The sequence below is a fragment of the Ornithinibacillus caprae genome, assembly GCF_009728145.1.
Taxonomy (GTDB): Bacteria; Bacillota; Bacilli; order Bacillales; family Amphibacillaceae; genus Ornithinibacillus; species Ornithinibacillus caprae.
This window is the reverse complement of record NZ_WOCA01000010.1, coordinates 57672-115342: the sequence shown is the minus strand read 5'-3', so window position 1 is coordinate 115342 and position 57671 is coordinate 57672. Positions and strand designations below refer to the sequence as shown.

General features: G+C 31.1%; 43 protein-coding genes and 2 pseudogenes (2 of these 45 cut by a window edge). 41 read left to right on the top strand and 4 right to left on the bottom strand.

Going from position 1 to position 57671, the window contains the following annotated elements:
• The 14 genes from GMD78_RS13270 to GMD78_RS13205 all read left to right on the top strand — a co-directional run.
• Positions 1-355, top strand: the 3' portion of a protein-coding gene (locus GMD78_RS13270; protein WP_343042309.1) for a zf-HC2 domain-containing protein. 299 nt of this gene lie to the left of the window's left edge; 355 of the gene's 654 nt are visible here — the last part of the coding sequence; the start codon falls outside the window, past its left edge; it ends in the stop codon at positions 353-355.
• Positions 356-505: 150 nt separating this feature from the next.
• The gene (gene cdaA, locus GMD78_RS13265) at positions 506-1327 is read left to right on the top strand and encodes a diadenylate cyclase CdaA (RefSeq protein ID WP_155669297.1); all 822 of its coding nucleotides are present in this window, start codon (positions 506-508) and stop codon (positions 1325-1327) included.
• Entirely contained in the window at positions 1320-2552 is a 1233-nt protein-coding gene (locus GMD78_RS13260) for a CdaR family protein (RefSeq protein WP_155669296.1), read from the top strand. The genes cdaA and GMD78_RS13260 overlap by 8 nt, the downstream gene beginning before the upstream one ends.
• A 44-nt stretch (positions 2553-2596) precedes the next feature.
• Positions 2597-3943, top strand: a complete 1347-nt coding sequence (gene glmM, locus GMD78_RS13255; RefSeq protein WP_155669295.1) for a phosphoglucosamine mutase — start codon at positions 2597-2599, stop codon at positions 3941-3943.
• Positions 3944-4237: 294 nt separating this feature from the next.
• The gene (locus GMD78_RS13250) at positions 4238-6025 is read left to right on the top strand and encodes a S9 family peptidase (RefSeq protein WP_155669294.1); all 1788 of its coding nucleotides are present in this window, start codon (positions 4238-4240) and stop codon (positions 6023-6025) included.
• 493 nt (positions 6026-6518) lie between these two features.
• Positions 6519-8321 (top strand): glutamine--fructose-6-phosphate transaminase (isomerizing), encoded by a 1803-nt coding sequence (gene glmS / locus GMD78_RS13245; RefSeq protein WP_155669293.1) that lies wholly within the window; start codon positions 6519-6521, stop codon positions 8319-8321.
• Positions 8322-8767: 446 nt separating this feature from the next.
• Positions 8768-9523 (top strand): PDDEXK family nuclease, encoded by a 756-nt coding sequence (locus GMD78_RS13240; RefSeq protein WP_155669292.1) that lies wholly within the window; start codon positions 8768-8770, stop codon positions 9521-9523.
• A complete protein-coding gene (locus GMD78_RS13235) occupies positions 9524-11617 on the top strand; it encodes a Mu transposase C-terminal domain-containing protein (protein ID WP_155669291.1) in 2094 nt (697 codons plus the stop codon).
• Entirely contained in the window at positions 11614-12543 is a 930-nt protein-coding gene (locus GMD78_RS13230) for a TniB family NTP-binding protein (protein WP_155669290.1), read from the top strand. Before GMD78_RS13235 ends, GMD78_RS13230 begins: the two co-directional genes overlap by 4 nt.
• A gap of 79 nt (positions 12544-12622) precedes the next feature.
• Entirely contained in the window at positions 12623-14209 is a 1587-nt protein-coding gene (locus GMD78_RS13225; protein WP_155669289.1) for a TniQ family protein, read from the top strand.
• The gene (locus GMD78_RS13220; protein WP_155669288.1) at positions 14209-14391 is read left to right on the top strand and encodes a hypothetical protein; all 183 of its coding nucleotides are present in this window, start codon (positions 14209-14211) and stop codon (positions 14389-14391) included. The genes GMD78_RS13225 and GMD78_RS13220 overlap by 1 nt, the downstream gene beginning before the upstream one ends.
• Before the next feature lie 23 nt (positions 14392-14414).
• Positions 14415-15947: a TniQ family protein gene (locus GMD78_RS13215; RefSeq protein WP_155669287.1), complete on the top strand. Its 1533-nt coding sequence runs from the start codon at positions 14415-14417 to the stop codon at positions 15945-15947.
• A 957-nt stretch (positions 15948-16904) separates the two neighbouring features.
• Positions 16905-20192 (top strand): serine/threonine-protein kinase, encoded by a 3288-nt coding sequence (locus tag GMD78_RS13210; RefSeq protein WP_155669286.1) that lies wholly within the window; start codon positions 16905-16907, stop codon positions 20190-20192.
• On the top strand, positions 20193-21548 hold the full coding sequence (locus tag GMD78_RS13205; RefSeq protein WP_155669285.1) for a hypothetical protein: 1356 nt from the start codon (positions 20193-20195) through the stop codon (positions 21546-21548).
• A gap of 278 nt (positions 21549-21826) precedes the next feature.
• Here the strand turns inward: GMD78_RS13205 and GMD78_RS13200 are convergent, their stop codons facing one another.
• Entirely contained in the window at positions 21827-23749 is a 1923-nt protein-coding gene (locus GMD78_RS13200) for a hypothetical protein (protein ID WP_196493818.1), read from the bottom strand.
• Positions 23750-24062: 313 nt separating this feature from the next.
• On the opposite strand from GMD78_RS13200, the gene GMD78_RS13195 reads away from it, so the two are divergent.
• The 13 genes and pseudogenes from GMD78_RS13195 to GMD78_RS13135 all read left to right on the top strand — a co-directional run.
• Complete coding sequence (locus GMD78_RS13195) at positions 24063-27608, top strand: SIR2 family protein (protein ID WP_155669283.1); 3546 nt, start codon at positions 24063-24065, stop codon at positions 27606-27608.
• Positions 27609-28055: 447 nt separating this feature from the next.
• A complete protein-coding gene (locus tag GMD78_RS13190) occupies positions 28056-28811 on the top strand; it encodes a hypothetical protein (RefSeq protein WP_155669282.1) in 756 nt (251 codons plus the stop codon).
• Positions 28812-28857: 46 nt separating this feature from the next.
• Positions 28858-30012: a hypothetical protein gene (locus GMD78_RS13185; protein ID WP_155669281.1), complete on the top strand. Its 1155-nt coding sequence runs from the start codon at positions 28858-28860 to the stop codon at positions 30010-30012.
• A 48-nt stretch (positions 30013-30060) separates the two neighbouring features.
• Positions 30061-30525 (top strand): GNAT family N-acetyltransferase, encoded by a 465-nt coding sequence (locus GMD78_RS13180; protein ID WP_155669280.1) that lies wholly within the window; start codon positions 30061-30063, stop codon positions 30523-30525.
• Between the two features lie 583 nt (positions 30526-31108).
• Positions 31109-34918 (top strand): hypothetical protein, encoded by a 3810-nt coding sequence (locus tag GMD78_RS13175; protein ID WP_155669279.1) that lies wholly within the window; start codon positions 31109-31111, stop codon positions 34916-34918.
• Positions 34919-34960: 42 nt separating this feature from the next.
• Positions 34961-35590 (top strand): hypothetical protein, encoded by a 630-nt coding sequence (locus GMD78_RS13170; RefSeq protein ID WP_155669278.1) that lies wholly within the window; start codon positions 34961-34963, stop codon positions 35588-35590.
• Positions 35591-35671: 81 nt separating this feature from the next.
• A complete protein-coding gene (locus GMD78_RS13165; RefSeq protein WP_155669277.1) occupies positions 35672-36514 on the top strand; it encodes a restriction endonuclease in 843 nt (280 codons plus the stop codon).
• A 131-nt stretch (positions 36515-36645) separates the two neighbouring features.
• On the top strand, positions 36646-38412 hold the full coding sequence (locus GMD78_RS13160; protein ID WP_155669276.1) for a sigma factor-like helix-turn-helix DNA-binding protein: 1767 nt from the start codon (positions 36646-36648) through the stop codon (positions 38410-38412).
• A gap of 459 nt (positions 38413-38871) precedes the next feature.
• Entirely contained in the window at positions 38872-39633 is a 762-nt protein-coding gene (locus GMD78_RS13155) for a TnsA endonuclease N-terminal domain-containing protein (RefSeq protein WP_196493817.1), read from the top strand.
• 583 nt (positions 39634-40216) lie between these two features.
• Positions 40217-40597 (top strand): hypothetical protein, encoded by a 381-nt coding sequence (locus GMD78_RS13150; RefSeq protein ID WP_196493816.1) that lies wholly within the window; start codon positions 40217-40219, stop codon positions 40595-40597.
• A 428-nt stretch (positions 40598-41025) separates the two neighbouring features.
• Positions 41026-42417 carry a S1 family peptidase gene (locus GMD78_RS13145; RefSeq protein ID WP_196493815.1) on the top strand — a complete coding sequence of 464 codons (1392 nt, stop codon included), beginning with the start codon at positions 41026-41028 and terminating at the stop codon, positions 42415-42417.
• A 17-nt stretch (positions 42418-42434) separates the two neighbouring features.
• Positions 42435-43029, top strand: a pseudogene (locus tag GMD78_RS13140) (transposase); the annotation flags it as partial.
• A 331-nt stretch (positions 43030-43360) separates the two neighbouring features.
• Positions 43361-44035: pseudogene (locus GMD78_RS13135) on the top strand (HAD family hydrolase); the annotation flags it as partial.
• A 150-nt stretch (positions 44036-44185) separates the two neighbouring features.
• Here GMD78_RS13135 and GMD78_RS13130 read toward each other — a convergent pair.
• Positions 44186-44464 (bottom strand): sodium:proton antiporter, encoded by a 279-nt coding sequence (locus GMD78_RS13130; protein WP_155669271.1) that lies wholly within the window; start codon positions 44462-44464, stop codon positions 44186-44188.
• Between the two features lie 244 nt (positions 44465-44708).
• Here GMD78_RS13130 and GMD78_RS13125 point away from each other — a divergent pair, with 244 nt between their 5' ends.
• The 6 genes from GMD78_RS13125 (at position 44709) to GMD78_RS13100 (ending at position 48898) form a co-directional block, all read left to right on the top strand.
• Positions 44709-45104: a hypothetical protein gene (locus GMD78_RS13125; protein ID WP_155669270.1), complete on the top strand. Its 396-nt coding sequence runs from the start codon at positions 44709-44711 to the stop codon at positions 45102-45104.
• 214 nt (positions 45105-45318) lie between these two features.
• A complete protein-coding gene (locus GMD78_RS13120) occupies positions 45319-46110 on the top strand; it encodes a phosphotransferase (RefSeq protein WP_155669269.1) in 792 nt (263 codons plus the stop codon).
• 654 nt (positions 46111-46764) lie between these two features.
• A complete protein-coding gene (locus GMD78_RS13115; RefSeq protein WP_343042305.1) occupies positions 46765-47199 on the top strand; it encodes an NUDIX hydrolase in 435 nt (144 codons plus the stop codon).
• Between the two features lie 177 nt (positions 47200-47376).
• Positions 47377-47808, top strand: coding sequence for an NUDIX hydrolase (locus GMD78_RS13110; protein ID WP_196493814.1), 432 nt, complete (start codon positions 47377-47379; stop codon positions 47806-47808).
• A 137-nt stretch (positions 47809-47945) separates the two neighbouring features.
• Positions 47946-48392 carry a hypothetical protein gene (locus GMD78_RS13105; protein ID WP_155669267.1) on the top strand — a complete coding sequence of 149 codons (447 nt, stop codon included), beginning with the start codon at positions 47946-47948 and terminating at the stop codon, positions 48390-48392.
• A gap of 131 nt (positions 48393-48523) precedes the next feature.
• Positions 48524-48898 (top strand): hypothetical protein, encoded by a 375-nt coding sequence (locus tag GMD78_RS13100; protein ID WP_155669266.1) that lies wholly within the window; start codon positions 48524-48526, stop codon positions 48896-48898.
• A 760-nt stretch (positions 48899-49658) separates the two neighbouring features.
• Here GMD78_RS13100 and GMD78_RS13095 read toward each other — a convergent pair.
• On the bottom strand, positions 49659-50507 hold the full coding sequence (locus GMD78_RS13095) for an MBL fold metallo-hydrolase (RefSeq protein ID WP_155669265.1): 849 nt from the start codon (positions 50505-50507) through the stop codon (positions 49659-49661).
• 379 nt (positions 50508-50886) lie between these two features.
• Here GMD78_RS13095 and GMD78_RS13090 point away from each other — a divergent pair, with 379 nt between their 5' ends.
• The 7 genes from GMD78_RS13090 to GMD78_RS13060 all read left to right on the top strand — a co-directional run bounded on the left by GMD78_RS13090 (position 50887) and on the right by GMD78_RS13060 (position 56025).
• Positions 50887-51417 carry an NUDIX domain-containing protein gene (locus GMD78_RS13090; RefSeq protein WP_155669264.1) on the top strand — a complete coding sequence of 177 codons (531 nt, stop codon included), beginning with the start codon at positions 50887-50889 and terminating at the stop codon, positions 51415-51417.
• 263 nt (positions 51418-51680) lie between these two features.
• Positions 51681-52130, top strand: coding sequence for a DUF1569 domain-containing protein (locus GMD78_RS13085; RefSeq protein ID WP_155669263.1), 450 nt, complete (start codon positions 51681-51683; stop codon positions 52128-52130).
• A gap of 684 nt (positions 52131-52814) precedes the next feature.
• On the top strand, positions 52815-53948 hold the full coding sequence (locus GMD78_RS13080; RefSeq protein WP_155669262.1) for an ArsR/SmtB family transcription factor: 1134 nt from the start codon (positions 52815-52817) through the stop codon (positions 53946-53948).
• Positions 53949-53968: 20 nt separating this feature from the next.
• Positions 53969-54343 carry a VOC family protein gene (locus tag GMD78_RS13075; RefSeq protein ID WP_155669261.1) on the top strand — a complete coding sequence of 125 codons (375 nt, stop codon included), beginning with the start codon at positions 53969-53971 and terminating at the stop codon, positions 54341-54343.
• Positions 54344-54439: 96 nt separating this feature from the next.
• The gene (locus GMD78_RS13070; RefSeq protein WP_155669260.1) at positions 54440-54910 is read left to right on the top strand and encodes a GNAT family N-acetyltransferase; all 471 of its coding nucleotides are present in this window, start codon (positions 54440-54442) and stop codon (positions 54908-54910) included.
• Between the two features lie 275 nt (positions 54911-55185).
• The gene (locus GMD78_RS13065) at positions 55186-55413 is read left to right on the top strand and encodes a hypothetical protein (RefSeq protein ID WP_155669259.1); all 228 of its coding nucleotides are present in this window, start codon (positions 55186-55188) and stop codon (positions 55411-55413) included.
• 234 nt (positions 55414-55647) lie between these two features.
• The gene (locus GMD78_RS13060; RefSeq protein ID WP_155669258.1) at positions 55648-56025 is read left to right on the top strand and encodes a hypothetical protein; all 378 of its coding nucleotides are present in this window, start codon (positions 55648-55650) and stop codon (positions 56023-56025) included.
• A gap of 471 nt (positions 56026-56496) precedes the next feature.
• Here the strand turns inward: GMD78_RS13060 and GMD78_RS13055 are convergent, their stop codons facing one another.
• Positions 56497-56646: an isochorismatase gene (locus tag GMD78_RS13055; protein ID WP_155669257.1), complete on the bottom strand. Its 150-nt coding sequence runs from the start codon at positions 56644-56646 to the stop codon at positions 56497-56499.
• 276 nt (positions 56647-56922) lie between these two features.
• On the opposite strand from GMD78_RS13055, the gene GMD78_RS13050 reads away from it, so the two are divergent.
• Positions 56923-57671 carry the beginning of an AbiA family abortive infection protein gene (locus tag GMD78_RS13050; protein ID WP_155669256.1) on the top strand. It continues 1183 nt past the right edge of the window, so 749 of the gene's 1932 nt are visible here — the first part of the coding sequence; the start codon lies at positions 56923-56925; its stop codon lies beyond the right edge, outside the window.

The window sequence follows — 57671 nt, the reverse complement described above, 5'->3', positions numbered from 1 at the left end:
TGTTTTAATGTTTAGTGGCCTATTCACTGCTTGGGAACAGGATTCGCAATTAACAGTATCTAAGCAAGAAGATATTATTATAAAAGGGGATACTGTAATAGTTCCTGAGGGAGTTACAGTGGAAGGCGATCTAGTCGTTAAAAATGGAAATCTAAAAATAGAAGGTACTGTCGAAGGGGATGTTACCTTAATTAACGGTAAACTTCTTAAAAAAGAAGAATCAATGAATGGTGATGTTTTATTAGCCTCAGCTGGAGATATAAATGGTGAATTTAAACAAGTAAATCAAATTTTTGATTGGATCCTATATCATTTAAATAACTTCTTCAAAAGTATATTTTCATTAGGGGAATAAAAACCTGGTTAATAGCCAGGTTTTTTGTTCATGTTAATAATAATTATTCTTTGATTGGCTAACATGTTACAATATAAGATATGATATAATATATAAGGTTATTATTTATAGACGGGATGAAAAAGTACATGAATAAAAGGGTGTGTGAACATGCTTGATGGGGGAATAAATGTATTAGACCTATTGCGAATAGGCGTGGATATTGCTCTCATCTGGTATGTTTTGTATAAATTAATCATGCTAATACGAGGTACAAAGGCAATCCAACTATTAAAAGGTATTGTTGTTGTCTTAATTGTACGAATGCTTAGTATGGTTCTAGGATTACCAACAATTGAATGGTTAACAAGTGAAGCTATTACGTGGTTTTTTCTAGTAATAGTCATCTTATTTCAACCAGAGCTTAGGAGAGCACTTGAAACACTAGGTAGAGGAAACTTTTTCACTAGAAGTACAAAATCAGAAGAAGAAGAACTAGAAAAAATGATTACAGATATTGTTCAATCATGTAATTACATGGGAAAGCGTCGGATAGGTGCACTTATTACGATTGAACGTGAAACAGGAATAGCAGATTATGCAGAAACAGGTATTCCGATTAATGGAAAGTTAACACACCAATTACTAACAAACATTTTCACTCCAAACACACCGCTACATGATGGTGCTGTTATCATTAAGGGAGATGAAATAATTGCTGCAGCTTGTTATTTACCATTATCGGAGAGCCCGTTTATTTCAAAGGAGTTAGGAACAAGACACCGTGCTGCTATGGGGATTAGTGAAGTAACAGATGCACTTACAATTATTGTATCAGAGGAAACTGGTAGTATATCATGTACAAAAAACGGAGAACTAAGAAGAGAATTAACCTTGGATGAATTACGTAAATACTTACAAGAGAATTTATCACCAAATTTGAGAACCCCTGAAAGAAAAACATTAAAGATAAGGGGGAAGAATAATGGATAAATGGTTTAATAGTAAGTGGTTTGTCCGTGGGATATCCTTAGCTTTTGCAATCATGTTGTACGTTTTTGTTGCGATGGAGCAAGCTGGTACAGATAATGAAAATAAGATATTCTTCCCAGGTGCATCTCCTCAAGCGGAAACGGTTGAAAATGTTCCTGTAGACATTCGAATTGATAATGAAAAGTATGTCGTAAGCGGTGTTCCAGAATTTGTGAATGTTACGTTTGAGGGTACAAGTACCAGTATATTAAATGCAACAGTTCGAGGGCGTAATTTTGATGTATTTGTGAACCTAGAAGGGCTTGGTGAAGGAGAACACACCGTTGAATTACAATATGAAAATGTGCCTACAGAATTAGATGCCACAATCGATCCTAGTACTATTGATGTAACAATTGAAGAGCGAGCTACCAAGGAATTTAATGTGACTGTTGATATTCTTAATGAAGACCAGCTTCCAGCAGGATATGAACTTGGAGAAGTTACTGTTAATCCAGGTACTGTTAAGATAACTAGTTCAAAAAGTGTCATTGATCAAATAGGTATTGTTAAAGCGTTTATAAATGTAGCTGGTCTAACGGAATCTGTTGAGGATCAGCAAGTGCCTGTTAATGTTTATGATGGTCAAGGAAATGAATTAAGAGTCAGAGTAGAACCTGAAAATGTTAGTGTATCAGCTGAAGTTGATAATCCGAGTAAATCTGTTTCGGTTAGTGTTTCTACCTCGGGAACACTACCGGAGGGCTACTCCCTAATATCAATAGAGCCAAGTATTGAAGAGATTGAAGTATTTGCAACTAGCCAAATACTTGCTGATATTGAGGAAGTGACAACAGAGGAAATTGACTTATCTGAAATAACTGAGTCTGGTACAATTTCTGTTAACTTAGCCTTACCAGAAGGTGTACAGATACCAAACGTGGAACAAATTGATGTAGCAATAGAGCTCGAACAAACAAGAATAATAGAAGCAGTAACCATTGAGGTTGAGAATCTTGCAGATGGACAAGCTATCTCGTTTGTTGAACCAAATGAAGAACAGATGAGTATAACCGTAGTAGGAAATGAACAAGATGTTAGTAACTTAAGCGCAGATGACTTTCGATTAGCTATTGATGTAGAAGGGCTTGATGAGGGAGAGCATCGAGTTCCAGTTTTGATTGAGGGTCCTGATAACATAACAATTGATGGTGAATATGAAGAAATACTAATTGAAATAACGTAAACAATGCTCTCAAGATGGTTAATAGGATAGAAGGAGAGGTACTTATGGGTAAATATTTTGGAACAGATGGGGTACGAGGAGTAGCAAATAAAGATCTCACTCCAGAACTAGCTTTTAAGCTAGGTCGATTTGGAGGATATGTCTTAACAAAAGAAACAAGTAGACCACGAATTTTGATAGGTCGTGATACAAGAATTTCTGGAAATATGCTGGAAGGAGCACTTGTTGCTGGGTTACTTTCAATCGGTGCAGAGGTAATGCGACTAGGTGTCATTTCAACTCCAGGTGTTGCGTATTTAACAAAGGCAACCAGCTCACAGGCTGGGGTAATGATTTCAGCTTCACATAATCCAGTTGAAGATAACGGTATTAAGTTTTTTGGTCCAGATGGTTTCAAGTTATTGGATGAACAAGAACAAGAAATTGAAGAATTGATGGAAGGGGAAGATAATCTACCACGTCCAGTTGGTGGGGATATAGGGGTTGTAAATGACTTCTTTGAGGCAGGTCAGAAGTACCTCTCTTTCCTAAAAGGATCTGTAGATAATGATTTTGAAGGACTACAAATAGCTTTAGATTGTGCGCACGGAGCAACTTCAAGCCTGGCAACACATCTATTTGCAGATTTGGAAGCGGATGTTTATACCATTGGTTCATCACCGGATGGACTAAATATAAATGAGGGTGTTGGATCAACACATCCGGAAAAATTACAAGCTTATGTGGTTGAAAAAGGTGCAGATGTTGGACTAGCTTTTGATGGAGATGGTGACCGATTAATCGCTGTTGATGAAAAAGGAAATATTGTTGATGGTGATCAAATTATGTTCATATGTGCGAAATATATGAACGATAAAGGCTTCCTTCGTCATAATACAGTAGTTTCGACTGTAATGAGTAATATAGGTTTCTATAAAGCGTTAGAAGAAAATGGAATGCGTAGTGATAAGACAGCAGTTGGTGACCGCTATGTTATGGAGGAGATGCGTAAAGGCGGATATAATCTAGGTGGTGAGCAATCTGGTCATATCATTTTCCTAGATTACAGTACAACTGGTGACGGAATGTTATCTGCGATTCAATTAGTGAACGTGATGAAAGAAACTGGTAAACCATTATCTGAATTAGCAAGTGAAATGACGATTTTCCCACAAGTACTGAAAAACGTAAAAGTAGTAGATAAACAAAAAGCATTATCAGACTCTAGAATATTAAGTGAAATTAATGCTGTTGAACAACATCTTGGAGATCAAGGTCGAGTACTTGTTCGCCCATCAGGTACCGAGCCGTTAGTTCGTGTTATGGTTGAGGCTCCAACGAAAGAAGAATGTGAAAAATACGCTGATCAAGTTGTGAGACTAATTGATAACTTGTTAGGGTTAAAGGAATAATACAGAGCATGCTTCCTAATTATGGAAGCATGTTTTTTTAATCAGACTTAAGTCGAAGATAGAAACCATCTATAGTCGATTTTGACATCCTCCCCCAACCTAAAATCTTAACGGATTTTTGAGGAAGGAGTCTTGTCGCCCAAGTGCGATAAAAAGAGATATAAACAATATAATGGAATATAACAACATGATTTTTGGTGCCTTATTATGTCAGAATAGTTCAAAATAAGTTATACTATTCATAGTAGAATTATTCCAAAGGTTACAAAAATCATTAAATTTAGGGGGAATACAATGATAACTTTTTCAAAACCGACGGTGGAACAATTTTTCCGTACGTATGTTATTACTAATTTCTCAGTTAGTAATGATGAGAAGAAGCTTATTTTTAGTGCAAATCTGAATGGGAAAATGAATTTATGGGCAATGGATTTACCTGATACGTACCCTTACTTATTTGCTCATCATGATGAATCAAACAGCTTTATTAAAATTGATCCGGAAAACCGATATGTGTTGGCTGGATTTGATAAAGACGGAGATGAGAATCATCAGATTTATGCTATTGCAAATGAAGGTGGGCTACCACAACCGCTCATTACTGGAGATCCATCAGAAAAATTTTTCTTAAGTCACTTAAGTGAAGATGGACAACGGATTTATTATATGACATCTGAAGGAAATCCGAGCTTCCTGAATACAAGGGTACGTAACTTAGAAGATAATTCCGATGAGATAATTCATGTGGGAGAAGTTTCTCCAACTAATCTTACTGCTGTTTCTGATGACGAGAAAAAGTTTGTTTATTTACGATCTTTTGCAAATACATATGTTACAGGGTTTGTAAAAGTTGGTAATGAAACATATAGTTTAACACCAGATCCGAATAAAGTTCATGTTACTTTTGAGCCAGTTTTCGTTGATGAGACCATTTATTTTGTTACAGACTACGATAGTGAGTACAGTTATGTGGCAAAATTTGACCTTAATACAAAGGAATTTTCTCAAGTGTTAAGTATCGATAATGAAAGTATCAATTCACTTGAATGGGATAAAACAAATAAACTATTTTATTTATTAACAGAAAACGGAGTACAGGATAATTTATATAAATATAATTTATCTTCTGAAAAACTGGAAAAATTATCTACTCCAGTGGATGTTATAGAAAAAGTTCAAGTAGTTAAATCTGGAAGTGTCTATATTCTAGGGAGAAGTGCAACTATTCCACATAATATCTTTCAATCAGCAGATGGAAGTGGATGGGAGCAATTGACGAATAACCGTGTGCTAGGTTTGAGCACTGAGGATATGGTGGAGCCTGATGTTGTATCTTACAAATCGTTTGATGGTATGGAGATTGAGGCTTTATTATTTAAGGCCAAACCAGAGAATGATAATGGGCATACAATTTTTTGGCCACACGGTGGACCACAGGCATCTGAGCGTAAATTCTTCCGCTCCATGTTCCAATGTTTCTTGAATCGAGGCTATACTATTTTTGCGCCTAACTTCCGTGGATCAACGGGTTATGGTTCCTCCTTTGTTAAATTAGTGGAACAAGATTGGGGTGAAGGACCAAGACTTGATTGTGTAGCTGCAATTGAATGGCTATTTGAGAACAACATAACTGACCGTGAGAAGCTTTTCCTCGTTGGTGGTAGTTATGGAGGATATATGGCGTTATTATTACATGGACGTCATGCAGAGTATTTTAAAGCAGTTGTAGATATTTTTGGTCCTTCTGATTTATTTACATTTGTAAACTCCGTTCCTGCCCACTGGAAGCCAATTATGGATCGTTGGTTAGGTGATCCAGAACGTGATAAGGAGCGCTTTATTAAGGACTCTCCAGTAACGTATTTAGATGGAATGGTAAAACCGATGCTTGTTATTCAAGGAGCTAAAGATCCTCGTGTAGTAAAAGAGGAATCGGATCAAATTGTTGAAAAATTAACAGCGGAGGGAAGAGAAGTAGAATACCTCTTGTTAGAAGATGAGGGTCATGGTTTCTCGAAAAAAGAAAATGAAATCAGGGTATATTCCAGAATGCTTGAGTTTTTAGAAAAGCATCAAGGGTAATTTATTGAATGCGTATGGACTGTTGTCTGTACGCTTTCTTATTCTGTTTAATGATCTTAAGGAACATATACTCGTTTCAGACATATACTATAAACATCACCCATTAAAAAAGTAATTGACCAGATAAACATTTATCGGTTACAATATGGTGTACCCTGTACAGTTTTTACCATTGATAAGGGTGAACTTATTCAAGAATAGAAAGGAGCATAGAGGTATTATTTAATATTTATAAGCGCCAGGACTATTTTCTGATCGGAAATGAAAATAGTTGACGAGGTTGAAGGTTATCGAATTTATCGGCGGGTGCCTTCCGGTTGTACATCTCAATCGTAAGCTTTTCCACTAAAACAATGAGGTAACTTATTGCACAAAGGGGAGAAGCAAGAGGTGATCAAACAATCACGAGAAAGGGGCAACAAACAAAAGCCCCTATTCAATAATGAATGTCAAGGTCGTTTGTTGCCCCTTTAATTAGAGGAGGAACAGCGATATGTGCGGAATTGTAGGATATATCGGACAAAATGATACAAAAGAAGTTTTACTAAATGGACTTGAGAAATTAGAATATCGAGGCTATGACTCAGCTGGAATAGCGATTTTAAATGATGATGGATTAAATCTTTTCAAAGTAAAGGGTCGTATTGCTACGCTTAGAGAAAGTGTAGATCACTCCATTCATGCAACTATGGGTATTGGTCATACTCGTTGGGCTACACACGGGGAACCAAGTGAGAGTAATGCTCACCCACATCAAAGTACGTCAAAAAGATTTACCCTTGTTCATAATGGTGTTATTGAGAATTATCAGGAATTAAAAAGGGAATATCTTTCGGATGTAAACTTTGCTAGTGAAACGGATACAGAGGTCGTTGTCCAGTTAATTGAAATGTTTTATGAGCAGCATCATGATACTGCTGAAGCGTTTCGTCAAGTTATGGGATTATTAAAAGGTTCTTATGCAATTGCGCTTATTGATCTAGAGGACCAAGATACGCTATATGTAGCGAAAAATAAAAGTCCCTTATTAGTCGGTCTAGGTGACGGATTCAATGTGGTTGCTAGTGACGCTATGGCAACATTAAAAGTGACGGATCAATATTTGGAAATTTACGATCAAGAAGTTGTATTAGTTAACCGAAACTTTGTTGAAGTTCAAAAGTTAGATGGAGCAGTTGTGGAACGTAAACCATATACTGCACAAATTGATGCAAGTGACATTGAAAAAGGTACGTATTCACATTTCATGCTGAAAGAAATTGATGAGCAGCCAATAGTGATGCGTAAAATCATTAACGAGTACCAAAATGAAAATAATGAGCTAAAGCTTGATGGAGATATTCGTCAAGCAATGAAAGCTGCTGACCGAATTTATATCATTGCAGCTGGAACGAGTTACCATGCTGGTTTAGTTGGTAAGGAATTTATTGAAAAATTAGCTAAGATTCCAGTTGAAGTCCATGTAGCAAGTGAATTTTCGTATAATATGCCATTGTTATCAGAAAAACCATTATTTATCTTTATTTCTCAAAGTGGGGAAACAGCTGATAGCCGTGCCGTATTAGTAAAAATAAAAGAAATGGGATACCCAGCACTGACAATTACTAATGTGCCAGGATCTACCCTTTCTCGTGAAGCGGATTATACCCTGCATCTCCATGCAGGCCCAGAGATCGCTGTAGCATCTACCAAAGCATATACTGCACAAATTGCAGTGTTAGCTATATTAGCGGTTGATACAGCAAACGCAAAAGGCATTGAATTAGACTTTGATCCAATGCAGGAATTAGCTATAGTTGCAAATGCGATGGAAGTACTAACCGCTCAAAAAGAAACAATTGAGCAGTTAACTAGAGATTATTTAGCAACAACACGTAATGCATTCTTTATCGGTCGAAGTGCAGACTATAACGTTTCGTTAGAAGGTGCATTAAAATTAAAAGAGATTTCCTATATCCAAGCAGAAGGATTTGCTGGTGGGGAGTTGAAGCACGGGACAATTGCCTTAATCGAAGAAGGTACACCTGTTATTGCATTAGCTACACAGGAAAATGTAAATTATTCAATTCGTGGTAATGTCCAAGAAGTTGTTGCCCGTGGCGCAAATGCTATGGTAATTAGCATGAAAGGTTTAGAACAGGATGAAGATGCATTTGTATTACCTCACGTGCACGAATTGTTAACACCACTTGTTAGTGTGGTACCTTTACAGCTATTAGCATACTACGCTGCATTGCACCGAGATTGTGATGTTGATAAGCCACGTAATTTGGCTAAGAGTGTTACAGTGGAGTAAAGTGTTGTTTTGTAGACTAAGTGTTTGTGAATTTTAATGTATTATGTCACGGTTTGTAGTATAATATGTCATAAGATTTTAAGAAGATCGTCATAATATTTTCAGCTAACTGTAGTGGGAAATGCTACTACAGTTAGCTCTAATAAATGTTCTTTAAATAAAAAATTAACAGAAACAGAAAAAGCTATTACTTAATATGTTTGTAATTTTTCAAAGTTTCTTTTGAAACATAAGTGCACCACTATATGGAAAAAATAAAGTTAGATAATGTAGAAAAATACTTAAAGCGGTGAAGAAATGAATATTGTTTTATTTTTTCTCAATAGAATACACTTTTTTAAAAACTCCTTCCGTTCTCGGGAGGAGTTTTTATTATATATAACTTCATAAAATTCTTCTTTGATGAAGTTATTTTAGTTTTGTCTAAATAGTAGGAGGAGATAAAGTTGGATTGGCTACAAAAGAAAAATTGGTTTAAAGAGGATGAGGAATTCTCTCCGAAACGTGAAGTGAATAATAAAAAGAGTAAGTTCATGCATCATAGTACAGGACATGTTTATAGTCGAAAGATGAAAAGGCACGTAGGGTATGAGTCACTTTGGGGGGAGTGTTTGTTTTATTATTTTTTAGAACTTGATCCATTGACGGTACGGTTCTATGAGCAACCAGTTGAAATTCCAATAAGGTATTTTAATGAAAATAATATCTTAGAAAGCTGGATACATGTGCCGGATGTATTAGTTTTTAGGCAAGGATTTAAGCCTCACTTATATCAAATTAAAATTGAGGGTTATGATGAAAAAACAAAAGATGTTGTAATTAATAAAGCTTGTGAAAAGTATTCAGAAAAAAGAAATTGGGATTATTCACTTTTAAAAACAAAGGAAGGAATCCCGGATGTTATCATTTCAAATGTTTTCTTATTAACAAATTTTTTAAAACCTCGAAAACACTATGAAAAGTACATTCCTGAAATTATTAACAAGATGAAGTATGTTGAACAAATAACAGTAATAGAACTTGCAAAAAGTTTTTCAGCCAAAGCTGATTTTCGTTTTGTCTTACCGATTGTTTATCATTTGATTGGAATTGGAAGGCTTCGAACAAATTTATATGAGACTATCAATGAAAAAAGTGAAGTTCAGTTAGGAAGTAACTTGGATGATGTGTTTTTATTATTTGAGAAGAAAAAGGTGAAATAAATGAAACAATTTAGATTAAACGTTAATGACTACTTTTCGTACTTAGGGGCGAAATATTACGTGCATTCGATAGAACCACCTAAGTTGCTTTTTATGAGAATAGATCATGAGGACAAGAGGGTACATGAAATAGAGTATATCAAATTAATTACTGACCCTACATTTAAACCAAATAATAAAGCTCATAAATTGTTGAAAAAGGAAGAAAAAAAGGAAGAGAAACGGCATAGATCTATACTGGATTCATTAAGTGAGAAACATAGGGAATCTGTTTCAGAAAAATTTATAATGATCAAACCAATTTTAGTTTATGAAAGAGCAAAAGACGGGGACTATGTTTCAATTCTCAAATTTAATGATTCATATGGAGATTTAATAAAGGATGGAGAAATGGTCCTAGATATTTCAAAAGAAGAACTTTACAAAAGGCTATCCGATAAATACGGAAAATCTAAGAGACAATTACAACGATATGTCCAAAGGTATTATCAAGTTGAAAATCAATTAACTAACCATGGAATTGAAGGACTTGTGAGAAAATCTATAAAAGAACCAAAAATACGAGAAGATGAAAAGCTAATAGAAATTTGTCATCCTAAAAACAAAGATGAAGTTTTAGCGGTAATTCGCATTAGAAAGGAAAAAGAATATGCGTCAATAATCAAAGATGGCATAGAAAAACACTATTTAAGTAAAGTAAAACCTTCAATAGCTCATGTTCATCAAATGATGGAAATTGCCTGTGATGACAAGGGATTGGAAAGGATTGGGTATGATACGGTCTATTATTTGATTACAAATAGGTTAGAACCGGAAATAAAGGATCGATTCAGAATGGGGGAAATAGCTAGCCAAAAATATGATCCTATCCTAAGGGGGATTTCTAACGAAATAGCGAAGGCACCTTTACATATAGTACAAATAGATCATACTCAATTGGATATGGATGTTATTGACGAGGACAGTGGATTTAACATTGGACGACCATGGATCACTATGGGTATAGATGTATTTACCAGAATGATTTGGTGTTTGCATGTTTCAATGGAAGATCCCTCTGGAAATAAAGTAAGAAAGGCAATCGAACACGGTATCTTTTTAAAAAAATCCAGGGAAAGATTTAATACTATTAATGAATGGGACATACATGGAATACCATCTATTATTTATCTGGATAATGGCCCGGATTTTAAAAGTGCAGCCGTAAAACGAATGATAGAAGAAACCCTTGAGGCGGAGGTTCGCTATCGTCCAGTGGGTACTCCTAAATACGGGGCTATAATTGAGAGAGTTTTTGGTACGATTAATAAAAACTTTATACATAACCAAATAGGTAATCGAAAAAGTAATCCAAAAGAATTAGGGGAATATGATGCAGAAAAAGAAGCTATTTTAACCTTAAGTGATATAACAGAAATATTAACTATGTACATCACTGATATTTACCATCATAAAGTTCATTCTTCATTACCATTGGATTATCCGACACCAACTGCCCGTTATTACCAAGCTCTAGAGGTACTAGGATTTCCGAATTATATTGAGGAAGAGGATGAGGATTATTACCGATTAGAGCTTCTTCCTATAACGAAAAGGAAATTGTCAAGAGACGGTATTAGATTTGAGAATGTCTATTATTCGTCTAGTAACTTAAATAATATACCAAAGAATAAAAGACATAAAATCAAGTTTGATCCGGATGATATGTCTCGAATTTATATTTTGGATCAATCTAAACATGAATATATCCAAGTTGCTGCATATAACCCCCCTGCAAAAGATTTACAAGGGATGAGCATAAAAACATACAAAATTATCCGGAAAATATTAAAAGATATAGGAGAATTAGTAACTAATCAAATACCTGGATCAAAGCTTATTGTTAAGGCGAAGAAAATACTAGTAGATAAGATTAACCAAAAAATAAAAAAGAATAAATCGGTGCGAAAACAAGCATTAAATTCAGGATTATCATTAACAGCAGTTCCAACCGAACAGCTTAAACCACAAAATACTAATACTTCAAAGAGTCAACTAGAAGAATTAGTGGAGAGGTTAAATAACGAAAAGGCAGAAAAGAGAGGACAATCTTGAAGAATGAATATACAGAGTTTCAAAAAAGAGTCATTAATCTTTATATAGAGCATCCAGAAGTGAAAAAGTTATGGGAAATCTTTGATAGAAAAAGGTTGTATAGGAGATTGGGTGCAGAACAAGATTCTGAAGAAGGTCAGCTACATTTATTTGTTAAAGGTAATTCAAGAGTTGGAAAATCTCAAATGATGAAGAAATATAAAAAACTTAACAAGGGGTATGAACATATCAAAGAGGATGGTACTGAAATTGATATAGTACCAGTCGCATATATGAACTGCCCTGCGCCATTTACAAAAAAAGGTTTGTACAACCAAATCATAAAGTCGTTAGGTGCAACAAAAATGTCAGGCGATGTAGAAACAATAAAGGATAGAGCGTATTTTTTATTAAAGGAACAAAAGTGCGAAATGCTAATTATTGATGAGTTAGATTATTTGCTTTCATCAACTTATGTAAGTCGTAAAGAATCTATGGAATTAATAAAAGGTATTACAAATGAAACGGATGTTTGTTTAATTCTGGTTGGTACTCATGAAACAGATAAATTAAGAAAGTTGGACCAACAGTACAAAGGAAGATTTCCGCCAAGAACAATCCCGGTATTTCAGACCTGTGATCAAAGTTTTATCGATTTATTGATTTCTATCGAGGAACAATTAGCAATACCAGACTATTCGTTGGAATTAGGAAATGCAGATAGTGCATTTCCAGAGCTGCTACATCAATTAAGTGGAGGTCTTTTAGGTTGGCTAACACCAATATTACGGGAAGCTTTCGCTATAGTAGGTGTATTTGAGCCAGACTTTAAAGATTTTTCAATTTTAAACAATATTGATGGAAACGTTCTAATTCAAGCTCGGGAAAACGTGCTAGGGGAAATAACTGAAGAGGATTTTGATGATGTAACGACTAATAAGATCTAAGACAACTAAAGCCTTAAATAATAAATATAAATTCTCTAGATAAAATTGGAAACAATATTATTTGGAGGTGTATATTTATATGAACCGGTTTACGGTAAGAATTAAACCTTATCTTGGAGAAGCTCTATCTAGCTTTTTATTCCGTCTATCTAAAGCAAACAGATTACAACTTATATCATTATTAAATAATTTTAAAGTAACTAAAGCACATTACATACAAAGAAATGATATAAATTTATTAGATTTCTCACCTTATAGCTTAGTTGATTTAAAAAGATTATCTGAAATGAACAACATACAGGAAAAAGAGATGCTTCAATTATCTTTTTACTTTTTCCTTAAAAAATTCCGTTCAGAAAAAGAAATTCAAAGAGCCCGCTTTATTTCCGGTATGGTTCGGGATCATTTTTGCTATTGTCCGAAATGTCTACTAGAGAAGCAGTATTTTCCGCTATTGTGGAAAATTGAAAATATAATTGTGTGCACTAAGCATGGAATTCCATTAGTAGATTCATGTGCAACTTGTAATAAAGAAGTTAAGCTAGAAAATCAATATGATTTAAGTTTATGTCCAAACTGCAGTTATCCATTAACAGATACTCTAAATGAACTTTCAATATTTGATGAGACTTTAAAGTATCAAGTTTGGTTGGAGCAGTCATGGAATATTTTATTTAATTCTACAGGATACAACTTGGATTCAGAGGATATTGCCATTAGAGTTTTGTATATATTAAATTCATATCAGCCTAAATTTCACAGAGGTATTGTAGAGTCGAATATGAAAGAGCCAAAATCATTACCAACACTATTACAACATGCAAGAGGAACATTATCACAAGAAAGAACTCTTCATCTATCCTACATCTTAAGAATACTTTACGAAAATGACATTTCAATGGAGAAATTTTTAGGGTTGAGTGTTAAAGAATCTTTTATAAATTCTATAAGAGGTAAGACAGTCTTGAAAAGTGACCAATTTTCATGTATGGCTCCTTGGTGCGCTAATTATGGAAAGTTAGGCTTAATGATTAAAACAGGTACCTCTTTTAAACGACTAGATTCGGGAGAAATATTGACTTACTATTTAGCCTGTTTAGAATGTGGATGTGAATATGCAGTAAATCAATTTAATGAATTAGAAGAGCGGACAAGCTTTATTGAAGGATACAGAATGCTAAAGGATATAGTTGATAAAACCAGTATTAACAAATTATCGAGAAAAACTGGTTTACCTGGGGATAAAGTAAAAAGGCATTTAGCTTATTTTCACTCAAGAGGTATTATTGAGTATCCCAGTCTTTTTTCAAACATAAGTGATGATTTCGTGAAGGCTTTTATTAATGGTATAAGAAATTACAAAACCATAAAACATATACAGGCGTGGGAATGCTGGAAAAGTTACTCTCATTTTCTATTACATCGTTATCACCCAGATGTAATGCGAGAAATTATAGAAACGAAGCGTCCTAGACAGTCTAAAAAGAGCAGTAATAATAGTCAAGTAAAGGTTCAGCACATAGTGGATCAGCTATTTAATGCCGATAAAGAAATAACTATTGCTGCTGTATCTGAAATTGCTGAAGTGTGCCCAGAAACTTTAAGAAATTGGGGCTGTAATCCATATATTGCAAAGAAATGCAGAAAGAATACAGGTTATCAATAATGAAAGAAAAAATTTATGAAGAAGTTGAATTATTTATAGAAAAAAATGAAAAAGTTGATTCCAGCTCATTGTATAAGTATATAGGAATAGGTAGGACAGTTTTGTGGAGAAAAGCTCCAGAATTAACTGCTTATATAAATGAAAGAATTAAAATACAAAATGATAAAGAGAAATTTTTATAGAACTTGTATTGAGGGGGTTCATTATGGGAAATAGGTTAACCATTAGACCAAAGCCCTTTGAGTATGAAAGTCTGAGTACTTATGTTTTGAGAGTTGCAAAAGCAAATTGCCTAAGTATTACAGACATCGCTTCATTAATTTACTCAAAGTATGAGATACAATATTTTTATAAATCAAAGTATCGATTAGATTTATATAAGACATTTGATATTACAAAATTAGGAGAAATTCTAAAAAAATCCGAGAAACAATTATTAAACAAAACGTTTATTCCTTTGTTGACAAAATTATCAATTATATATAATTGGGAAAATGGAAGCAGTCCAATAACTCGTGTTCTCATAGAAACCCGGAATAGGAAATACTGTCCAGATTGCTTAAGTGAGTTTGGTTATTATAATCTTATATGGCAATTTAATGATATAGATCTGTGTAATATTCATTTGAAAAAGTTAAGAAATACTTGCCCGTATTGTCATAAAGAACAAAGATATTTTTCTGAGACCTTAGTAAACATGAAGTGTCATGATTGTGGAGGGGACCTAACTTATGTCTCTAATGAAAATACGAAAACGAAATCAAAAGAATATATAATTTCCCAAAATAGGATTTATGATGATTATAAATTTTTGTTAAATACAATGGAGAATAATATTGTTTCAAGTATAAAAGGGTTCTCTCTTGAACAATCGATTTGTATAAAGTTGCTTTATCTTATTCAATATGGGCAAAAGGTAAAAAGTGAAAACATATATGATGACTTGATGATTAGAGGGAAACTTGGTTCTAAATATACAAAAGCAATCCTACGAATTATAAATGGAGACATTAAGTACGTAAATGTAAGTTTTCCTTATGTTATGAAAGTTTTACACTCTATGAATATGAGTGTTGAACAATTATTTTATGCAGAAGTTAGTGAATATTATATCGAATCTATATTTAATTTTCTTAGAAGAAATTCTCATAAAAGGGTATGCCTAACACCCTGGTGTTCTTCATATCAAAAATCTTTTAAGTTAAAAGGGCTTGAGAAGAAATACAAAATTGATAAGGGTATTAAATATGGAACCCCAGCTGTTTGTACGGGTTGCTTCATCACTTATGGAGTCAATATTACCAAAAATGAGTGGGAAGAAGTCGGTGAGAAAGTTAATCTATTAGAAAGAGTAATTGAATTAGATAATAAAGGATACAGCCAGAATAGTATTTTAAGAGAGTTATCAATTTCTAATTTATTGTTAATTAGATGTAAAGGTTATCTATTAAACCATAATTTAATAGAAGATAATAAAAATGTTATTACTAACTTAAGATATTCAGAAAAAGAAATCATAGATGGTTTTGTCTGCTCTATGTCCCAAACGACGGATAGCTCTAGAGATATTAGACGAAGATATCAATTATCTATTGCTCAATATTTCTATTTTTTATATTCAGATGCAGTTCAATATTATTTACACTTTAATGTTCAGAAAAGTAATCAGTTGGACAATAATAATGCAGCTATAAGAAATGCAATATTAATAGATTTGAAAAAATTACACAAGAAATAAATAGATTAATAGATAATGATGGGGATATTTCATTTTCGACTATTTCGAGGAACTTAAAATATCCTCGCAAAAAGTTAGCTAAAGATGGGGAAGCCAGACTGTTAATAGAAACGGGTATTGAAAAACATAGAAACTTTCGTAAATCAAAATCAATCAAAGAATTAAAACACAAGGCAGAGCTGTTTATTCAAAAAAAGCAACAAAGTGGTGAAAAAGTAACTGGAAAATTAATATACAGAAGTATTGGAAAAAGTAGAGATACAGTAAGAACTCAGTATCCAGTTTTAGCTAGATGGATTTCAAAACAAGTTGAATTAGATGAATTAAAATGGAGAGAGATGAAGATACAAAACTATATAGGTGATGATTGAGAATAATAGATAGAGGAATAAATGATGGGAAAATTCCGTCGATAAGAACAATTGCTAAACAATTGAATCTTAATGGGAAGCTTTATACAAGATATAGGTCGGTTTTAAATGCATTAAAAGAAAAGATTGATACTTTAAATTAAAATATCTTGTGTTCAATTAATTAAATTATAAATAATTTATGAAACACATAGATCGTATAGTTTTATTGATGTTATAGGGAAGTATAAATTAAGTATTTTTTATGATAAAATAATACTATTAGAAAATTACTAAAAGAGAAAAAATATATAATTGTAGTAAATAATCATATTAAATATATTCAAACATCTCTATTAATCTAGTTCTAATTAATAAAATATTGTACAAATTATAATCAGCTAATTAATTCCTAAATTCAAGGATTATAAAATAAATATAAAAACAAATTATCGGAAGTAATTATATTTTGTGTTTAAGGCAACTAGGAAGATCGGGAGGGGCTGGGAAACCATTTTAATTTTTCTTTCTTGTTGTCTTTCTTTTATAAAATAGAATTAAAAATTTAGCTAGGTAAATCGTTATGAAAGTAAGGGGTTGAAAGAAAATGTTAACTGAAACATATGAACAAATAAAGATATTAAAGTCAGGTGAGCAAAGTAATTCTGAAGTTGTCAAAATTAAGGATATATCAACTAAAAAACACTATGTAATGAAAATTATTAAGGGGATAAACACACCACTATACAATGTGCTTTTTGAGCGGGAGGTGGGGGCTTTAACAAAACTTAGAACATGTAAACACATTGTAAGATTAGAAAATTTTGATACTTACAACGATAAAAAGTATGGGAAGTGTGGAAGAGTATTTTTAGAATACATTGAAGGGGAAACCCTAAAAAATATTGATGTAATGGACTTAAATAATCCTCAGAAGTTTAATATAATTCAACAGCTAATCAATGCAGTTCAAGTAGCCCATGAGAATTCTATTATTCATAGAGATATTAACCCAAAAAATATTATGATCACTCAAGATTATCAAGTAAAGTTAATTGATTTTGGAATTAGTAAAATCAAAGATATGGTAAATACAGATACAACATATCAATTTGCTACAAATATATACGCAGCTCCAGAAGTGCATAAACATAGTGAAAATGCAACTGAAAAGAGTGATATTTATTCTTTAGGAGTTGTATTGTATTATCTATTTACCGGTGGAGAGCCTCCGAACTCGGAGTATATAGAAAGTGATATATACAAGACTGGAGGAATTGATATTGAATTGAAAGAAATAATAGTAAAAATGGTCAAAAATAATCCAAAAGATAGATATGAAAATATATTTGATGTTAAAAAATCATTACTAAAATTATTTGGAAGATATAGTAAAACAAATAAAACATTCGTATTTTCTCTTTCAACAGGAAAAATTGATCATATGAGGAACCTTTCGCTAATCCCCAAAAATGGTAAATACGATGAAATTGTTTCAAATATATATGAAGAATTTTTAGAATCCTATATAGCAGTTGAAAATGAAAACACAAATGAAGAGAAATTTTATCTCTATGGGCAACATTACTATTTCTTGTGTTTATATGATGATAGGAAACAGATATTTGATGTGGCTAAGGTTTTTAAACTACAACCGTTTAAAAAAGAGCAAATAAAGAAAAAAGCTATGTTTGTTAATGGGGATGTAAGAATTGTATTGTCTGGAAACAATACGCCTGGGAAAAATAATAATTTCGAATTAACTATAAATTCCAGAGACCAAAAAAAGGAGTATCTATCTTCTTTAAATGTGAACAATGAATATTCAAAGAATTTTTTTGCTTGGCATAAGTTATTAGAAATAATAGAGGATGAGTATAAAAGAAATGTACTAAGATTTAATTATTACTCTGTTAAGGTAGAAAATAATTATTGTATTTTTTCTATTCAAGAGGAAGATTATCACAATCTTGAAGAAAATAAAAATGAAGAAATAATGTTTATCTATGAAAACGGGGATGGTAAGAAAATTAGTATAATTGAAATTGGCTTTCTTAATAAATTTTACACGGTAAAAGGCCGATTTTACTTAAAGATTAAACTATCAACTAATAAAATCAGATTGCCGAGAAAAGGTGTTATTTGCGAAGATTACAGGAGAAATTTGTCGTTAATAAGTAGAGAAATGAAGGCGCTTAAATCTTTTAATAATGAGGATTATGCGAGTCCCTCAAATTTGAAAAGTATTTTCTCGGGAATAGAAACATCGAGTTATTTTAATGCACCTGATAGTCTAAGTTTTTTTAATAAGAATTTAGATGCAGCACAGAAAAGAGCTGTTACAAAAGCACTGAACTCTCAAGATATTTCCCTTATCCAAGGACCTCCAGGAACAGGAAAAACCAATGTTATTATTGAAATATTACGTCAAATACTAAATAAAAATAAGAACGGTCAAATTTTTAAACAAAATATACTACTTGTTTCACAGGCACATGCAGCTGTTGATAAAATGCTAGAAGATTTAGATGAATATTCAGATGACCATAATAAAGTAATTAGAATCGGCAGAGATGAAAATCTTAGTGAGATTGTTCGAAAAAAATACTCTGTAGATTATGCACAATCAAAATGGGTTAAAAAAATTATTAATAATAGTAATAGCTTTGCAAAGAGATTATTGGATTCTATGGATATAAATATAGGGGATTTTGATAGATACTGTGAAGCTTTTAGTGAATTGAAGTTTTCCAAGGAAAAGGAAAGTGATTTCAATAAAGAAGCTAAATCCTTTGTCAATTATTTTGAAAAAAAATATAGAGATCATTTGTTAAAAAAAGACTTTAAATCTTTAATGATTCAAAGAGAATGGGTTAGTCGAATTGTAGGAAGGATGGACATTCAACAACACTTCATTAAAAATGCAGTAATCGTTTCAGGAACTTGTACGGGCGTAGTTTCCAATTATATTATTAAAGATATGGTATTTGATTTTGTGATCATTGATGAAGCAGCAAAAGCAACTTTCCCTGAATTACTTGTCTCAATTATTAGGGCTAAAAAGATAATTATGGTTGGAGACCATAAACAGCTACCTCCAATTTTGGATGACAAATTGATAATGAATAGTAAGCAAGCATTTGATGAAAGCAAATTAGATTACAAAACATTATATGATAGCATATTTATGAAGCTTTTTAATCATTTACCGAAAGAAAACAAACAAATATTAAATACTCAATATAGAATGCACCCTGCAATTGGAACAATGATAAGTCAGTTGTTTTATGAAAACCATATTTCAAATGGCGTCCCTATAGCTAAAAGAATACATAATATTGAATTATATAAAGGTAAAGCAATTGTATGGATAGATACGTCAAGTTCACCGGAAAGAGCTGAAGAAAAAATCTTAAAAACTTATACAAATTTATTAGAAGCAAATATAGTTAAGGAACAGTTGAAAACTATTAATAATAACTTAAACGGAGAGACGTGTGATGTTGGGGTCATTACACCATATAGTGGACAAAAAAATTTAATCCGTAATGAAATACAACAAACAGTTTATGAGAATATTCATGGGAATGTTGTGGTCAATTCAGTGGATGCTTTTCAAGGTGGGCAAAAAGATATTATTATTTATTCTACGGTTAGGAGTAGTAATGACCATAAAAAAATAGGATTTTTAAAATCTGAAGAGAGATTAAATGTGGCATTTTCAAGAGCGAAGAAACTTTTAATTATAGTCGGAGATGCTAAGTTTTTATCTGAAATAACTATTGAAGAAAATAAGTTTCCTCAAATAATAAAGTATATAAAAGAAAATGAAAAGTACTGTGAAATCATTGATTATATTTCAATGCAAAAACACAGAATAGGGGAGGCGAAATAAATGTGGGATATCACATATGACTTAAACAGATTAATTGCACCTGAAAAAAATGGATATGATTTTATCAAAAAAATAAAGTTATATATACCATATAGAGAAATTGGTCTTAATACTTTAATTAGATCAGAGCAATCACTCCCTTTTTTTTATGAAGTGATTATGAAATTAGTTGAAAATAAATGTAATGAGATTGTTAATATTTCTGAATTAACAGGTGTTGAAGAAGAAATTTTAAATGATGTAGTTGGTGAAATGTCTATATTAGACCTAGTTTTTGTGAAAAGTAATGTACTAAATTTGACTGTTAAGGGTAAAGAAACTTTAAAGGAGTTAACACAGACTGTTATCGAAAGAGAAGAAATAAATCAAATATATGTTAACACTATTAATGGGAAGATAGTTGATTTAGAGCAACAATTTAAAAAGCCAGAAAATTACAGTGCTTCATTAGATGAGGTAATACGGGTTTCAGAAGAATATATTCATAATCGTTTTAATGATTTTAATGATTATTATCTAAAAAGACAAGAAGAGTATGCTTTAAAAGATTTAAACTTTAAAAAAGAGATATTCCAAATTTTAGGTAAGGAATATGAGCGGTTATGTTATATCGAGAAGATAGTATATGTATATAGAAATAATAAAGATAATGATTTGATTTATCATTGTGAAGATGATGAAGACAATATATACGCAACAACATTGGCAAGGCAAATTAACTATTTGCCTTCTGCAAGGAATTTTCTAGACAATCCATTTAATTGCGCTAAGCATTTGGGTACGAATTTAGAAATAAATAAAGAGATGAAAGAAAATACCGAAAAATTAGTTGTATTAATTGAAAATAGTGGCGGGCGAAATATAAGAGACTATTCTAAAGAATTGACAGATTACTATTTTGCAAATCGTTATTTATTAGATAAGGAGTATATCGAGATATTATTATTGTTATCTAGAAATATAAGACCTTCAGAAATAATCATTTCTTCCAGTCATTTAGAGGAAATACTGAATCATAATGTAATTACTGAACTACAGGTAAGCTTAGACCACACTAAAGTTACTATTTTTTGTGATTCTAATGGAAAAAGAAATAATCACTTAAAATCCAAGGTGATGAATTTTAAGAGTAAAAATAAAAAGAAAAATAAGATCCTATGGGTTGAGGGAAAAGCTATTAATCAAACAAACATTGTATTGTATCCTCAATGTGCCATTACAATAAATTATATGCCAATTCCAGTGGGTAATGATTATTTAATTCAAGAAATAGCAGAAATAACATTTGAACCAGAAGAAGTATATAAAACAAAAAAACTTTTCGATGTTAAAACATATGAGAAGCAGGTATTATAAAAAGTCCAATTCCGCTCTCACGAAAGCATTTCAGAACTATTTCAAATAGTATTGATTATGGCAGAAAAATACTCGCGAATCGATAAAATTTATAGTAAATATAAAGTCTATAAGAAGGGGCATAACATATTGTTATGTTCCTTATGAAATTGTATTTGGATCAGCAGGATTTTGTATTTAAAAGTAAATTTAATAATATTGTATCAAAAAAAGCGAGTAGTTAAGGACAAACCCGCTCGCTTTAAGAAAACAATTAATAACTTGTCGATTAGATTATATTAATCATATAAACTCTTGATTTGATGTAGATGATCAATATAATTATTATAATCTTTATTGCCTCTTAAACTTTCTATACTTGATACGGAATTTAATTTTACAAAATAAGTTTCTAAAATTAAATTTAACTGTTTACCGTAGTTATATTTTCTTCTACCTATTCTTTTTTCATTCATTAAGATATGAGGTTTAATCTGAAGCATTTTTATAAATTTTTGTTTTGATAACTGCCCCTCAAAAATTGAGCGAAAGAATTTTTCCACAATTAAATTACTTCCCGTATACATTACCGTTGAGGGACTATTTCTCTTGAAGAAACCTTCAATGCTAAGGCTGTCTGTTACATATATGTCATCGCTATCTAAGTCTTCCCCTATAGGAACATTAGTTAATATTATTTTATATACTTTACATTTAGTAGGATCAACTTTAAAGGTATCTGACAATAATTCATTTGAATTACTTAAAAAGTGGTTTGAATTTCTTCTTAGTTGAGTTTTGGCTTTTTCTATTTCTAATAAAAACCTTTTATATTCTTTATATGTTTGAGGTTGTGGAAGATTTTTTAATTCAAATATAAATAAATCTCCATCTAGAGAAAATACTATATCACATTCATAGTTTTCACCTTTAATATTATCTTTTAAGTTTTTGCAAATGATGTCATTTTTGCTTATTAATGATCTAATTTCTTTTTCAAATTTAGTTCCTTTAATCGATACGTTTACTCCCTTCGCGGTTAGATTTGATAATAATGCCCTAGAACAATCAATTAGAAAAGTAGCCGAAGGGAGCACAAGTAATTTATCTTCAAATGGAATTAAAGGGCAATCAAATAAGTCCCGAGAATTCTTTTTAAAGGTTAATCTTCCTAGGATTTGGGTTATGTTCTGTTTGCTAACGCCATACTTCTCAAAAATTCTTTTCCACTCGTTGATATCTTTGATTAAGCACCATTTATTTAGTTGCATAGAGATTTTGTTAACTTTTAGGTTTCTTTTTTCACGAAAATCATTTGCAAAAACAGCAATTATAGAATACGCGCGAATCCATTCTTTTATAGGAATACCGTCTAGTTTTATAGTTAGATCATTTATATAAAAATATTCTTCTATAAATTCGCAGGCTAACTTTTCATGCTGATTTAAATATTGTGTTGGGGGAAGATTAGAGATATTTTTGTTTATTAATATCGGATGTACATTTTCAGCAAAAGCGCTATAAGCCATTTTAGCGTCTCTTATATTCTGAAATAGTAGTTGGGTTATGAAAAAGCCCTTACTGGATTTATTTAAAGAGTTCAAAGCAAAATTTCCATCATGTGTTATAAAGCCTGTATTAAAGTAACTCCATAAATCTTTCACAGTTTCAATAATTACTCTCAAGTCCCCAAATTCAATATGCTTCTGTGCAATATTTAAATCTGAACTTCTGATAATCTTGTTTGAGCCATTAACAGGAAATTTTTTGTAATTGAAGTATTTTAATATAAGACTAGCATTTTCTATGATGTTTTCATACATTGCACTTGAAGTATTGGAATCTTCTTTTTGAATTATTTCATGTAATGTTAACTCTAAAACTAGTAAAAATGCTGGGAAATGTATATTATCTTGTATTTCTTTTTCAATATCATTTGATATTTTTTTATTTAATTCAGTGTAGAAATTATTTATTATTTTAATCTCGTTAATAAACTTACTCAATATTTCTTTATTTGGATCCACTTCAATTAAGTAGTTAATCAGATTTGATAGAATTTTATTATATGTTAATGTACCCAATTTATTTATAGCAATGTTGGACATCTTAATATAACTAATTGCTGATTGAATACCGTTTTTATGATACTCATTTTTAATATTTTCTATCAATTTATCTGGATTATTTCTGGCCATACTTTCTAGTTTGTATAATTCCAATTAAATAACCTACCTTCTAATGTAATTTATATATCTTACTTTAATAGAATTATAGTAAGATATATAAATTTATTTGTAAAACTGTGAAATCACTCTGTTATACTTCACTATTTTTAGATGGCGTCTAGCATTTGTATTATTTTAATTTGTTATTTACTGCTAAAAATTAAAGACAGTGAAATAAAGTATCCCTTAAACTATAATAAGATTAGCAATAAACTGTAAATAACTAAGTGAGAATTACCTTATCAAAAATTATGTGGATTAAAATTCCGTGGTAGTAATCATAAATAGATATGAAAGGATTGTAGCTATGTGGATAACAAAGGATATTAATCTTCCTGATGAGATAATAGACGCACAAAAAAAGGGTGAGCTAGTTATATTCGCTGGTGCAGGAGTGTCTATGCCACCCCCATCAAATCTTCCTAGTTTTGAAAAATTAGCAATTCAAATATCTCAAGGACTTATTGCTTATAACGATACTATCCCTATTGATACATTCTTAGGTAAGCTTCAGAATAGAGGGATAAGAGTACATGAGAAGGCGGTTGAATTATTAATTTCACCAAACTCTAAGCCGAGCTCTTATCACAAAAACCTACTTAGATTGTTTCAAAGTGATCAACCTAAAATAGTAACAACAAATTTTGATGATCATTTTAGAACAGCAGCGGGGAATAATCAAGGTATTTCTTATTATTCTGCTCCAGCGCTTCCACTTGGACGAGATTTTACTGGTGTAGTTCAATTGCACGGTAGTGTAAGGAATAGACCAAGGGATTTAGTATTAACAGATAGTGACTTTGGTAAAGCGTATTTTACAGATGGTTGGGCAACCACCTTTTTAAGAGATTTGTTTGCTAACTATGTTGTATTATTTGTTGGTTTTAGTGTAAATGATCCAGTAATGAAATATATAGCCCGGGGGTTAGGTTCAAATAATAGAAATAGATATGCATTTACAGAAGAAGGAAATAGTGACCATTGGAATCATCTCCAAATTATAAATATTGAGTATCCAAAAAATAGACATGATTTATTAGAAAAATCAATAGAGGCATGGGTAGAGAAATCTCAAATGGGTGCTTTTGAACAAAGAAAATTAATTAAGGAGATAGTTGAAAAGCCTCCAGCACACAATGAGGTTGAAGAGAGTTATATTTTAGAACAACTAAAAAGTGAAATAGGGTCGCAACATTATTTTGACTTTGCAAATGACTTTAAATGGGTTGAATGGATGAACAAACATAAGAAGTTAGACTCATTATTTTTCAATGAAAATAAAATAAATCCATTTAATCACAATTTAGCATCGTGGCTTGCTAGTTTCTTTCAGGAAAACTCTGAAGGTTTGTTCCGATTAATCATGGAAAGTGGCAGTCTTAGTGATTATCTTAAAAGATATTTAGTTAGAGAAGTATACAGAAAAATAAATGATTCTTCAACAAAAAATATAGGAAAAGGCATACCAGTATATTTGGGGCATGTTAATCATAGAAAGAAGGAGGACAACTTAGAGTTCCTTTTAAATGGTTTAAAGCATCCAGAAAATAAGGAAATTATTCTTATTTTGTTAGAGTGTCTAACAAGGCCGTTTACAAGTTATAAAAAGAAATTTTCTATTTATGAAAATGATGAGGAACAAGTCGAAGTTAATGTGGATATAAAGGGTGATGCATATTGGTTAAGAAAAGTATGGAATGGGACTATATTACCAAATTTAGATTTCTATGCAATTCCTCTAATAAATATTTTTATTAATCACCTTCAGTTAACAACGTACTATTATAAGGTTACAAGAGAAGGAGATTGGGATCCTATTAGTTTCAGTCGTTCAGCGATTGAGCCTCATGAGCAGGACAAATATCCTAAAGATATAGACTTTTTAATAGATGGGTGTAGGGAGATTCTTGAATTCCTAATTAGAAATAATAGTAAGCTGGCCTTGGGATATATTGAACAATGTTTACAAAGCGATAGTAAGATACTAAACAGATTATCAATACATAGTTATAAGATGATCAATGAAGTAAGTTTCAAACAAAAAATTAACTGGCTTATTAATAACGACCTTTTGTTTAAGAACGATTATAAACATGAAGTGTTTCAGTTTATTAAAGAGGTATATCCTAATTTGGAACCTGAGAGTAGAGATGCACTTTTAAATATTATAAGTAATGAAAGTGAAAAAAGGAGAAATGAGGATTCGGACCTTTTAGATACAGAAACAATAGATTATGAGGAATTTAACCTATATTACTGGTTAACTCTTTGTGATCAGGAATGTGTTTTAGCGAAGGAGCATTTTGAAAAAGCAAGAGAAAGAAACGGGCATTTTCAAGTTAGAGATTATCCGGATCTCTCACATTGGTCTTCTAGAATTGATTTTTCTACTATAACTAGAGAAGTAACCACTGATGAAATATTATCAAAGAATCCAGATCACAATGAGGATTTTAACTGGCTTATGACTTATAAAGAAGAGGATAACCCTTTTGACAAGAGGGAGAGATTCTTAACTGTAATTACCTCATCAATAGAGAAAGATAACATATGGGGATGGAGCTTGTTAAAGAATATGACAGTTTCTGAAACAGAGTCTTCTGATCTTTGGTCTGCAGTTTTGAAAGGATTTAGTGTAGTTTCTCTTGATGATAAAGGGTTTCAGGAGATATCTTACGCTATACTAAATCATTGTGATCTTTATAACTATCGTTATTATATCTGTTATTTTTTTGAGAGTGTAGCTGATAAATTAGATTGCAATGATATTAAGTTTAGTATTGATATTGTCATTGAAATCTTTGAAAAAATTCTCGAATCTTTGAGTAGCTCGGATGACAGTTTAATGGAAGAAGATAGTTATACTCAAGCAATAAATCATCCAATTGGTAGACTAACAAGATTTTTCTCTGTTTTTTATAGCAAGATGTTTTACGATGGGAATAAAAACGACGAAATATTGGCTGCTGTAAAACAAAAAGTGTTTTTAAGATTGTTATCTGAAAACGATGGACAATCTTTATTGGGTAAAATGATTTTAACAAATCGGCTAAATATTATAATGAGTATAGATGAAGAATGGGCTGTAAAAGAATTAGTGCCACTTTTTGATGCTGAAATCGATGTTGAGTTGGCAAAGAAAGCATGGAATTCTTATGTGTATGGCGGAAAATTGAATGAAAGAAGCTTGAAATTCTTGTATGAAAAACTGGAGTCTATTATACCTTATATAAATGAGCTTAATGAAGTTTCCAAAAAAGGTATTTTCCAGTACTGCGCTTCCATACTATTTTTCTCTGCGGAATACAACAATCCATTATTAAATTTTCTAAAGAATAAAGGAAATGAACAACACTTTGAACTGCTAATTACCCAAATATTTGATACCTTAACACAACTTAAAGCACCTGCAATAACTAAAGCTTGGAAAGATTGGTTAAAAGATTTCTTAACTCTACGTTTGTATAATTTACCGGTAGAAATGGGTAGTAAAGAAATGGAGAGAGTAGTAGAATTAATTATTGTATTAGAACCAGTCATAAAAGATTATATAGAATTAATAGTTAATAGTAATATAAACGTTAAATTACACAGTGATTATGTATTTTATGGATTAAGTAGAGAAAAGATAGGAACAAATTTTCCACATTTGCTATTAAGCTATTTAAAGATAATATTAATAGATAATCAATTGTATTCTTATTCTGAAGAAGTCTTTGAGGTCATGAAGCAGATTTGCGAATCATTAGATAATGAAGATGAGAATTTTGCAGTGGTTTGCGAGTATTTAATGACCGTTAATATTCAATTGGCTGAAGAAGTAATAAATTTATATAGAGATAAATTTAAATAGTAATATATAGATCTTATTCAATTGAAGGTTTTAAAGAAAAATATTTAATTAGGTTTTAGAATTATCCATGGAGATAAGCAAAAACTTATATTTAGACTCAGATTACTTTATTACTTCTGAGGACTTATTTCATCCAAAATAATGGATGAAATAGTTTAAGAGATACTTTATCTTATTTGTCGAGATTATGAATATAATAATATAATGATTTTCGTTTTCCTCTCTTTATGTGGCGGGGAAAATGCTGAATATCTCTTAATGTTTTTTATGTATTGCACAGATAAAATGAAAAAATCTTGGTCTAATGAACTCAATAGAAATATAATATAGTTTTTAAAGTAAAGCTATAAACTACAGAGAGCTTAAAAAGGCTCTCTTTTTATGTGCATTTTATAATTGGATATGTATGGTAAAATTATCTGTATAGAGAATTTTGGGGAGGATATGATGAATAAATACTTAGACTTGGAATTCATTTTAAATAGTGAAATTGAAACTCTTAGAAACACAAATAATAATTTAAATGGAGTAGTAACAAATACACCAAAAGTAATTAATACACTAGTTAAATTACCTTATTACACAGGGGAACTAGAATCTGTTGACAAAACGTATGGTGCTTTTCAAGGCTATTGTAAAGAACATTATCTTCAATCCCCATATACCTTTCTTTCAATTTATGAGTCATGGAAAAAAGGTTATTACTTGGAGAGTGTTATTTTATATAGACATTTACTTGAAGTGTATGTTCAAATGAGATACTTTGAGAAAAATCATAAAAGATTGGAAGGATATTTAACTGGAACAGATAGAATTAGAATGGTTAATATGTTTGATGAGTTTTCTCAGGGGTTTTATCATGATTTTTATGGAAGACAATTATCAACAATAACGCATGGTAAAATAGGAAAATCACTTTTTAGGATTATAAGAACTTCTCCTGAAAAGGGAAGGGTAATCATGGGATGTGAGTATAATGAATTTTTAGCGTCTTATGTAATGAATATATATGTGCCGTTAATTTTTGGATATATTAATTTCTTTAACATTTTCTTCCCTAATAATACGTTAGATGGAGATATATTGATAGAAATAAAAGAATCAAAAGATTGGCTTGAAATGTTTATGAATGAACATAAAAAGGCATATCCAAAGTCAATTGAACCATTTTATAGACATTTTGATAAATACATATACTCATAAATTTAATTTTAATTATCCTTTTTATCTTGTAATTAGGAGGGGAAAGATGGAATCTCATCAATTTATAAATGGAAGTTTTACTTGGAGAGAGCTTGTCATGTTAATTGGAGTACTTGCGACGCTCTTGGTAGGGCTTTGGAATGTGTTAATAAATTATACAAAAAACAAAAAAGAGTTATTTGTAAATGCAATTACTACTGAGCGGGTCAAATGGATGTCAAAGCTAAGGGAACTATCTTCAGAGTATATCTCACTCACAAAAATTCATAATCATAAAGAAGCTTTTGAAAAAGACCTAACTAAAAGAGCTCAGTATTTAGATAAGATTGTTCGAGTAAGCTCAGAATTAAAATTACATTTAAATTACAAAGATGATTCAGATAATGAAATCATAACAATTATGGATGAGATTAGTAGTCATGTTTTTGAATTATATGATGTTATAGATTTATTAAAAATGACTGATGAAGAAAAACTAAAGGTTTTAACTGAACCGAGTAATAAGCCTTTTATGAAAGAAATGTATTTAAAAGCACTAAGAGAAGTAGCAAAGAAAGAAAAGATCATAGAGTGGGACGAAACTAAACTTATTAAGAAAGCTCCTCGTTTGCATAGCGAAACGAATAAGCAATTAAATGAATTATTTAAGAAGAGATACGGATATGAAGGACAAACAACTCTCATGAAAAATATAGAAAATTTTAGTAGTTTATTAAGAGTTTATTTAAAAAATGAATGGGAGAGAGTAAAGGCAGAAGCAGAAAAAGGAAATTTGAAGCAACATAGAAATAAAACAATAAACAAGAATAGCGTAATATCAAAAATAAGTGCTGTAATTGCAATTATATTATTAACTTATCTTAGTTCTAATATGTTGGATAGATTTCCTGATGAAAATAATATAAACAGCCTAAAACTATACCAATATTACTTGTTAACACTTTATGGACTGTTAATTGGTGTATTACTAGAATTTAAAAGTATAAAAGGTATAATCAGGGGTCATGTAAAAATTAGCTGGACTTTATTCCCATCTATAATACTTTTAGTTATTGTGCTTATTCCTGATTACTTATGGGTTACATGGTACGGGAAGGATGGACCTTGGTATATTAATCCATTACTATATCCAGGGACGCAGATGTCTTTGGATATTATAGTGGGAGTATTACTAGCTCGTTCGTTTGCTATGAGGAATTAAAGCAAAAAATAAAATAATTAAAATAAGTAATTACTCAGGAGTGGCTCTATGAAATGGATAAAAGAAAAAGAACCAATGTGGAACGAATCTAGAGAAAATATTATTGGTAATAATCCATGTGCATTTAATTTATCTAAAATAGAAATGGAAGCCCCATTATCAGGAGATTGGTGGACCTTACTTAATGATACTAATGAGACTTTAGGTTACGGATGGATAAAATATGAAGAAAATGATGCAGAGTTATCAATATCAATCCATAAAAACCATCAAAATAAAGGCGTTGGAACTGAGATTTTAAGGAAATTAGAGATAGAAGCATTAAACAAAGGATTTAAAAAAACAGTAACAGTCGTACGAGAGTGTAACCCCACTGGGAAAGAGGCTATTAACTGGTTGTATAAGCAAGATTATAAAGCAATATGGCCGGGTATTAATAGCTACTTATCGAAAGAAATTGCGTGTAAGTACTTATCTATAACTAACATAACTTTGGAAAAGGAATTAAAATAGATAAAATAGTAAAGATCTTATTTTTTGTGACATAATTAATTTGAGTTCACGTGAGTTATATTAAATACTGTCATATAAAATAATTAACTTTGACTTAGTTTAATAATATCAATGGCATAACAAATGAAACCTTGATATAGCAAAAGTAACCGGCTATATCAAGGTTTTTACTTTATTAAGAACATTGTACAAATAAATAAGAACATGAAGAAACTTCATATAAGAGTAAATGCAATTGTTTGAAATAATTATTCATATTTAATAATAAAGTTTGATTGAAAATTATCTCTTCGGTATGATATCCGTAAGAGATAATTTTATATTTTTCTGAAAAAACGGGTAAAAAAAAGAAGTTTAGTGGTCTCTTACTAACAATAGAAAGATGCAAGAAATATTTGTATATTTATATACTAAGCAGCTAAAATACAGTCTGGGTTTATAGATAATAAGCCCTTGGTTAGAACTCTAGATGTTCTTCATTAGGTCGTACAACTTGTTTAAATATAGATGGAAATAATGAGCATAGAGCTAGAAAAACAAAGAGAAAATAATTATAAAGTAGATATTGAAGGTGGGGGTTTGATTGTTAGAAGTTACACCACAAGACATTTCTTCATTAACCGATACTGATTTACGATTATTAATAGGTTATTTGTGTGAAGCTGAAGTTTCTAGTAAGGGTTTAACTACTCATGGAGTAACCTATGGTGGTCATCAGAATGCTAAAGATGGCGGAATAGATGTGAGGGTTAATTACGATGAAGATAGTTGGAAACAAGGGTTCATACCTAGAAAGAATACTGGATTTCAAGTTAAAAAACCAAAAATGCCTGCATCAGAAATTCCAAAAGAAATGGCACCTAAAGAAATATTAAGAGAATCGATTAGGAGTTTAGTTCAAAGAAATGGTGCATATATAATAATTAGTAGCCAGAGTTCTACGGCAGAAGGTGCGTTAAATGCCAGAAGAAAAGCTATGAGAAAAGTGATTGACAACTATATTCCAGAATCCGATATATTTTTAGATTTTTATGATAGCCAAAGGACTGCCACATGGGTAAATACATATCCATCATTGGTTGCATGGGTAAGAAAAAAAGTTGGAAGAGTTATAGAAGGCTGGAAAGGATACGAAAATTGGGCGTATTGTCCAATGGGAATTGAAGAAGAGTATCTTTTAGATGAAAATGTTAGATTTTCAAATAAGGGTAGCAACTCACAATCTATCTCTATTGAAGAGGGATTAAATAAATTAAGATTAGAATTAGAAGATTCAAAAACAATAATACGATTAGTAGGGCTTTCAGGAGTCGGTAAAACTCGTTTCGTTCAAGCTTTATTTGATGAAAGAGTAGGCAAAAATGCTTTGGAGAAATCATTAGTTCTATATACAGATATAGGAGATAACCCGAATCCTTCACCTAAACAGATGTTAGAACAACTAATTAGGAAGAAAACTAAAACGTACTTATTTATAGATAATTGTCCTCCAGAATTACATAAAGAATTAACAAGCATTCTCAAAACTGCAAGCACAGATAATATTAGTCTACTGACTATTGAATATGATGTTAAGGATGAAACGAAAGAGGAAACAGAAGTATACCATTTAGAAAGTGCTTCTGAAAATGTAATATCGCAGTTGATTTTGGAAAGATACGAACATATAGATCATAGTAGTGCAAGACATATAGCTAAGTTATCTGGAGGGAATTTTAGAATTGCAAATGCTTTGGCAAGTGTTGTTAATAGAGGTGAAAATGTATCGTCATTACCCGATAAAACAATATTTAGTCGATTATTTAAACAACGAAATGAAGAAAATAATAATCTAGAAATCGTTGCCGAAGTATGTTCATTAGTTTACTCGTTTAATATTGATACAAGCTCACCAGAAAATTTGGAGATTAGACTTTTAAGTGATTTGGCTGGAATAACAATTAGAGAGTTTTTAAGAAATGTCAACGAACTAGAATCTAGAGATTTAATTCAAAAACGTGGAGTCTATAGAGCTTTTTTACCGCATGCCTTAGCGAATAAATTGGCGATAAATGCATTAGAGAATATTCCATTTTATGAATTGAAGAATGTTTTTGAGAATAAAGCAGAGTGGAGATTATATAGATCGTTTACAAAACGTTTAAGTTACCTTCATTTTTCGGAGAAGGCCAAAAAATTTGCTGAAGAGTGGATTGAAAATAGTGGATTAATAGAAGATGTATCTAATATGGATGAAAAGAAAATGCATTTGTTAGAGTGTGTCGCCCCTTTGAATATTGAATTAACATTGAAAACTCTCGAAGAAATTAATCAAAAAGAGTATGCTGATTACTTTTTTTCAAGGGAGAATCCTCAATATAGCCGATTAAGTAGGTTGCTTATTCATCTTGCATACGATCAAGAATATTTCACAAGAAGTGTACAGTTACTAATAAAGATGGCATTAAAAGAAACAGTAAGAGAAAATGTCAATTCTACTAGGGACTTACTAAAAAAACTATTTCATCTTTATCTATCTCATACACATGCTACTATTGAACAAAGGTTAGAAATAATTGAGCGTTTGCTTTTATCAAAACAGGAAAAAGAACAAGCATTAGGACTAAATCTTTTAGACGAAATGATGGAAGCAGGAAGTTTTTCGGGATATGGCCTATCTAATTTTGGAGGCCATATTAGAGATTTAGGTTATCTTCCTAAACTAGGTAGTGAAATAGAGCAATGGTATAGAAAAGTAGCTGAATTTTGTTTGGACAAACATTCGACTGAAAATATATCAAATGAAATTTCAACAATTATAGCAAAGAACCTAAGAAGTATATGGTCTCAAAGATACTGTTTTAAAGTAGTTGAATTTATATGCTTAAGTATGCATAATAGAGGTTTTTGGGTAGAAGGTTGGATAAGTATAAAGCTTATTCTAAAATATGATAGCAAAAGAATGGATCAGTCATTAATAGACAGATTAGAAATATTGGAAGCTAAATTACGACCGAATAGTCTGGAGGAACGTTTACAAATATTTTTAACTTCAAATAGATTATATCTAGAATTGTTCGAGGTATTTGAAGAAAGTGAAGACGCAACAGTATCTGAAACCGATAATATAATCATATTTCAATCACTCAAAATAGGTGAGTTTCTAAGTGAAGAAAAAAGTATATTAATTAAGTATTTTCCAGATCTATTGGAAAAGCAGAATAGGTACCTTGAAACAATAGGTAGTGTATTAAGTAAAAACTATAATGACAAACAAGAATTATGGTTTTTGATTAAGGGAAATCTAGATGTAATTAATAGAAAAGAAGGTTATAGGCCTTTTTTAATAGGTGCTATATCTCAATTTAGTAAATCATTAGTAAACGAAGTCTTTGATGAACTAGTTGAGTCAAACTATATAAATGTTCTTATGTGTTTACAGAACTTTTTATTTACGGATTCAGAAGGGATAAACAGACTTATACAGCTGATTAAAGATAAATTTTTTCCTCAAAACTATATTTTCTCCTTAAGGAATTTGAGGCTAAATGATGAAATTAATCCAGAAAAATATTTAGAGTTATTAAATGAAATCAAGAATTCATATGGTGATTTTGATATAATTGCACATTTTCTATATGAATTAATCTTCATTATGAAAGAGAAGTTATCAGGAAATGAACCAATAATAGAATTGATGCATGAATCCTTAATGACTATATTCTCAAAAGAAATAAAATCTAGGTTATTCGATAGCTATGAGTATAGCAAAATCATTAGATTTGTCTATTCATTACCGAATTCAAATGAAAAATTTATCGAGTTATTATCTATAATATTAGCTGGGATTAATAGTTTAAGAATTTATGAGTTTAATATTGAAGAGATTTTGGAAGCCTTAGCTATTGTTAAGCCGCATGATTTTTTAAAGTCAACACTAGATGCTTATTCAGAAGAAGGCTTTACATTTAGATATGATTTTGGGAATAATCCTTTATGTAATATTGGCGAGGAGTTACTGATAAATTGGATTGAGGGTGTAGAACTTGAGAAGCGATATATTAGAGTAAAGATGCTGTTAGAAAATGTAAAGTTATACAGAAAAACTGAAAGTAAATATCATTGGTCAAAGTTAGGGATATATATTATAGATAACTTTTATAAAAATGAGGATATCTTAAATTATATTAAATTAAATCTATTTAGTTACACTAGTCTAGGAGGAGTGCATTCGGGGTCAATGGCAAGTATTTTTGATGAACGAAGAAGTTTAGTTATTAAATTTCTTGATGAAGAAAAACAGGAATTAAGTAGTTGGGCAAAAATATTAAATGAGGAACAAATTAAAAGAATTGAACAGATGAGAAAAGAAGAGTTAGAAAGTGATAGGAGAATGGAGCACTTTGAATATTGATAATTATTTTTAGTTTAGTACAGAGGTAAAGTGGGAGGATATATGTATAGAGCTTTAGAAGAATCACAGTGGCTTTATGAACATGTATTAAATGAATATCAAAAACAAGTAGTAAGTGAGACGATTACGGAAATAGATAATAAAGAAAAAAAGTATTCATTAGATGCCTTTTGGAAAGTAGATGAAGAAATTGGTGGTCTAGGTGGTTATAACTTACCAAAACATCCTGCTAATAACCCTTTTCCTTATGGTATTAAGCGTAGTATTTTTAGACCTTTACAATATGCATCGAGTGAGATGGATATACGAGATATAAGATATGGATCTAGGTATGTTGTTCAATATGCTGGTATGCATTTAGAAGCAACAACAAGGTTTTATCTAATTGTGAATCAAAAACTAAGGAAATTGAGGAACTTCAATTCAACTCTGGGAAAAGTAGTACATCAATTAGGCCAGATGCAATTACTAGATAAAAAAACAATCGAAAGTTTGTATGTATTTATAAAACTGTTTAATAAATCAAAACATGAAGTGAATCAGGATAGAGCAAGACAAAGACTATTTACTGTATCAGATGCTCTAGTTGTGTATTTAACAGTGCGAATTTTAGGTAACCGAATATTACAAGAGATTGACCCTGGTGAATTAGAATCAACTGTGGAATTATAAAGATTATCTTACAGATTTACAAAAACTCTTTTATATTTAGCATATTATAGATTCAAACTAATTCTACTGGAGGGAAGTTTAATGAATTTTGGGATAGAAATACCTAGAATTGAAAATGAAGAAATGTTTGAGAAATTATGTTTAGATTTAGTTAAGCAAACAGGTCAATATGAAAATGTTAATAGAAATGGACGAAGAGGGCAAAGACAAGATGGTGTGGATATTTTTGCGCGTATTAAACAGAGTTCTGAGTGGATAGGAATTCAATGCAAAGTAAAAAAAAACGGAAGTATTAAGGAAGAAGAGATAAAAAACGAAATAAAGAAAGCCTATGGTTTTAACCCGAACCTTTCACATTATATATTTTATACCACCGCAGAAAGAGATAGTAAGATTCAAGCTTATGTTCGTTCTTTATCTGATGAGAATATAAATAAGAATTTGTTTAACGTTGATATTTTATTTTGGGAGGACATTGAAGATTTATTAAGAGAAGATAAATATAACTCTGTTCATTATAAATATTATCGGGATTTCTATACTCAAATAGAGGATGACGGATTTGCTTTTGGTAAATTAATATCATTAAATATAGGACATAGACAGCTCGATTCTGTTTATCCGTTGTTGATTGGCAAAACATATCGTAAAGACACAAAGAAAAATAAAAATATTAATTATTGGAAAGGTGTTTACTTTATAGTTAACTTCAATGAGAGGACATCTGAAACTTTTCCTATTCCATGTTTTCCAACTGATTTAGAGGAGGTGTTTCAGTTTCGAAGAGATAGATATATAATATCAAAATTTATTAATACTATTCCCAATATAGATAAATTTATTAAGTCCGAGGAATCTAATTACGAGCTGTTATTAACGGATAAGGAATATGAGGAATTTTTGAAATTGTATAGAGGAGTTTAAAAGCAATGAGTAGAAAGAAATTTCTAAGGGGATTTTTAGTTCACTATAAAAATAAGTAAGTTAACATAGAATCTAAAATTATAGAGAAAAGACTATGGATAATTATCTTCAATTTAAAAGGGGGGAATAAATTGGACCATCAAACAATAGCAAGTTTAATTCAGATTGAAGATAACGTAGAAGATATTTTTGATTATTATTTATCTGAGGCTATTCGTTCTACCTTAACGGATAGAAGCTATGAAATAGTAAGTACTCGTTTAGGCATTACTGATGGACAACCATTAACCCTTGAAGAAATAGGAGATCGGTTTGGTGTTACACGCGAGAGAATAAGACAAATTGAATCGAAATCTTTTCAAGAACTCAGCAAATTATTTAAAAAAGAGTCAACTATTGCTTTGAAAAACTTACGCTCATTATTATCAATCTGGATTACACCAAATCAGGAAGCAAATCCAATTAATATAGCATCGTTATTACTACGCATGAATAAACCACATTACTTAAATCTTTTTGTTTCTTTATTTTATTCTAGTAGCGAGTATAAACAAAAGACTAAGGAAGTTCGTTCTGTTTTCCGACAAGCTCTTATTGAACAAAATAATTTAAATAAAAGTAATGAGACCCAGAAGCAAATATTTGATAGATTATTCAACGACGTTGCATGGCCGGAAACCATATCGAAAATAGATCCTGATGAGTTCAAGTTAATTGAACCTAAAAGGTTAGTTAATAGGGATAACAATGCGATAACAGGTCAATTTTTTAGCAATAAGAATGAACGTACTATAGAATATGAATCTAATATTGAATATAAATTCTGTATGTATTTAGAATCTTTGAAGGATGTAAAAGGCTATGTTCAACAGCCTGTTAAAATCTCTTATAAAATAAACGAGTTTCACAGGTTCTATTACCCTGATTTTCTAGTGTTGTTCGAGGATGGCCGTTGTGTCTTGGTTGAAATTAAAGCTAGAAGTCAAATGATGCTATATCATAACATCATTAAATATATCGCATTACAAAGGTACTGTATTAATAAAGGATTTGGTTATTTAATTGGTGAAAATTATAGTTCAATAAATCGATTAATTTATTATAATATAGATAATGCCAAATTAGAGGCAATAAAAAGTAAAGTCTATAGAAATCGGATTAATTGGTCACAATTTAGAACTATAAGAGAAGAATTGTCCCTAACAGTTACTGAGACTAACGCTTTAATACTTCATAGTGACCTAAAACTATTAACCGTTCCTTATTCTATATCAAAGTCTAATGTTTCTTTTCAAAAATTTATAAAACTCCATAAAGATATGACAAATAACTTTCATGATATAGAGGGTAAGGGACCAGTTACATCCCCTAATAAGTCTATGAAAATAAATAAGGAATCAGTAGCAAAAAAAAATCAATTAAGGGGAAGACCATTAAATGATTATACACGTTGGACAAAGAAAGAAGAAGAAATACTAATTAACAATTTTAAAAATGGAATGACTATTGACCAATTGTCTTCATTTCACAGAAGAGGAGAAAAAGGCATAAGAAAAAGGTTAATAAAACACAACTTACTAACAAGTAATAAAGACAATGTTTATTCAACTGTAAATGGAAAAATTTATAATAGTATTGAATTAATAAATAAATTAAAAGAAGTAAACAAATACAAATCCGAGATTGCTTACAATTCTAGTCAAAAGAAAATAATAGACCGTAAAAATAAATTAGGCTTACCTATTAACTCTCATATTAAATGGACAATTGAAGAAGAGGAATTATTAATTAAGAGGTTCAATGAAAATTTGTCAATTAAGGAAATAGCTGAGTTACATGCAAGGAACCCAGGAGGAATTAGAGCAAGACTAAAGAAATTAGGACTAATTAAAGACTAATGTTTTATATAGGGCATAAGAGAAGGATTATCTTGTCGGGTAATAAAACTGGATATTTTGGAAAACGCCATAATAAACAAAAGATAAAAGTTAATTTTTGTCATTGTACATTAAAAAAACAACTACTTATGACAAAAAAAGATAAGGAATATGACTTTTTTATGTTCAAAAATCCCCTATAATAGGGGGCTTTTTGTGTCAAAACATATTAAAATTCACAGTGTTTGTGACCTATCCTTATAAATGAGACTTAAAATAATTATACTTGAGACAATCTATAATTAAATTTGATACTTGATTTTATGCCTCGCCCTAATTAATTATTAGGACGGGGTTTTTATTTAATTGGCAAAAAATTCTTTGGATAGTTTATCCCAAATATATAAAAATATGGTAACGTGAGGTTTGAAAATCAAATGATAATATATTTTGATACAAAAAATGGTAGGAGCTGAAAAAATGAGGTGGAACTATAAAAAATGGGATGAAGAGGACAAACTATATTCACCAAAGAGAAGAGTTAATAATAAAATGAGTCGCAAAATACACCATATTATTGGCAGTTTTTATAGTCAAAAGATGGCTCGTGCAGTTGAGTATGAATCGTTAAATGAACGATTATTTTATTCTTTTTTGGAGCTGGATTCTTCGACGATTCGTTATTATGTTCAACCAGTTGAAATCCCCGTAACAGCACGAAATTCGACCAATGAAATTAAAAAATGGTTACATATTCCTGATGTGCTTGTATTTAGACAAGGCCAGAGCCCAATATTGTATCAAATAAAATTTGACTCAAAACAAATAACCCCTATATTTGAAAAAAATAATGAGGCATGTAGAAGGTATGCTGAAAAACTGGGGTGGATATATCAAGTTATTTACCCTTCACAATTACCACACTTACTTTCGAGAAATATACGATTCTTAAAAAACTATTTAACCCCACGAGAATATTACTATAATTGGATTCCCCAAGTGAAATATCGTTTGGAATGTATTGGAGAAACGACAATATCAAATTTAGCTGATTCATTTAAATATCAAATTGATCCATTATTGCTTCTTCCATTAATTTATTTTCTTGTTGCTCATGGAATATTCCATATTGATGTGAATAGTGAAATAAGTAGAGATAGCATTGTTAGCCTTAATGAGTTAGAGCCCAACATTATTGGGAATTTGATTGGAAAGGATGAAAATAATGCTCAATCGAATTGAAATTAATTCTAAATTTATGTTGCATGGAAAAAGCCATAAGGTAATTTCAATTAGTCGATTCTTGTGATATTGAAATTCATGTAGGAAATCAAAGAGATTTAGATAATGGTTTTCTTGCTACAGTCATTATTAGTGCAAAACAAGACGGTGTAGGTACTACTAATTTCTTAGAAGAAATCGCTACAATAGTTTTTAATAATTATATAAACGAAAAATCTATTCGAGTTGAACATACTTCTTTACATGATAAAGTTAGATGGATTGAAAGAAACCATTTTCCAAAAGAAAGATATGATTTAGTACAATTTGAATGGATTGAGAACGATTCACGATATGATGATCCTGATTGGTACAAGCTATCAGAAGATGATTGGTGGTCTTCTTCTCTTTTTCTTTTTGTAAAGCTGGAATCTATTATATGTCTGCTATATTGCTATATCTTGGGGCTATAACAAATTAGGTTGTTATTATATTTTCCCAAGTATAGAATCGATATTATAAAATATTCATGTTAGAATTAAAACAAAATTTAAGCAATACTGTTATTTAGCAAATCGTCCTGATTAGATTGGGGGTGTACCAGTTGAAAAGAATATTAACTTTTATTTTACTTGTTGTCATTCTAGGAGCATGTGATGAAAACAACAACCAAAACACATCTAATGAAGAAAGAGACGAAGGTATCATTGTTAATATAAAGAAGAAGACTGCTGATGAGAATTACTACCTCATATTAAATTTACCAAGTGTAGAAGGCATTAACATTTCAGATAAAACAAGAGATGAATTGATTGAATTAGCAATAGAAAATGATGGTGCTTTTTATAGAGTCACCCAAGAAAAGTACGAAGAATTGAACTTAGAAATAGGTCAACGAATAGTCGGTTACTATAGTGATGTTGGAGAATCCCAACCCCCTGTATTTTTTACTAATAAAATAGAAATAATCTCAGAACAGGATTAAGTAGCTAACACGCAGCTGCTTAAGTGTAATTAAAAGAATAAAAAAATTCAAAAAAATGGTTCCGGTGATCTTAAAAGATGATTGGAACCGTTTTTAGTTATATTCGTTAGATATGCTTTAGCTTCTTTTTTGTTAATTCATTGTCCAATATGCAGATAAAAATTGGAACACTGAGTCGGTGAACAGACATAGGTAACCAATCTAGTACTAAATAACTATTTTTTTGAATCAAATCAAATGTGTTTGAATAATTAATTTTATCTGATAATATCGAAATATATTAATAGAATCTAGGGAGTGATAGATGATACCAATAAAAGAAATGGGTAAGTAAGATTTATAGAGAGTTTATCCTCAAAACAGATTTGAGACTAGTAGAATTTTAAACGTCTGAGATTTCCTACTGAATGTAGAAATGAATATTTATAATGATACTGTTTTTGTTAGCATTAGGCTTCTTTACGACATCAATTTCAGCAGAAAGCCTATCTATTGAATCAAGTTCTTTCGAATCTGAAAAAGTTATTACAATAAAGAATTCACCTGCTGAACATCCACAACTTGAGGAGTTGAAACGTTCAGCTGAACGTAACGGTATTACCTTTGAAAAAGCTGTAGAAAATTACATTTCAGAATTAAGCAAGAATAACAAAGGAATTTATTCTGAAACCGTTACCACACTCCCTTCAGATGTTACTATCGATGGGATCACCTTGTCTGAATTAGAAGACCTTAATACTATCGCAAAAACTAAAGGGATAAGCTTGGAGGAATCTATCAAGCGTTATGCTTGGCAAACAGAGTTTCTTGAGGTTGCCGATAAATTAGAAAAATCATATCCTAATACATTTGCAGGTGCTGTCTTTGAATTTGATGGTAGTGGAGCTTGGTTCGCATTCAAAAACGATATACCTAAACAAGCTTTAGAAAATGCTTCTGACTTACCTGCGACTATTAAACTATATGGAAACCGTGGTTTTTCTGTAAAGGAATTAATATCAACATTGAATTCTGTTCATGATAAACTCTATATGCACGAAGATATCGTTGACGCGTCAAGTTATTATGATATTGAAACAGGTAAAATTACCGTTGAAGCTCAGCCAAACGAGAAAATCAGTGCAAATGCAAAAGAAAAAATGAAGTCTCAAGTCCTACAAACTACTTCACAAAATAACTCGATTAATGTAGAGGTTAAATTCGTTGATGAAATTGAGAACGTTGATGAAATTGAGAACGTTGATGAAATTGATAATTATTTACGTGGGGGTACAAACCTAGGAACTTGTACAGCTGCCTTTACTCTTCGAAACAACGTTGGTAGTGTAGGACTTTCCACAGCAGGTCATTGTGGTGCTTCTAAATCTTCACGTACGTACTCAGATAGAACTATGAGCGGTACCCATACAGTTTATAGTCTTTATGTACATGAAGGCTCTTACGGTGACTTGGCTATGTATACTAACGCTCAATTAAATGCTGTTCCGTTTTTCTACTATAATACCAGTGCTGGTCGTAATACAACAGGTGTATATAACCCTCGTATCGGAGTAAATGTTTGTAACTTTGGGAAAGAAACAGGTTACAAATGTAGACAAGTGCATAAAACCGGTTTGAAACTTGGAGGCTACGGCAACCAGGTTGTAGTAACGGCACATGTAACAACCGAGGGAGACAGTGGGGGACCTTGGTTCTATGGCAATAGTGCAGTTGGTGTTCATAGCGGGAAGAGCACAGTAGATGGAGTTGCGCGAAGTAGGTTCACAAATGTAAACTATATATCCTCTGCTCTTAATGGTTTTAGAATTTATGTCCAATGACAAATAATAATTTAGACGAAGAAGACTTCTTTGAACTACCTAAATACATCGTGGCAGATGCAGGGTACGGTAGTGAACAAAACTATGAAGATATTATGAGAAAACGAAATCGAACGCCGTTAATTACATATAATCAGTATCGAAAGGAGAAGAAAAAGAAACACAAAAATAAAGTTTTTCATGTAGACAATTGGGAATACAATGAAGTGGAAGATACATTCACGTGCCCTAATGGAAAGAAAGTGTTGTTCAGTCATATATCTCATCGAACAGATAAGTATGGATTTACCCGAGAGTTCAAGGGATATGAATGCGAAGATTGTTCGGGATGTCCTTTACGATCCATGTGTACAAAGGCAAAAGAGAGAAACAATCGCAAAGTATTCCGAAATGAAAAGTGGGAATCCCAAAAAGAATATGTCAGAGAGAAGCTTTCGGACGAGAAAACTGGTGAAATTTACGGGAAGCGTAAAATTTATGTGGAGCCAGTCTTCGGATTTCTGAAGGCTAATTTGGGTTTCACTCGAATGTCCGTCAGGGGCAAAGAAAAAGTGAATAATGAATTAGGGTTTGTGTTTATGGCGGTAAACTTGAGGAAGTATACCGCCAATAACTACAAATCAAGACTAGAAAACGAAAATGATTTCATTAAAAAAGGTTCCAAGCGAATTTTATTCGCTTGGAACCTTTTTTTTAATTACTTTTTGGCTAGTTTTGTCCCAGCCTCTTTCTTTTTTTTGGGTGTTATTGGTGGCGAAGGATTATGAACGTGAATTTCCACTTTCCGAAGTAAAGCGAAAATAAAGGCACATTATTTCAGTTTATCTTCTGTATGATTTTGAGAAAGAGGGACTGGAATAATGTGCCCGTTTACAGTAATGTTGAAGAAACATTACTTAATTTTTATTCATATATAGTTAAAATTTGGAAGGTAATAATTTAAAAGGGAGAGAAAATAATGGGACAATCACTAATATTTGATATGGATGGAACACTATTTCAAACAGATAAGATACTTGAATTATCACTGGATGATGCTTTTAGCCGCTTACGGTCATTAAATAAATGGGATAAGGAAACGCCTATTGATAAATACCGTGAAATTATGGGGGTTCCTTTACCGAGAGTATGGGAAACTTTATTACCTAATCATTCCGTTGAGGAAAGAGAACAAACGGATGCTTATTTTCTAGAAAGACTAATTGAAAATATAAGCATTGGTAAAGGTGATTTATATCCTAATGTAAAGGAAGTCTTTAGTTATTTAAAAGAGAATGATTGTTCAATATACATAGCAAGCAATGGTTTAACTGAATATTTAAAAGCGATTGTCAGTTATTATCATTTGGATGAATTGGTTACGGAAACATTTAGTATTCAAAAAATAAAATCGTTGAATAAATCGGATTTAGTCCAAAGTATTATAAAAAAATACGGTATCACTAATGGAGCAGTGGTTGGAGACCGACTTTCAGATATAAATGCAGCCAAAGATAATGGTTTAGTTTCAATTGGATGCAACTTTGATTTTGCACGAGAAGATGAACTTTCTCAAGCTGATATCGTAATTGACGATTTGGCAGAGCTACAAACAATATTATTTAAATTACACAAATAGCTTATTGAACTAATGGGTGCAATACTTAAAGAAGGTGATCCAAGAAGGTCACCTTTTTCTTGTGGTTAAAATCAAAAAAATAATTTTTGAATTTTATGTTAGTATTGAGGTGGAAGTTATTGTGCTAACGGGGCAGTATAGTTGAAATTATTAAGGAGCTGAATCTTTTTTGGAAAGAAAAAATCTAAAGATATTCACTAAAATCTCAATCTTTACAGCACTGGCTACGATTATTGTTATACCAACCTGCACATACATATCATCAAGAACTTCGAACGAGAGTGCAGAATCTATCCTACAAGCCTTTATATCACTTGCGTTTTTTGCTTCCGTGTTTGGCACTCCTTTAAGTATTATATCAATGTTCAGCAAAGAAAACTTAGCTAAAAGAATTTTTTCTTTAATTGTAAATTTATCACCTATCACCATTGTTGTATATGCTCTAATTTTTGAATTTATAGATGAATTCCTTCGATCTGCACCTTAAAAAAAGGTTGAAAATAGTCTGTAGCTCAAGTTTCCTCTTCAACAAACGGGTGCGTTAATAAAATATTGCGAACATAGATAATAAAGTGGGAGGAGTTGATAATATAAACGTCCAATGTGCAGGATTTTTTAGTAAGTATAGAGAAGTTTATGATTATCAAGAATATGAAATGAAGGAGGTTTCAGAATGAAAAAGGCTATTTTAGTTTTTTTTATAATCAGTTTCACTTTGATTTTAGGTTCGTGTGGTCACGATGGAGGATTGCTTTTTGAAGGAAAAGGCAAAGATTGGACAGCCAAATTAGTAGCTACATATGACATTTGGGGTAAAGAAAACCAAAGTATAAAAGTAACTTATGTAGGTGATAAGTTAAATGAATTTAGTGATTTTGATATTTTCGTTGAAAGCCCCGACTTTCTGGGGTGGGGATTAGAAGACCTTGAATTAGATGAAAACGGAGATTATTTTAGTGAGAGAGTGTTTATGTTAGACGAGAAAACCCCATCCACCACAGATATAACATTAAGAATTGAGGGAGAAGTACCTGAAACGATAAAATTGACTACGGCTTCATTACAATAGGATTTTTTCAAAACTAAATATCTTCTTCAACTAAAGGGGGCGTTAACGAAATAAAAGATCATCATGATGATGGTCTTTATTATTGGGATAAACATTTTAAATATTATGTTATTGTCTAAATATAAGACATTGTGCTAACCGAGCAAGATTATTGAACAATGGAGATTTATTATAAAAGTGCCTGGTTATCAAAATAATGGAGGGAAATTTTCAGATGTCAAACCTTGAAAACGAAAAGAGGTTAACAGGAGGAAATGTCTCAAACGTATATCGATCGGGAGAAACTATCCGACGAGAATTAAAGGGAGAGAGTACCAAAATCCACAAACTATTAAAGCATCTGGAAAACAAAGGTTTTAGTTATGCACCTAAGTTTTTGGGCATAGATGAAAAAGGTAGAGAGATATTATCATTTATTGAAGGAGAAGCAGGGAATTATCCTTTAAAAGAATACATGTGGTCTAATGATGTTTTAAAACAAATAGCGGAGATGCTCCGCCTTTACCATGATTCTGTAAGTGATTTTTCAATTGAAGGAAGTTGGCAATCAATAGATAACACTCCCCAACCATTTGAAGTAATCTGCCATAATGATTTTGCTATATACAATATTATTTTTAATCATAAGAGACCAGTCGGTATTATTGATTTTGATGTTGCTGGTCCTGGTCCAAGACTTTGGGACATTGCTTATACTATTTACACCTGTGTCCCTTTAAGTAGAGTTTATCATTCTGAATCAGGTGAGGCAGTTTATTATAATTCATTACAACATGCCGACCGAATAAGTCAAAGAGTTAAATTATTTTTTGAATCTTATGGTATGGGAATAGAAGCAGATTATTTGGAAATGGTATTGCTACGTTTAGAATGCTTATGTAAGACAATTAAAAGAAAAGCCAAAGAAGGCAATATTGCATTTCAAAAAATGTTAGATGAAGGACATCTTGAACATTATCAAAAAGATATTAAATTCATTCGAAAACATGGAAAAGAGTGGATTTAATGGGAATACCTTTTCGAATTAAAGGGGGCAAGAGTTAAACAAGGTGATCTTCAGTTGGTCACCTTTTTCTGTTTGATAAGATCTAACATAATATTATTGGAATATTATGTTAGTATTGCAGTATGGAATATCAAGCTAATGCAGTAGTTCAGTTGACGAAGGAACTTTTGAAATAGAATTATCATCTACATAAGAGGAGGTTACAAATTGAAATGGACCATTAGAAGTTAACGAGGATAAATTAAAATTCTTTGATAATTATTGTCAAAGTGAGGAATCAGACGAGTTTATTATAGTTTCTAATAATAATATGTTTTATAAAAATTATACAGACACTAAAGAACCGATCCAACTTAATTCTTTGACAAAAGTATTTGCGGGAACTGCTGTTGGGTTATTATTAGACGAAGGTTATATTACCACTTTACACACACCAATTGGATCAATTTTTCCATCATTAAATAATGATCTTAAGAAAGATATAACCATTTGGCCATATTCTAACTCATACCTCAGGTATAAAAACTTTAGGTCACGACAACGAACTCAGTAATGCAGAGAATTGTGTTAAGTGGTGAACCATTGGACGAATATCTATCAAATCGAATTTTTAAACCATTGGGAATTAGTAATTGGATCTGGGGAGGATTTTAGGTGTATCCAAGGGCAAATACATTAGGAATAATTACTAAAGATAATTATATTTTATTAGAAGAAAAGGAAGGAAAACATGCCAAAGGAGAAGGTCTTTATTACCGCCCAATTGGAGGTACAATTGAACTTGGAGAAAGGTCAGATGAGACGTTAATAAGAGAATTCAATGAAGAGTTAGGCATAGAAATTCTTATTACACGATATATCTCATGCATAGAAAACATTTTTATGATAGATAAGAACATTGGACATGAAATAACTCAGATATATTTAACAGAATTTAAGGATGAAAGTCTATATCATAAAGAAGTTTTTGCTATAACAGAAGGAAATAGAACAACTAAAGCAAAGTGGATTCTAAAAGAAGAACTATTTTCAGGAGAAAAAGTGCTTTACCCAAATGGATTAACTAAATTATTGAAACAAGAACTTTAACATTACTTATTCGACTATAGGGTGCAAAACTTAAGAAGGTGATCCAAGAAGGTCGCCTTTTTCTTATGGGTAAATTTCTAATATTATATTTGGAATATTATGTTAGTATTGAGGTAGAAGGTGTTCTAACGGGGCAGGATGCTTGAAGAAAGAGTTTGAAAAATGGGGGAGTTACTTTTGACACATAACTTAGCTGGTGGGGTTGTAGTAGTTAAGGATAATAAAGTTCTGTTGATTAAAGATAAAAATGGTTGGAGTCTGCCAAAAGGTTCAACGGAATTGGGTGAAACCTTTTTATCAACTGCTAAAAGAGAAGGACTTGAAGAGACTGGTTATCATCTTATTATTGAAGATGTTGCTTTTATAACTGAATATACTACAAAGAAATTTGGACAGTATTTACAGGTCTATTATAGTGGAGAAATTATATCGAAAATAGATACTCAAGACCCAGACCAAGATGTAATTGAAATTAAATTTATTCCAACTGATAAGATACGAGATTATTTAAAGTTCCGTCCTTGGATAATACCTTTAGAAAATTGGCTTAAAGATAGGAATTTAAAATACTACTGTTTTGACTTGGATAAAGAAGGCTTTGAAATATAAAAGCTCTGGCCTTTGACTAATCAACCCTTTGTCCATATTTTATTGTGCTAACGGCTGCGTGAGTTATATTAAATCAAGCGAGATTTCTTATAAGTAATTTCACCAAAATTAGTATTGTGAGAAAAGAGGATTGATAAATGATATTTAGAAAAGGTATAGTTTCAGTACTTTCTGCACTAATTCTTTCTTTATCTTTAGCTCTTTTGGAATATACACCAGAAGCAGAGCAACAAACTGGAGTTGGTTATTTCTCTTTTGGAGGGCTATTTTTCATATATTTAATTTTTTCTTTGCCTGTATATTTAATAGGTGGAAGCCTCTACTCTATAGTTGTAGATGTATTTTTAGGTCGAATTCAGTTTGGTAATAAACTTCTAAAATACGTTACTGAGTTGATCATCTATGTAGCAGGTGGTTTGTTAATTATGGGAATAATAATTTTGATGTTAACCTTACCTGATGGGAATAATGGTGGATTATATATAAATAGGGTCTTTATATTAGGTGCCGTGGCATCATTACTATTTTTCCACATCTCGCTTTTGTGGAGAAAAAAATGGAATTCTTTGCGAGATAAAGTATGATTTTCTTCTTCACTAACGGGGTGCTTTACTTCAATAGGAAGAGGGCTTTCTTATTGCGTTAACGGTTAGTTTAAGAAGAAAAACCGAATACATAATGTTAAATTTTTGTACATAATTTTAGGGAGGTAAATATGAAATACTTTGAAGAGGCTAAAAATATATGGATAAACGAGGTTCCAAAGAGTGGTCAAGCAGATACCGTTGAAGGTGAATTGATAAGGGCAATTGAAAGACTTCGGTATGAAGCACAAAATAATGGAAACGGTAATTGGGATGACGGTTTTGAACGGTTTTGCCAGTACCTTTGGGGGATTTTAAACGATCAAAAGACTTTTGATAATAATGTAATAAATGAAATTAAAATAGATATAGATACCCTCCTTAATTTTGAACAACCTTATCTTGATGATGATCTATACGATAGAATTACAGACCATATTATTGAATGGAGTTTTGTTCATAAAGGTCCAGTTAAAAGGGAGAAGGACCCAAATCAATATAGATAATCATATTCAGGGGCAGGCTAGTTTAGGAGAATTTAGGTATTTAAAAAAATCGAATTCCTTTATTAAACCAAGGAGGTAATGTATTGGATAAAAAAATAAGTCTAATTTTAGGCTCTGTATTCCATTTTAACCAGTGGACTAATTTTTACGATTGAAAGGTTAAGTAGATACGTCTATTGGTCAGCACAAATAAACACTGGACAGTTTGCAACTAATCCAAAAACAATACCATTATTAGATAACCTTTTTATAGCGTTATTCTTCCTTATTGGAATTATCTTTATTATCGTGTCTTTCAAAAAGGAAAGTCATTAAACTAAGGGTGCTTTAGTTTAACAAGTCAATATAGACAATACAGTTTTAAGAATTATAAGTTTGGTAAATAAAGGGAACATAGTATAGAACTTTTTTAATGTCTATATAATGTAGTTCCAATAACTGTAAAAAGAGTATAAAACTTTTTTATGATATCGCTCTAGAATGGGAACGGTATTGTGCGTTAGAAGAGCATTATAGTATAGAACTATTTTTGCATATCTTCAATCAGAATCGGGAGCGTACTGTTGGTACGTCTTCTCGGTTCTTTTTTGTTTTGAGAAAAGACTGATAAAGTAAGCGTGACAAGGAGTGGGTGGATGTAAGGATAATGGTTATTGTGGAACGAAGCGTTTGTACTAAAAAGCGCACATCATTATCAACTAATTAAAAGCCACCTCACTTCAATTTTTAATGAGATGGCTACTGTTTATATTTGATTGAATTATAGTGACTGAATAATATGGTCATTGACAAATGCTTTTATGAAAAATAATTCATTATCATTAGGCTCCCTTTTATTTTCTGCCTTAAAGGACTCTATCGCATTTTCTAGTGAAGCGGACATTACAACTTGACTTGCTGTTGTTAACTCTTCCCAATATATATTCATTTCATTTAAGTCACATATAGATTCATGACCAAGTAGGAACATTTCCGCATCATATTTTTGAATATCTTTAATCATAGGCAATAATAGTGATTGCTTGTAATGAAATAAAGAATTTGTGGTTGTACCATATGCACAATCACCTAAAAAAATAACTTTTTCATCAGGAATATAAATGATAGTAGAGTCATCTGTATGAGTACTTTTGATAATTTCGAGAGTGCAAACTTTATTACCTAGATCAATAGTTAATTTATTTTCAAAGATTACATCTGGAGATTTCAACTTAAAACTGTCCCTGTTTGGCATATCGGTTTGTATAATTTTCATACAGATAGCACTCATTTGATTAGTAGTCACATACTTTTGTAATGAACTATCGTCATAGGACAAACTTTGCCATTTTTTTATCATTTCGTTTGTTTTACTATTAACTATAACTGTTGCATCAAATTCATTCATTCCTAGGAAATGATCCCAATGTGCATGGGTAATAACAACATATTTAACTGGTGGTACATTTAGGTTCTCGATTTCTAGTAAAAAGTCCCGAGCATGCTGAGGAGAATTACCAGAATCTATTATTAGACTATATCGATCACCAACTACCAGTCCTAATGTTGGTCGTTCTCTATCATCTTGATAGGATGAATAATAAATAGTATCACTTAGTTTATTTAACATGTTATTTTCCTCTCTTCTATATATTCATTCTTTGAAAGAGAAAATCTACATGTTTATTCTAAAGTTATTAAAATAATTTAAGATTTTCTCTTATTATTTTTTTACCATTGGACTTGTACCTCCTTGATTCACTAAAGAAAAGTATATCATAACCCAAACAATATATTAGGAAATTTCTAAATATTAATTGTGTTTATTTCAGTTATTTATAGTTCGTAGTTCGAAAATTATTTGTAATAGTATTTTTTGGATATATATATTTGAATATTATGTTAATATTTAACTATTGTGAATATATTGTGCTAAACCAGCTACTTTAAGAAGGATTATTATATTTAAAAAGAGTAATTTTAACTAATGAGTAGGGAGGTTGGGGGTTTTGAAACTTAGACAAATGGCTGTTGCTTTTCTTTTAAATGAGGAGCAAGAAGTATTATTTCTTCAAAAGAAACCAAAGGATACATTCCTTGGGGGATTATTAGTCCCAATAGGCGGGCATATTGAAGGTAATGAAATCAGTCAACCGAAAGGAGCGTGTTTAAGGGAGATAGAAGAAGAAACAGGTCTAAAGAGGGATTACATAAATGATTTAACGCTTCGGTATGTTGTACTTAGAGCAAAAGAAAATAAAGAAATCCGAATTCAATTTGTATTTTTTGGAACTGTATCGAAAAATTTTACTTTAATCGAAAGTGATGAAGGTTCTTTAAAATGGGTTAAATTTCAAGAAATTGCAAACCAAAATGTTTCAGCCACTACAATTGAAATAGTTAAACATTACAAAGATTTTGGGGAATCTATGGAAAACGTATATGTAGGTTCAATGAAATCTTTAAAAGGAAAACCAACAATTACTTGGGGACTCTTAGAAGATTGGGAAATGCCTATTTTAAACGGGGGCAATAGCTAAGTAAAGCAGTCTTAAAGATTGTCTTTTTCTTTTTCTTATCGATAAAATCCATAATAGAACGTTAGTTAACGAAGCAGTTTAGTCGAACAATATCATTAGCTTTTTTTCAATAATTGGGCCATTTAATAGAGTGAGATTTTAGAACAAAATTGGATTAATTGTTGTTTAGAATTTTAGGAGAAAATTTCTATCTAAAGAAGCAGAACAAAATAAATGGATTTTTGTGGTGATGTAGAGGTAGATTGATAAAGGGAGATGCGCAAATGAAAAATATTTTTAATCAATTGCATTCAGAGGAAATTTTAAACCGTATTGACAAATTAATACCAAGTTCAAAACCCGAATGGGGTAAAATGGATGTTGCCCAAATGCTAGCACATTGCTCCTACTTTCAAGACATTGCAATGGGACATTCTTTTCCAGCGAGAGGTTGGCTGGGAATGTTAATAGGAAACTTTGTGAAACCAATTTTTTATAACGACAAGCCATATGCCCAAAATATGTCTACAATTCCAACCATTTTGATTGTAGATGAAAAAGAATTTGAAACAGAGAAGGAAAAACTGAAACAAAAAATTATAACTTTCCAAAATAATGGTCCAGAGAAGTGTACGACTCATCCACATCCTTTTTTCGGTAAACTTACTTCCGAACAATGGGGAAAAGGAATATATAAGCACCTTGACCATCACTTAAAACAGTTTGGAGTTTAGTTAGTCACACAAGGTTTTAATCAACCTACATGTTAGTTATATGATTTGGAGGTCTTTTTAACTTACGATGCAGAATTAATATACATACAAGGAAGTGTAAAGCATGAAAAAAAGTTCCATTGTTGTTTTGTTAGCATTAATACGTTGATGTTTGGAGCTTGTTCTAAATCCACGGATGAAAGTATTGATACATTTAAAACTTCATCAAGCACAGATAAACAAGAAGAAAATATTAAGGCTGCTTTTGACATAAATAAAACAGAATATCTCTGCTTAGATTCGAAGAAGAATTATAACTTGTCTTCTAGTTTTATACTCAGGTAAAAAAATGGATAACTGCTAAATAGTTGATTTCGTAACGACAATGAAACGAACAGGAGCAGCGTGAACTAATATATAGATCGATGGTTTTCAATCATCACCCAGTAGGATTTTCTATTCTCAATTTAATATAAATCCGGGCTGGATCCAATAGAGGTCCAGTCCGTTTCTTTTTGTCCAATAATGATTAATCCTTTACCGATAGTGGTTTCATATAGCTTCAGAATCTTTCCCTCGCCAAATCAATCAACGGAAATTCAATCCCTCATTTATATTATTCACATTGAATTATTTGACTGTATCATTTATGATAATATTATATAATATCCAAATATTGAATAATTGCATAAAGGGGTGATGTGAATGGAAAGAGATTTTTTTATACTTACATATCCACAAACGAAATTGAACATAAAGGAATCTTTAGGAGTAAGTATCTTTACAAATATTCAATTACTTGATTACTTTTTAAATAACTCTACAATCCAATCAGAATGGATCAAAGATTTATCTAATAGATTACCTGATAGTGTAAAAGAAGATTTACGAATATTAAGGACGTTATTTGCTCATGGAGTGATTTTACGTGATTTTTACATCAAAAGAAATGACCATCTTAGTCAAGATTGGGATGTCTTTATTGATTGGTGGAAAGAGTTAAGTGAACAGGAAGTGTTGGAGTTAGTTATTTACGGTATAAGGGAGATAATGGATTATTATTATAAATACTTACCAACTATTCCTTCAGTAGAAAAGACGATGATGGAAGTTAGTTTGGAAGTAGACCAATTAAAAGATGCAAAAAATCGCGAAAATGCTATAAAAGCAGTTTTAGAAAGTTGGTCCGTAGAGAGAATTGATGAAATACTGCCATTATATAATGATTTAACTGAAATTAAAGAACGAATTATTTGTTTAGTAAATGGATTTTGGGAAGCGGGATTTAAAGAACATTGGGAAAGTAAGAAGAGAAGCTTATCTGAATGGAAATTAAAGAATATGACACAAACGTCTAAATCCTTTGGAACGAATGAAGAAGCTATTTTTAACATTACTGGCTTATATCCAGATACAAGCGAAATTGAAATAATAAACAGAGCACACTGTTTAACATTTATACCTGTTCCTAATATGGGGAGACTTCTTTCTTTTGTTGAAATAGACAAACATGGTTATCTCATGTTCGATCCTTTTTTAGAGGATAGTGGAAAAAATCTAAATGACATAAAAGTTAAGGAATTTAGTTTGGCATTTGAAGGTTTGGGTGATTTTACTAGGCTTCAAATAATCAATTTATTAGCTGAGAACAAGGAAATGTTTGCTCAGCAAATTGTAACGAAATTAAAAATGAAGCAAAGTACGATTTCACGTCACTTAAATCAATTACACCAATCAAATCTTGTAAACATACGACAAGATGGAAATACTAAATATTTTTCAATAAATAAAGATGAGATTAAAAAAGTTATGAACGTATTAGAGACTTTTTTAAAATAAAAGAAAAGAGGGATTTGTTTATGGCTGATTTTCAGATTGAAAGGCTTAATACTGTTATTGTTCCAGTAAAAGATTTAGAAAGATCCATGCATTTTTACAATCATGTACTTCAGTTACATAGAGGATTTGTAGATAAAAGTATGGCATATTTTTCTATTGGATCTGATGAGAATCAAACGACGATATTGCTACACATTATTGATAAACCTGAACCTGTTGAGAAGGGAATGGTTATTGAGTTATTGGTGGATGATGTACAGTCAGCAGTTTCTTCAATTAAGAAAGCTGGTGGTGAAATTGTACAAGAACCTATTAATCGTGAATGGGGAGTAAAAGAAGCGGTTATAGCAGATCCAGATGGGTATAAAATTTGGATAGTACAAAACTTGAGATGAATTAAATAGAAGGTAAAAATTACTTATTAATTTGTGTTCTTAGGAATCGTAGTACTATTTTTTGAATTAGCTAATCCATAACTAGTTTAGGAGGTGTTGAACATTAATACTTCAATAGTTAAGGCAGCACCAGAACATACAAAAGAAATTAGTAGAATTTGTTCAATAGGTTGGCAGCAAACAGTCCAAGGTATCTATAGCGAGGAATATCAGCTTAAAAATGTAGAATATTGGTATAACCATAATCGAGTTATGGAGGATATTGTCAAAGGTATATACACTCACGTAGCATTGGTAGATGAGAAAGTCGTAGGAACGATTGGAGGAGCTATGATTGAACAAGGTGTTAGTGAGATTTATGTATTTTATGTAGATGAATTGTTCAGATATAAAGGGATTGGTGGAAGACTCCTAGATGCCTTTACTAAGGTACATATAAAGAAGGGAGCTACTGAACAATATGTATCTGTACAAGAAGGGAATGAACTTGGTATACCCTTTTACAAATCTAGGGGATTTCAACAAAAGGGGCAAAACAAACGCTATTGGAGACAGATTACTAATTAAAAAATGGTTTTCTAGAAAAATTGCTTTCACTGTCGGAGATTTAGAGCTAAATAACAAACTAATTTTAATAGACTAGCCAAAAGTTTTGTGAAAGAAAAAGTTGATTAGGATAGGTATAGTCGTCCCTTGGAATTATGAAGGGAATTAAGAATATAGTTACACCGTTTTACCCATTTAGATAGGTTTATCTGAATGTTTTTTTTTCGAAACATTGATCAAAGCTAATACGTATTGCATGATGTAATTATAAATATGAATGAAAAGGGTTGATTTTTATGTTATGGATCATTACACAAAATAAACAAAGCTTGGTAAATGTAAAAGAAGTTACTGTAAAGGGGAAAAATATAGAAGGGATTATTGGCAGTTCGAATTTGGATTGGAGTAAATCTTTGGGAAAGTATGAATCAAACGAAAGAGCATTAGAAATTGTTAATGAGATATTTACAAAAGTTGAAGAAAGCAATGGTATTTCTGTGACATTCACCATGCCCGAAAAATAAGCACTTGTCCAATGAAAGGGCTATTGTGGAAGATCGAAGACAGAGGTTGATCAATCTCTGTTAGTCGTTTTTACTTATTTTATCGCCAAACTCAGGATGGAAGGAATATCAAAGTAACAACTAACGGTGTTTCATAATTTTGAAAGATGCCTAGTATAGTTGATTATATTGATTAGAATTCGGAACATACAATCCATAGGAATTTTATATTTAAAAAAGGGGATGTTTTTTAAAATGTTTAAAAGGTTTTTTATGGTATTTGTAACTTTAATTTTAGCTGTTGTAGCAGTTTTACTAGCTGCTAAACATCCAACAGGTCCTAACACTATTTCATATGATGAACCAATTGGTTTGTGGCTATCTATTGGGATGATAGTAATTCTATTTTTACCACCTTTAATTTTATCGCTATTTACTAGTCGTGTAGTGAGAGTTGTATCTGCAGTTTATCAAGCGTTCATAGTTATTTCATTTTTAGGAGTTATACCAATTGGTTTTCTTTTTTCTAATCAAGTTGGGGTAAGCGTTATTGCAGTTTTAGGATCTTTAGTTAGTATAGCTAGTGTCGTTGTAACTTTAAGAACTAATTCAAATAAAGAAGTACATATTTGATTTTAAAATATCTCAATTAGGACGCTTTCTTGAGCTAGTTTAGAACAGTTTTATAATGCAAACGCATTAGAGGAATTTCATGAGGCGATTTGGTTGAGGGAATGGTAATTCAATTGAACAATTGTGCTTTTCTTAATGGAATCGTGTTTATTTCTTATTAAATGATGTAAGATAAACATTAACAAAAAATGAATTTGTAAGAAGATTTACCGATTCTTACTCTTAATGATGGATATCGTTAATTGTACTTGAGCAAAAGAAGATTAAGAACAAGGCCAATCCAAAAATTACTTGTTTGTAAGTCTTTGGGATTAGCCTTTTGTCAGAATTCATTATGCGACATCAATTTCAACAAATATAAAAACATAACTAGTACAATATCCAATCTTTTAACTCTTGATCCTATCAACACTATTTTTTTCAAAAAAATTCGTTTCCATTATCCTTTACTATACGTCCATTACTTCGTGGTCAATTAATAAATTCAATATCTTTACTTGGGGAAACATTAGCAAAAAAACGCAATACGCGATTATGATGGTTAATTATTTGTTGTGCTGTTATTTCACGTGAATGAAATGTGCTATGTGCATCAGAAACTAAAGTAATCTTATACTCCATACTGAATGCTCTTCTGCCAGTGCAACGCTCTCCCAGCTGAGCTAATGCCCCGTAATGTACAATAGTTTAAGACGTATTGACCATCTTACATTAAATTTTCTTACTTAATTGTAATATGGTCAATAAATATAGTCAACATAACTTTTTTAGAGCCCTCATTTTTAAAGAATAAGTGAAAATAGTAGATTGTTATTCGTATTTCTTATAATTATCCTATTATTTCCATTTTAAATACAGTATTATATTATTAAAGTGGAATAACTTGGGGGGATATTTATGAAAACAAACAAAGCTTCATTAGGATATTTCATAGATTATAATACTTGGAAGGATAGTTATAATTTACAAGAAGAAACAATAAAGTTGAGCAAGAAAAACCCCCATTTTGTAACGTTTAATATAAACTACTTTAATAATATAAAAAAATCATTAAGAAGACTTGTATCCTTAAATTGTTATTTTAATAGTAGGATAAGTAATAATATTTTTTATGATTTAAATAAAGAATATTTTATTAAGAAATATGCTATACCTAAGAATGTATATAGTATTCGAAACTTTTCCTTTATTTCTTATGGGTTAAATATGATACATAATTCTATTGGTTTGTATCTACTAAAGATTTCTGATGATTTCATTTTTAACTACTATAAAAAGATTGAAACCATTAATACATTTTATGGAGGGAATATTAGGTATCAAAATAACAGTATAAAATTTACCCAGAATAATATTTATTACAAAAATGAGTATAAAAAATTTAGAAATAACCTTACAACCCATACCAAAGATAAAAACGATTCAATTGTCATTAGATTAGACATCCAGAATTATTTTGATAACCTTCCAGTAGAAAAGTTACTCAAATTCTTGCAAGATACTATTAAACCCAATGACAAGTTGGAGCATAACTTTGATGAAAATACGATAAAAGAAATAGAAACCTTTTATAAGTTCTTGATGGATAATAAAAAGGGAATACCACAAATAGACAATAGTATAATATCTTCATTTATTGGTTATTT

Coding starts and splice junctions, on each gene's coding strand:
- cdaA (WP_155669297.1), top strand. CDS start 506: ATGCTTGATGGGGGAATAAATGTATTAGACCTATTGCGAATAGGCGTG.
- GMD78_RS13260 (WP_155669296.1), top strand. CDS start 1,320: ATGGATAAATGGTTTAATAGTAAGTGGTTTGTCCGTGGGATATCCTTA.
- glmM (WP_155669295.1), top strand. CDS start 2,597: ATGGGTAAATATTTTGGAACAGATGGGGTACGAGGAGTAGCAAATAAA.
- GMD78_RS13250 (WP_155669294.1), top strand. CDS start 4,238: ATGATAACTTTTTCAAAACCGACGGTGGAACAATTTTTCCGTACGTAT.
- glmS (WP_155669293.1), top strand. CDS start 6,519: ATGTGCGGAATTGTAGGATATATCGGACAAAATGATACAAAAGAAGTT.
- GMD78_RS13235 (WP_155669291.1), top strand. CDS start 9,524: ATGAAACAATTTAGATTAAACGTTAATGACTACTTTTCGTACTTAGGG.
- GMD78_RS13225 (WP_155669289.1), top strand. CDS start 12,623: ATGAACCGGTTTACGGTAAGAATTAAACCTTATCTTGGAGAAGCTCTA.
- GMD78_RS13220 (WP_155669288.1), top strand. CDS start 14,209: ATGAAAGAAAAAATTTATGAAGAAGTTGAATTATTTATAGAAAAAAAT.
- GMD78_RS13215 (WP_155669287.1), top strand. CDS start 14,415: ATGGGAAATAGGTTAACCATTAGACCAAAGCCCTTTGAGTATGAAAGT.
- GMD78_RS13210 (WP_155669286.1), top strand. CDS start 16,905: ATGTTAACTGAAACATATGAACAAATAAAGATATTAAAGTCAGGTGAG.
- GMD78_RS13205 (WP_155669285.1), top strand. CDS start 20,193: ATGTGGGATATCACATATGACTTAAACAGATTAATTGCACCTGAAAAA.
- GMD78_RS13195 (WP_155669283.1), top strand. CDS start 24,063: ATGTGGATAACAAAGGATATTAATCTTCCTGATGAGATAATAGACGCA.
- GMD78_RS13190 (WP_155669282.1), top strand. CDS start 28,056: ATGAATAAATACTTAGACTTGGAATTCATTTTAAATAGTGAAATTGAA.
- GMD78_RS13185 (WP_155669281.1), top strand. CDS start 28,858: ATGGAATCTCATCAATTTATAAATGGAAGTTTTACTTGGAGAGAGCTT.
- GMD78_RS13180 (WP_155669280.1), top strand. CDS start 30,061: ATGAAATGGATAAAAGAAAAAGAACCAATGTGGAACGAATCTAGAGAA.
- GMD78_RS13170 (WP_155669278.1), top strand. CDS start 34,961: ATGTATAGAGCTTTAGAAGAATCACAGTGGCTTTATGAACATGTATTA.
- GMD78_RS13165 (WP_155669277.1), top strand. CDS start 35,672: ATGAATTTTGGGATAGAAATACCTAGAATTGAAAATGAAGAAATGTTT.
- GMD78_RS13155 (WP_196493817.1), top strand. CDS start 38,872: ATGAGGTGGAACTATAAAAAATGGGATGAAGAGGACAAACTATATTCA.
- GMD78_RS13145 (WP_196493815.1), top strand. CDS start 41,026: ATGATACTGTTTTTGTTAGCATTAGGCTTCTTTACGACATCAATTTCA.
- GMD78_RS13130 (WP_155669271.1), bottom strand. CDS start 44,464: ATGGTGATAGGTGATAAATTTACAATTAAAGAAAAAATTCTTTTAGCT.
- GMD78_RS13125 (WP_155669270.1), top strand. CDS start 44,709: ATGAAAAAGGCTATTTTAGTTTTTTTTATAATCAGTTTCACTTTGATT.
- GMD78_RS13120 (WP_155669269.1), top strand. CDS start 45,319: ATGTCAAACCTTGAAAACGAAAAGAGGTTAACAGGAGGAAATGTCTCA.
- GMD78_RS13105 (WP_155669267.1), top strand. CDS start 47,946: ATGATATTTAGAAAAGGTATAGTTTCAGTACTTTCTGCACTAATTCTT.
- GMD78_RS13100 (WP_155669266.1), top strand. CDS start 48,524: ATGAAATACTTTGAAGAGGCTAAAAATATATGGATAAACGAGGTTCCA.
- GMD78_RS13095 (WP_155669265.1), bottom strand. CDS start 50,507: ATGTTAAATAAACTAAGTGATACTATTTATTATTCATCCTATCAAGAT.
- GMD78_RS13085 (WP_155669263.1), top strand. CDS start 51,681: ATGAAAAATATTTTTAATCAATTGCATTCAGAGGAAATTTTAAACCGT.
- GMD78_RS13080 (WP_155669262.1), top strand. CDS start 52,815: ATGGAAAGAGATTTTTTTATACTTACATATCCACAAACGAAATTGAAC.
- GMD78_RS13075 (WP_155669261.1), top strand. CDS start 53,969: ATGGCTGATTTTCAGATTGAAAGGCTTAATACTGTTATTGTTCCAGTA.
- GMD78_RS13065 (WP_155669259.1), top strand. CDS start 55,186: ATGTTATGGATCATTACACAAAATAAACAAAGCTTGGTAAATGTAAAA.
- GMD78_RS13060 (WP_155669258.1), top strand. CDS start 55,648: ATGTTTAAAAGGTTTTTTATGGTATTTGTAACTTTAATTTTAGCTGTT.
- GMD78_RS13055 (WP_155669257.1), bottom strand. CDS start 56,646: ATGGAGTATAAGATTACTTTAGTTTCTGATGCACATAGCACATTTCAT.